Raw genomic sequence first — 57,671 nt, 5'->3', positions numbered from 1 at the left:
CACCTGTCGAAGGTCTACGCGAAGCTGGACGTGACGGGGCGCCACGCTCTCGAGCAGGCGCTGCGCTGACCCCGGGGAGGCAGGTCCGTGATGGTGCGACCAGGAGCACCGAGGGGTGGGCGCTCCCGGTCGCACGCCCTTGCGGCCGTGCGGATCAGTCCCGACGCGCGGCGGGACCCGCGGCTTCGTCCCATGCCCCGTGGCAGGACCTGAGCGCCCGCCCCACGGCCTCTGCCATGGCCTGTTCGCCCCGGGCGGTCGGGTGCGCCGCGCCGGCCGGGACCGCCGGGGCCAGATTCTCGATCCACCGTCGGCCGGACGGACGGCACATATCGTGGCCGATCGTCGGGGTGTAGGTGTCCACGTACACGGCCCCACCCAGTTCGGCACGGCGGGCGAGCATGGTGTCGAGCGCCTTGGTCGTGTCCCTGAGTTGACGTGCTCCCTGGCCTGAAGTCCAGGGATTCCGGCCTGGGTCGTCCGACCCTTCCGGGGGCTTCCTGCTTCACCGCGCCGTGCGGGCACGTGTGCCCGTCCTACCGGCGCTCCACGGGCGTTTGGCGTCTCCGCCCCGTCCGGCGGCGACGATACGGCGTCCTTCGAAGAGGACGTTGCGGACTGCGTTGTGGTCGCGGTAGTGCACCGTGCCCCACTCGCCGCACGTCCACTCCCGGACGTGGAGAGGCTTGGGGCCGTCCCGGAATCCGCAGGCCGAGCAGACCTGAGAGGAGGGAAAGGCCCGGTCCACCTTGGCGAAGGTGCGTCCGTGCAGAGCCGCCTTGTACTCCAGCATGCCGACGAATGTCAGTGGTTGTTCATACAGTCTGGATATGACTCGACAGGCAGCAACGAGCACGCAGAACAACGCAGTTGGTGAGGATGCGGCGATCTACTGCCGGATCTCGCAGGCCGGGGACGACGACCAGACCGGTGTGGACCGTCAGGAACGGATCTGCCGGGAGGTGGCGCAGCGGCTGGGTGTGCGGGTGGCGGATGTGTTTGTGGACAACAACCGCTCCGCGTGGCGGCGCGACCGCAAGCGGCTGGGCTGGAACGCGTTACTGGTGCGGATGGGTGAGGGTGCGTACCGGCATGTGATCGTCTACCACCCCGACCGGCTGATGCGGCAGCCCAAAGACCTCGAAGAGCTGCTGACCATCGCGGACGATCAGCACGTGGTGCTGCACGGGCAGGCCAACCGCAAGGACCTGTCGGACCCGGACGACCGGTTCATCCTGCGCATCGAGGTGGCGCACGCCTGCCGTTCCTCCGATGACACTTCCCGGCGTACCCGCAGCGCGCTGGAGGACCGGGCCCGCGCCGGGAAGCCGCACGGCGGACGCCGCTACGGCTATGCCAAGGACGGCTGCACCGTGATCGAGGAGGAAGCCGAGGTCGTCCGGGAGGTCTTCCGCCGCTTCCTGGACGGAGAGACGGCCAGCGCCATAGCCAAGGACCTGCACACACGGCAGTTCACGACGGCCGAGGGGGGCGCAGTGGCAGCCCAACAAGGTCCGCAATCTGCTGTCCGTGCCGTACGTGGCAGGAATCCAGGTGCACCGGGGACAGCGGATCGGCATGGGCGAGTGGCCTGCGCTCATCGATGTGGGGCAGTGGGAGGAGGTGCAGCAGCTCCGCGCCTACCGGGCTGCGCACAGCGGCAGGAGCACTGCCGAGCACCGCTACTACCTGCTGCGCGGGGTGGTGATGTGCACCTGTGGCATGCGGATGTCGGGCAGCAGCAACCGGATCAAGCCGATCTACCGTTGCACCCGGGCCGCCGCCTACGGCCAGGAGCGCTGCACGCGCGCCATCACCGCCGAGCCGCTCGAAGCCTTCACCCGGGACGTGGCGCTTGAGGTGCTGGAGAAGCTCGACATCACTGGCCGCCAGCCCGCCACCACCATCCGGCCGTCACGGGACGTGGCCGCCGACGAGGACGACGCCGCGCAACTCGCGGAGCTGAATCAGATGTGGCTGTCCAAGGAGATCCCGACTCCGGAATACCGGTCCATGCGTCGCGTCATCGAGGACAGGATCAAGGAGCGGCAGCGCCGCACCGTGCAGCGGCCCGTAGCGGTGCTCGAAGGCATCGTAGGGCCGGACGCTCGGAAGAACTGGCGACGGCTGGAGGAGGAGAAGGACTACGCTCGCATGAACGCCATTCTCCGCTTCCTGTTCGCCGCTGTGATCATCCACCCCACCAGCAAGCGGGGCCAGGGGCTGGACTTCGACCGTATTGAGATCGAGCCCAACCCGCTCGACTAGCCCGTCAGCCATCGCTATGAGGGCCGAGGAGCCGCGCGAGCCGTGCCGCACTCTTCGGTCCTATCCGTGCCGGGAACTTCGCCGCCTGTCGTCTGACGGCACGATTGCGTTGATCGTCATGGGAACGCTGGGCGCGCAACCTGGGTATGCCTCCGAGATCAGGTGTGTGGGTGGGGCGCGGCAGTCCATGGCGGTACTCCTTTCGGTCCCTGCTGACCTTGCGTCAGCTCTGCGTCTCGGTGACGCCTGTCGTCACTCGTCCCACTCGTCCTTAAATGATGCCAGCGTGGCCTGACAGAACAGACCTCAATAACACCGCCTGAAAGCACGGAAGTTGCCCCATCCCCGTGTAAGGAACCGGCATCGGTCGAAACAGCCTTTACTTCCTCAAGGGCACACCTACGGCCCGCCCGGGGCGCCCCGCCGCCCCGGGCGGGCATGCGGCGTGACCGCCGGTCCCGTCCGGACGCCCGACGCCCCGCACGTAGTCCGCCCGAGGGGCAGGGGCGGCGACGGGCCGTCTCGGCCCGGGACGTGGTGGGCTGGGGGTCGACGGCCTCCGAGACTTTAGGCAGCCACCATGGGGCGAGCCTCGAAGAACAGGGGGCCGATCGAGCTATTGCAGGCAGGCCTCAAGAGACTGCCCGATCCGCTGGCGAGCGTAAGGCCCTCTGTTCACTCGCCCCATGGCAGCTCCCGCCCAAAGTCTCTGCGGCCGGCGACGTGCCCACAGCGCGCCATTACCCCAGTCAGGACCAACCCCCCGAAAAACGGAGAGCCCCGCCCGTTGCGCCACCAGGGGGACGACACGCAGGCGGGGCAGCCGACACGCTGAGCGTTGTTGCTCGCCGTCGCTCAGCGGGTCGGGGTCATTCGTCCCGAGTGACGCGGGCGTGGTCGGTCGCGACGCGGCGGAAGAGGTCATGGCCCGTGCGGCCGGTATGACGCAGGCACCAGTCCTGAGCCGTTTCCTGTTCATCTTGCGGGCCGGATGTCTCGTCGCACCCGGACGCGACGCAGAAGGCTTCGAAGGTGACTCCGCCGTCCCGTACATGCCGGATCGTGTGGGGCACGTAGCGCAGAACGACGCGGCTCATGCGGTTGCCTCAACGGGCCGTGCGGGGTCGTCTTCGTCCTCGTCGTCGATCACGTCGGGGTCATCCCATGCGGGATCGGCCAGGCGTGCGCCTCGGCTCTCCGCGACGCGCTGCACATCGGTGAGAGCCTCGGTCAGCTGAACGGCCAGCAAGTGGAGTTCGCCCGGAGTCCATTTGCGCCCGTCGAGGATTCTCTTGGCTTCCTTGACGAGCTCGGCGGCCAGGCCGAGTTGCACCGCCTCCATGTTGTCCGCGAGGCGCGAGAGATAGCTGCCGGAGCCGTCCCCGGCGAGATAGCACGGCTTGCCCTCCGGGCCCGCCCACGGCAGGAGTCGCACTACGTTGATCTGTCCGGTCACGCCGACGCCTCCACACCATGGATCAAGCGCGCGGACTGGAGGCACCTCGGAGAAGGGAGCCGGAGCCGCAACGGCGACTCGGCCAAGCGGGCGATACCTTGGTTCATGTCGACCTGCTCTTTCAGGTTGTCCATGCCCCCGGGCCGTTCGCGCGGTCGCGGGGGTCTTGTCCATCACCACACTTCCGCCCCTGGCGGTGCGTTCCTACTGCGTTCCGCGACCGTTAGGCACGGAGTACGTCTACCGTGTGAAGCGTGCCTAACGTCCCTGGGGGTACCAGTGAATGAGGCTCTGCGTCGTGCGATGCTCCAAGCCCACTTGACAGACCGTCAGTTAGCGGAGAAGTGCGACGTCGATATCAAGACCGTCGGCCGATGGATCACCGAGACCGGGCGGGTTCCCCGTGCCCGTCACCGGTGGGCCGTCTGTGAAGCGCTCGGAGAGGACGAGGCGGTGTTGTGGCCAGCAGCCGCGAAGAAGGCGATCAAGGTCGGTCCGGACCGTGAGGTCGTATCCGTCTATCCCTACCGGTCCGGTTGCCCGGCCTCTCTGTGGCGGTCGCTGATTACCAAAGCTGAACGAGAGCTGACCTTCGCGGGGTACACCAACTACTTCCTATGGCTTGAGCAGGCCCGGTTCGGTACGGCGCTGCGGCGGAAGGCGGCCCAGGGATGCCGAGTCCGGTTCCTGCTCGGTGACCCCGACAGCGATCTCACACGGTCGCGTGAGCAGGACGAAGACGTTGCGCTCACGCTTTCCACCCGCATCCGCGTGACGCTCGCCGAGTTGGAGAAGATCAGAAGCCAGCCGGGCATCGACGCGAGGTACAGCGACGGACACGCCCACCTGTCCGTGTTCCGCTTCGATGACGACATGATCGTCACGCCTCTGCTGACGCACCGGGTCGGCCACGATGCCCCCACGCTGCATCTGCGTCGTCACCAGGACGACGGCATGTTTGATCGCTTCGCGTCGCACGTTGAGGAACTGTGGAACCGGGGCACTCCGGTATGGGAAAGGGAAGTCGATGGCTAGGCGTGACTACGAGGACGATCCCAACGCCCCGGCCGCGAACAGCCTGGTTCCCGCCGCTTCCACGGTCGTCGTCGACGACTCCGGGCGCATCCTCCTCCAGCGCCGCAGTGACAACGGCATGTGGGCCCTGCCCGGCGGCGCCATGAACATTGGAGAGTCGCTGCCTGACTGCGCCGTCCGCGAGACCCGCGAAGAGACCGGCTACGACGTAGAGATCACCGGCATCGTCGGCACCTACACCAACCCCCGTCATGTCTTCGCCTATGACGACGGCGAGGTGCGGCAGGAGTTCTCCATCTGCTTCCTGGCCCGGCCCGTGGCCGGGCAACTGGCGGTGTCCGAGGAATCCACGGATGTTCGCTGGTTCCGGCCCGGAGAGGTCGACGCGCTTCCGATGCTCCCCAGCATCCGCAAGCGCGTGAACGACTGGCGCGACGGCAAGATGCCCGCAGCCCGGTAGCCGGAAGAAGCGGTGACACGACACACCCCTCCCGGAGCCAAGACTGTATGAACGACCGTTGACGAACACGGACCATCCCGCGTCGTGCACGGACTTGGCGAGCCGGGTCCGGCCGAGACCGGACACCGCGAGGTCTTCCACGTACACCGCTTGGTTGTCGCGAATGATCTGTGTGGATGCCTTGTGGTGCCAGTCCCGACGCCGGTCCGCCACCTTGGCGTGCTGGCGTGCGACCCTGATGCGGGCCTTGGCCCGGTTCTTCGATCCCTCGGCCTTGCGGGACAGCTCCCGCTGAAGAGGCTTGAGCTTCTTCTCCGCCCGGCGCAGGAAGCGCGGGCTGTCGATCTTCCGGCCGTCGGACAGGACGGCGAAGGCGGACAGGCCGAGGTCGACACCGGCGTCGGTCTCCGCCTCGGGGAGGCTGTCCGGCTCGGTGTCCACGACGAAGCTGAGGAAGTACCGGCCGGAGCTGTCCTTGGTGACGGTCAGAGAAGTCGGGGCTGCCGGAAGCCGGCGCGACCACTTGACCTTGAGGTCGCCGACCTCGGCCACGTACACCGTTCGGTCGACCTGGAGGCGGAAGGCGTTGGTGTTGAGGCGGTCGACTGCCGGGTGTCCTTCGTCGACTTGTACCGTGGCGGCCCCACCTCGGGGCCCTGCCGCTTGCCCCTGACCGAGTCGACGAAGTTCTTGTAGGCGGTGTCCAGGTCCCGCAGGGACTGCTGCAGGACGACCGCCGACACGTCGGCGAGCCAGGCGCGTTCGGCGGTGCGCTTGGCCTGGGTGATGCGAAGCCGGGACAGCTCGGCCGACGTGATGTACGGCAGCCCCGCCGCGTGCGCTTGTCTCCGGTCGCGCCCCAATGGCCGCGGTGGTTACTCCACCTACCTCAACAGTGCCCGCGGGTGGAGAAGTTTCGCACTATCATCGGTACCCCGGCCGGGAACGACGACCTCCTGACGGCCTACAAGGTCAATCAGCCGGCCGTCGCTGGCGCTGCTGCCTGCTGGACGCCGTGTTGGAGCGTGGGCCGAGGTGAAAGGGTGTTGGTCTCTGTGGAGGAACAGACACCAGCCGAACAGGCCCTGAGTCGCTCGTACGGCACCGCTGACGGACTCCGTTTCGACGTCATCAAGATGTTGGTCGAGCACCATCCGGACCGCAGCGCGACATTGACGTACTGGCTGACTGTGGGACGCCGAGGCCACCCGGACGAGCGCTGGGTGGTCACTTTGCCCTGGGAGGACAAGTCCTGGGTGGATGTGCTCACCTCGCCCGCGCCCCCTCCCGACCGGCTGCGGCAGCTCGTCCACCTCGTCCATGCCCATCTGGAAGAGTGGTGGGACACGAAGGGATACAACCGCCAGTCGGCGAAGATGGGACGGCGACTCACCTGACCCTCCCGCACCCGACACCCCGGCGCGGGTACGCGTCACGGATCCGAGGGACCGGCACGCAGCAGCGTGCCAGGAGTCCCGCCGGGCGAAGACGCCAGCATCCTCAAGAACCTTAGGCGACGCCAGCGGTAGTCATCCCCTTCGCGCGGCGGCGACGGGCGCGGTCGGCCGGCCTGCGGGGCGCGGCCACCGGGGCGGCCGAGGGACTTGTCAGGGCCTCGCATGCCTCACTGCGTAAACAGAGTGCGGGTCGCCGCCAGAACACTGTGCGGCGACCCGTGAATACGGTCGGGTGCAGATCCAATCCGGGTTCCAAGGTCCACGAGCAGGCCGTTTCTTCAGCGCAGCAAGCCGGCGACGTGGGGCGGCCCCTCAAAGGATCTGCACCCATCGGGTTTTGGACGTCGTTTCAGTTGGTGAGTCGGCGGTAGCCGATGAGGGCTGCGGCGATGCCGACGAAGGCGAGGAAGTGCTCGGCCTTTCGCTCGTAACGGCGGTGTAGGCGTCGGCATCCGGCCAGCCAGGACACAGTTCGCTCGACGACCCAGCGGTGGCGGCCGAGCCGAGTGGACGACTCGATGCCCTTGCGGGCGATGCGGTGGCGGATGCGACGCCCGCGAAGCCCTGTGCGCAGGTGGTCGTAGTCGTAGCCCTTGTCGGCATGGAGCTTGGCCGGACGCCGGCGGCGCGGTCCGCGCCGGGAGCGGAGGGGCGGGATCCCGCGCACGAGCGGCTTGAGGCCGAGGCGGTCGTGCATGTTGGCGCCGGATATGCCCAGCGACAGCGGCACGCCGTTGCGGTCGGTGATGAGGTGGATTTTCGATCCCGGCTTGCCACGATCGGTCGGATTCGGTCCCGTCAGCGGACCCCTTTTGCCGCCCGGACACTGACGGAATCGATCGCGCACCGCGACCAGTCCAGCTCACCGCGGGCGCCGAGCTCGTCGAGGATCACCCGGTGGAGCCTGGCCCAGACCCGGTCCCGGCTCCACTGGGCGAAGCGCCGGTAGACCGTGGGCCACGCCGGCCCGAACACCGGCGGCAGCTGCCGCCAGGTGCAGACCAGCTGATCGCCGCGGCCGTTCCGCCCGGCCTGCCTGGTGCCCCCGAACCAGAAAAGGACCCGACCCTGTGGTGACCTCCCAGCCCCTGCGGATCGCCGTACTCGGCACGCACTCGACGGGCAGGACGACGCTCCTGAAGCGCACAGAGAGGGAGCTGCGCGGCCACGGCCTCACCGTGGCGCGCACCGGACAGCTCGGCAAGCGCGCCGCCGCGGCCGGCCAGCCGAAGATGCAGCACCACACCGCCCAGTCCACCGAGTGGATCACCGCGCAGGGCATCCTCGACGAGACCAACGCCGTCGCACAGGGCGCCGAAGCCGTTCTCATCGACCGCGCCGCCCTCGACGCCATCGCCTACTTCGAAGCCGTGACGGCGTTCCGGGCCGAGCCCCCGCCCCAGCTCGAACGCGAACGCCTGGCGGCCCGCCTCCACGCAGCTCCCCAAGTACGACCTGCTGTTCGCGACCGTGCTCGACGAGAGCGTACCCGTCGACACCAGCCACGACTACGACGCCCACTTCCGGCTCCTCGTCAACGACCGCGTGCACGTCTCCTGGCCAACGACGTCATCCCCCACCAGCGGGTGACCAGCGACCCCGACAGCCAGGCCCACGCCGTAGACGTCGCCGTCCAGCACTGCCCGCAGGAGGAGCTCGTAGGATCCCCGCGCCGCCCGCCGGCAGCATCACCATCGCCGGAAAGACCGTCTCCCGGCTCGGCTTCGGCACCATGCGCCTGACCAGCCCCGGCACGTGGCGTGACCCGGACGACCGCGACACCGCCCTCAGCGTGCTGCGCCAGGCCGTCCACACCCGCGGCATCAGCCACATCGACACCGCCGACGCCTACGGCCCCCACACCGTCGAACACCTCATCCGCGAAGCGCTGTACCCCTGCCCGGAACATGTGCTGATCGCCACGGAGGTCGGCATGGTCCGGCCCGCGCCCGGCCAGTGGAAGCCGCTCGGTAGCCGAAGTCCCCGGCCGCGAAGGGGGCGGCCGGACTGGTGCAGCCCGTCCCGTCGTCGTCGAAGACCGGCGGGTATCCGACGAGGAGCACCTTGGCGTGCGGGGCGCGCCGGTGGATGGTGGCGAGGACCGCGTCGACCTTCGGTGCCGTCGTGGCGATGCCCTCCAGCAGGCGTTCCCTCCCGCCTTCCGTGTAGTGGCCGCGGCACGGCGCGCCCGTCGGATCGGTACGACTCAGCGTCGCGCAGGTCTTCAGCACCGCGGAGAAGCCGACCCGGTCGTTGCCGCCGATGCTGACGGTCACCAGGTCGGTGTCCCGGCGCAGTGCGTCGTACTGCGCCGGTCTTCCGTCCGTTCCGAGAGCCAGCGAGGCCGTGGTGGCGCCGGCGCAGGTGACGTCCGTCAGGTGGGCGTACCGCTGCCGGGCCACGAGGGAAGGGTAGTTCTGGCTGGACCGGCCGCATCCGGGGTCGGTCGGTTCGGGGACGCCGGGCGCGGACGCGTACGAGTCACCGAGGGCGACGTAGTTCCGGCCGCCGGCCGACTCGGGGACGGCCGACGCGGCGGAGGCCGGGACGACGGCCAGAAGGCAGGACAGGGCCACGGCGCCGGGGAAGCCGGCGGGCTCAGGGCGATCTTCTGTGCGCCGTCGTGGCGTTCGGTCAGGACGTGCGGCGGTGCGACGGCCGCCGTGGTGGTGGAGCACTGGGTGTGAACCTCGCGGAGATGAGGGGGGAGGACGCTGAGCGGCCTGCGCCGGTTCGGACACCGTCGGCAGGGTGATGAGCCCCAAGAGCATCAGGACCGAGCGGTCGGCGAGCGAACCCGGTCGCTCGCGGTGCCGGCCCGTGGGGAGGGGACGCCGCGATCGCGCGACGACAAGGCTCAACGCGAGCCCGGTTGTTCGCGCGGCTGTGCGGTCTCCGTCGCCCGCGCTGACGGTTGTCCCGAGCCCGAGTGGGGCGAGCCGTCGTCCACCCAGGACATGGCCACCGTCGCCGACGCCATGACGCAGGGTTCGGAGCACAGCTCCCAGTCGCAGCCGCAGACGGTGGCGTCCCAGGGCGGCAGCGGGGCTTCCAGTTCGGGGAAGGGCCAGGTGAACGGTCGCGTTCGGGTCACGGGAGTCTCCAGGTGTGAACCAGGCCCAGGAGACCGGGGCAACCGTGCGGACCGCGACCGCCGGTGACTCGGGCCGTCCGCGTTCACGGACGGCCCGAGTCAAGCCGCAACGAAAGTGATCGGAATCCGTCTGGAGAACCAGCCTCGGCGCGACGAACGGCACAGGGGTGTCTGCGGCCGGTGGAGGGGAGGGGCGGCCGCATCCCGCCCCCCTCGACGACGGCGGGTCGTCTGGGCACGGTGTGGCCCGGCACGGCGGCGGGACGGGGCAGGGCAGGGCGCGACCACCGCCGGGTACGGCGGTGCGATCAGGAGGGAACAGTCGGCGGGGTGAGCCCCGCGGTGTGGGCGAGGATCGCGGCCTGGACCCGGTTGGCGCAGTCCAGGAGGCGCAGTATCCGACTGACGTGCACCTTGACCTGGGACTCGGACAGGTGCATGCGGGCGCCGATCTCGGCGTTCGAGAGCCCCTGGGCCAGGAGGGCCAGGATCGTGCGCTGGTCCTGCGGCAGGGACTCCAGACGCTCCCGGGCACGGACGGCCTCGTGCGGCACGGTGAACTGTTCCATCAGCGTCCGCGTCATGGAGGGGGAGATGATCGCCTCCCCGCGGGCGACGACCTTGATGGCGTCGATGAGTTCGTGGGGACGGGTGTCCTTGAGGAGGAAGCCGTCGACTCCGGCCTTGAGCGCGGAGTACAGGTACTCGTCCCGGGCGAACGAGGTGAGGACGACGACGCGGGGCGGTCGGGGCAGACGCCGCAGGGCCAGGGCGGCCGTGATCCCGTCCGTCGCCGGCATCTGCACATCGGTGAGAACCACGTCGGGCTGGTGGGAGCGCGCGGCGGCGACGACCTGCTCACCGTCCGCGACTGCCGCCACCACGGTGATGGTGTCGTCCGTCTGGAGGATGAGCCGCAGGCTCTCCCGGACCAGCTCCTCGTCGTCCGCGACGACTACCGTGATCATTGCAGTTCTCCCCTCACCGGCACGCAGGAGCACCACTCGCGGGCTCCGGTGCCGTCCGTCGCCGGCGGCCGCGCGGTGGCGGCCGAGCACCCCGGGGGCCGACGAGAGCCAGCGTTCGCACCTTTGCCGAGAAGGTGACTGGCTGTCAATTCAGGGCGCTGGCGGCCAGGGCCGGCTCCTCAGCGTCCGCGGCCTCGCCCCCCGTGTTCCCGATCGCGACCGCGGCCTTCGCTTCCGCCGGGCCGTCAGGCTCGACGCCCACGGTGTCGCCCCTCACGTCCTCGGCGTCGGCCACCGATCAGTGCGACAGCGGCCGCGGTCAGCACCGCGGACAGGGAGATCCAACCGCCGATGTCCTGCGCGACGCCCTTACCATGATGATCCCGCTCCGGCTCGCCGGGGCCCGGGGTGGTCATGGCTCGGTCCCCCGCACCGGGAGTTCCGTGCCCGGGACTCCCGGTGCTCAAGGCGTCACGTCTCGTCGCGACGGCCCTGCCCCCGACCGGGACCTGGCCGTCGAGGGCAGCAGGGCCCGGGCCGGCGTCGGACCGGACCCGGGCGACGGCGTGCAAGACGGTGGCGTCGCGCGCCGACGGCGGACACTCACCGCCGGCCCCCAGCACAGCGCCCAGCAGCACCGTCGCGGCTGCCGCTGCCGGTGCGATGCGCATGCGCGACCTACCTCCTCAGCGCCGAGGCCGGCACGGGTAAGGGGGTGCCCGGTTCGGTGCGCGCGAGCGCCGCCGCCGGGCGATGACGTCGTACCCCTCGTCTGCTCATCTCGTGCCGTTCCCTTCGGTGTCGACTTGCGCAGGCGGCACGCCGGCACGTCGTGCGGGCGGGTGGCCCCGACTCAAACGCGAACGCCGGTTACGGGCATCGGCCTCAGGGAGGAGCAGAGAACCTCGTTCGTCGCCGACGCGACGGCACCGCTTCCGACGGTCCGCAGCGTCCTCTCCGAACCGCGGCCGTCGGTCGACGCCCGGTCCCAGGTTGCTCGGACCGGGAGGGGTTCACCGTGGAACACGAGCTCAGAGGCCGGCGACGGCCAACCCCAGGTCGATGTCGGAGAGGAACAGCCGGCCGGGCTGCTGGGCGGCGGTGTCCGGGACGGTGACCCGTACCACGGGTCGGTCGCCCTTCTGGACCGTCACCTCGGTGCCGTCGTACCGGGGAGCCTTCTCACGGACGACCGACCGCAGGCTGTCCAGGAGGCGGTCGGCGGTCGCCTCGTCCTCGACCAGGGCGCAGAGGACCTCCGTGTTCCTGGCGGCGGAGTCGGCCTGCTGGCCCAGCGCGGACAGCCGTACCGGTTTGGCGGCGGTGAGTGGAGCGATGTCGGCACGGTAGACGTCGCCCAGGCAGTCGGCGAGGCGCTGGTACTCCGCCCTGTCGGCGAGTGAGGCGCCCTTCTTCGGGTGGACGTCCGTCATGGGCTCGGTGTCCCCGAAGGAGTAGGCGATCTCGTGGTCGGAGACCTCCAACGAGGGCCGGGTGCCGCCGGGGTGTTTCCACACCTGCCGACCGTCCTCTTGGCCGGACGTGTAGCCGTGCGACTTCAGCGAGGCGGTGATGGCCGCGGCGTCGAACGAGCCCACCCAGCGGCCCGTGTCCTCGGCGTCGACCGTGGTGTCGATCTGGCTCAGCTCCAGGTGCTCTCCCCACGGCCCGGGCGTGTAGGAGTCCAGCAACCTGTTGGCGGGCCTCCCGACCGTGGTGAACCGCTTGGCATCGGCCTCGCCCAGTCTGCGTACCGCGGCCATGTCGACGTAGGTCACCTGATCCGTGCTGTTGTCACCCGCCAGGGTGCCCAACTCCTGCAGCAGTTCGGAATCGCCCCCGCCGCGACCGGAGTCGGACGAACAGCCACTGACAGCCGTGGCGAAGGCGAGAGCAACAGCGGCGGCTCCGACGGCACGTCTACGCATCGCTATGGGCATGATCCGGAGCCTACCGACATCGGAACCGTCAGGTGAATGCCTGCCCCGACTGCCGGCCACCGGCCGCCCGCGATCCGCGGCGGGGGCAAGCGTCATGCGGATGGGGGCGGCAGACCGAGCAGGCATCACCCCGGGGATCCTGCCGATTTCCTAGAGCCGCGCCGATCCACCGCCGGTCGGGTCCCCGGTGAGGGCGGCCGCGATCTGGTGACGGCCCCGGATTCCGAGTTTGCGGTACACACTGGTCAGGTGGAACTCGACAGTCCGCTGGGTGAGGAACAGGGCTTCGGCGATCTCCCGGTTGGTGGCCCCCGCGGCCGCACGCTCGGCGACCTGGCGCTCGCCTCCGCTGAGGGACTCGGCGGGCGAGGTGGTCCCCTGCCGCAGCCGGCCCCGCGCGGCGCCGAGGACCGGGCGGACCTCGTCGAGCAGCAGTTTGTCCCCGCACAGGACCGCGACGTCGATCGAGCGGTGCAGCCGGATCCGGGCGCCCCGTGCGTCACCGCGGTCGGACAGGCGCCGACCGAGGAAGTATTCGGCCCGGGCGTGCTCGAGCCGGGCGGGGCTGCCGACGAGCAGTTCGGCGGCCTCCGTCAGAAACTCGAGGCCGGCGTCACCCGGGGTGAGGACACCGCGGGCCAGGCAGAGCATGCCGTGCGCCCTGGCGGTCCCCCACTCCTCGACCGACGCCGCGACGCGCTCGAGGATGTCGAGCCCCTCGTGCTCGCGCCCGAGCCGGGCGAGCACCTGGGCGGCGTCGAACCACCAGGGCGCCAGCACCGGGTTGCCGATGCCGGCCGCGGCGAGGCTGTCGCCGCAGCGCAGCAGATGCTCCCGGGCCCCCCCGAGGTCGCCCAGCGCCGCTCGGGTGCGGGCCAGGGCCATCAGGTACGCGTGGTATTCCAGGGTGAACTGCTCCAGCCTGGGCCGCCGGATCAGGTCGAGCAGGTGCTGTGCCCTTTCCGGCTCGCCGCGTTGCACGTGGACGGCCGCCAGGGTGCACTGCGGGGTGACCGAGGTCTCCACCCGCAGTTCCCGGTCCAGAAGGTCGTGGGAGAACTGCGCGTCGGACAGGGCCCGGGTGACGTTCCCGGCCCAGAGGTGGACCTGTGCGCGGGTCGCCGAGACGAGGGCGCACCGCCAGGCCTCGCCGCGGCTCTGGGCCTGATCGAGGACCGCGGTCAACGCGGTGTCGACAGGGGGGATCACGTCGGCCAGATACAGGGTGAGGGCGGCGCCGAGCACTCCCCAGCCGCCCTGGGGGCCGTCGCCGAGGCGCAGTACGCGTTCGGCGGCGGAGACAGGGGCGGGACGGCCCTCCAGGGTGCGCAGGGCGCAGAGCATGCCCAGCAGCACGCGCTCGTCCGCCGTCTCTCCCAGCGGGGGCGTGCGGTCCCGGAAGCGCCGGCTCACGCGCGCGACCGTCGACGTCTCGTCCAGGCCGGAGATCAGGACCATCGCCTCCACGCGGGCGCGCAGGGCCCGGTCGGCGGGGGAAGTGCCCAGTTCCCGGGCGGTCAGGTCGAGGGTCTCGTTGACGAGGTCGAAGGCGCGCAGCGAGTTGTGGGCGCCGAGTGAGGTGACGCCGTACTGCAGGACGAGTCGGCATCGCGTGCGGTGGTCGGCCGGCAGGGACAGCGCGTGTTCCAGGTGGCGCAGGGCGGTGCCGGGGGCGATGTGACCGAAGACCCTGGCCGCGTGGGACAGCAGTTCAAGGTCGTGAGGGTCATGGCGCAGGGCGCGGCTGAGGTACTTGCCGGCCGTGGCGGGGGCGCCCCGCAGTTCGGCGCCGAGTGCGGCGGAGCGCAGGGCGGTGACCATCCAGGGGTCGGGGGTTCCCGGCAGGCGCAGGAGCTGGACGGCGATCTCCTCGGCGGGGCGTCCGGTGTCGTCGAGGAGCCGGGCGGCGCGCTCGTACAGTTCGGTGCGCTCGGCGGGTCGCATGGTCTGCAGGACGGCTTCTCGGATGAGGTCGTGCCGGTAGGTGAGGGAGTCGGGCCGCAACAGCCCGGCGGCGCGCAGTTCCTCGACGACACGCCGTGCGGGGTCCGGCTGGACGCCGGCGAGGGCGGCCACCGTTTCGACGGCCTTCTCCTCCAGCACGGCCACGGCCCGTGCCACGGAGAGCCGTTCGGCCGTGAGCCGGTCGATCTGGAAGCGGGCCACCAGCCCGAGGTCGGCTCCCTGATCGGGTGTCCGCTGGTCGGCGTCGGGCAGGGGGGCCTGCTCCTTCCACCGGTCGGCCAGCAGGTGCACGAGGAAGGGAGTGCCGCCGGTGATCTGCATGCAGCTGGCGACGAGTTCGTCCTCGGGTCGGTCGCCGAGGGAGTGGGCGAGGAGGTCGCCCACGTCGTCCTCGCCGAGGGGGTGCACATCGAGGGTGAGGCAGGAGGGGATGTCGGCCATCTCCTCGAGCGCGGCGGGCAGCGGCTCCTCGGCCTCGGTACGCAGGGTCAGCACCAGCACGACCGGCAGGTCCTTGGCACGCCGGAGCAGGAAGCCGAGCCAGCGCAACGACGCCTCGTCGCACCATTGCAGGTCGTCGACGGCGAGTACGACGGGGCGCTCGGCGGCGAGTCCGGCCGTGAGCCAGTACAGGCCCTGCATCACGGCGTAGACGTCGGCGGGAGTGGCGTCGGGCGTGCGCCCCGGGATCAGGGCGGGTAGCGCCAGGCGGGCGCTGCCGCGCAGCAGTGGGTGCCCGGCGGTGTGGCCCTCGGTCAGGCGCAACGGTGTGAACAGTGCCCTGACGACTTCGTAGGCGCTGCTGCCGTTCTCCGGGCACTTGGCCGTGAGGACACGGGTGTCGGCGTCCAGTTGTTCGGTCGCGGCGTCGATCGCGGCGCGCATCAGCCGGGTCTTGCCGATGCCGGCGGGCCCGCGCAGGAGCACCGCCCGGCCTGCTCCCTTGACCTGCTCGCGGATGAGGGAGAGTTCCGTGTCCCGGCCGACGAGCCGCGGCGGGGCCTCGTCGGCTGCGGTCTTCGCGTCTCCGGCGCCGAGCAGGGCCATCGCGACTCCTCAATCACTTCCGGGAAGGGACACGCCAGGTGTACCTGCCCGTTCGGGGGTTGCATCGATGGGGGTTGTTCCGGCAGGCCGGTCCCGGGGCACGCGTCGCAAGTGTGCTCGGTCTCCCATGTCGACCGCAAAGCGGCGCACCCGATCGTCGTGCCGGTGGACGACGGGCCGGGGGCTCGCCGGGGCGCGGGGAGAGCCGGACGGTCGGGTGGGGACCGCGTGAGTCGCTGTTCGTCGGGGTGTGCCGTCACCGTGTCGGACGCGGTGCCGTCCGTTCGCCTCGGCGCGGGCAGCGGATCGCGTCACGGCCGCTCGCGGGTGCGGGCCTAATCGTCGCCCGGGGCCGGACGGCTGGTGCGCCTTCTGGGCCGGTCGGGCCACGGTCGGCGCGTGGGGGACGTGGTACGGCCTTGCGGGCTCGTCGGCCTGGACACGGGAACCGGGGGGTGCGGGTGCGCGGGCGACGGGGTCCGGCACGCGGGCCTGCGGATTCGGGAGGGCGGCCGTTGGGGTGGGGCCGCATCCGGGGGGAAGGGGCGGGGTCGCCCGGGCCGGGTCGTTCGGATCAGGTGAGGGTGGACCGGGCCGGAATCGGTAGGTGGGTGACGGGTCGGCGTCAGAGGGCCGAGGCGACGGGACGGGCCTGGAGCGCCGCCGGGGGCGACGGTGGGAGGGCCGGGAGCGCCTGGTGCACCTGTGCGGCGGCGTCGTACCCGGCGAGGAGGGCGCTGCGCCTGAGGCGGGTCACGGCGACCACGGCGAGGGCCGCGCGCAGGGTGGCCAGGCCGCGCAGTCCTTCAGGGCGCTGGCCGGTCAGCAGGGCGATCCGCTGCAGCCGGCGGTCGAGCGTGTTGCGGTGGACTCCCAGGCGGAGACAGGCCCGGTGACGCACGCCGTCGGCGGCGATGAGAGCGGCGAGGGTCTCCCACAGCACGGGGTGCTCGTGCAGCGGCTCGACCATGCGGACGAGTCGTTCGGAGACGGCGGGTGTCGCCGCGGCGCCGTACTCGACCAGGACGTCGTCGAGTTCGTACACGCCGGGCGGGGAGCCGAGGGCGAGGAGGGTGGCGCAGATGCCGTCGACGACGGACAGCACTCCCTCGTCGGGCTGTTCGCGCGGGTCCGCGTGGCCGGCCCGGGAGTCCTGCCGGTGGACGGCGATCCACACCTCGCCCTGAAGGTCCTGGTGGACCGCGCGGGCCAGCGCGACGGCCTCCTCCTGATCGGTGGCGGAGAGCAACACGTGAACGCCCTCCGAGGATCCGAGCACGGTGGCGACGGCGTGGCGCCCGACCGCCCGGTCGATGTCGGCGCGCGTGCAGGACGGTGCGCGGACACCCAGCACCGCGCAGGCGCCGGGGCCGGTTCCCGGGACGTCGGCGGCGGAGGGCGTCCGCGGAGGCGGCTCGGGAGCGGCGTCGACTTCCTCCTCGAAGAAGCCGCAGCTCAGTTCGCGGCCGACCCGGCGACCCGCGTCCCCGAGCCGCAGGACGGTGACCTCGTACCCCATCGAGTCCTGCTCCTGGCCGCTGACCGTGCAGCGGTTGATGAGCCGGCGCGTCATCGTGCGCAGCATGGCGAGCAGATCGTCGACGGATCCGCCGCACCGCGCCCAGGCGCGACCCTCCGCGCGGATGCGGGCCGCACTCTCGGTGCTCCAGTCTCCCTGACCGGACACGACCTCGGTCAGTGCGGAGAAGATCTCCCACTGGATTCTGCGTCGGGCTTCGTCGGCGTCGTCGTTCCCCGTCGTGCTTTCGGCCGGGAAGAGCAGGTCGCGCTCGGGGGGCGCCCCCACGTATGTCTTCATATCCGGTCAGCCAAGACCACCAACATCAAGGGTGCATCAAAGTACGCTCAGAGAGCGCTCGGAATCCTGAGCCGCCCGATCACCCCTGTGCCATCATGACCACAACGGCAAGTGGTTCCTGTCTCCTTCGACTCACCAGCGGCAGCGCAGGTCCGAACTCACTCCTATGGTGCGACACACGATGACCAGAAGCGACACGCCCGCGAAGTCGACGGTACTCGTCGTGGAGGACGAGTCCAGCATCGCCTCCATGCTCACGATGGCGCTCCAGTTCATGGGGTTCGACGTGGTCACCGCGGTATGCGGGGCCGAGGCCCTCGCCCAGGCCGCCCGACACGCCCCGGACGTGATCCTGCTGGACGTCGTGCTGCCCGACATGGACGGCTTCGAGGTCTGCCGGCGCCTGCGGGAGACGGGCGTCCAGGCGCCCGTGCTGTTCGTGACGGCGCGGGACGCCGTCTCGGACAAGATCCGCGGACTCGAACTGGCCGACGACTACGTCACCAAGCCGTTCGACCTCAACGAGGTGGTGGCGCGGATCCGCGCCGTCATGCGCCGCGGACGTGAGCTGGTGCCGTCCAACAGCCGCAGGCTCCGGGCCGGTTGGGTGGAACTGGACCGCGACACCCGGGAGGTGTGGCGGCACGGGCAGCCGGTGCAGTTGTCCTCGACGGAGTTCGCACTGCTGCGGTACCTGCTGGAGAACGCCGATCAGGTGATCTCCAAGGCGCAGATGCTCGACAACGTGTGGAGCTACGACTTCCAGGGCGAGTCGGGGATCGTCGAGACGTACATCTACTACCTGCGCCGCAAACTCGGTGACACCGACCAGTCCCTCATCCACACCGTCCGCGGAGCGGGCTATCTGGTGCGTTCCAGCCCTCCCCCGCCCGTCCCGGAGGGCTGAGCCCATGCCCACCGCCGCCGGCGCCACCACGAACCGCAGCGGGGCAGGCCGGATCCGTTCCGCACGGAAGCCGAAGCCCCGCACGCTCACCCGGGTTCTGCTGGCCGTCACCGCCATCGGTGTGCTCGGTACGGGCGGCTGCTGCGGGCTCGCCCCGCCCGACCGCCCCCGGGACCACAGCGATCAGCGGGTCGGGGACGACCGGCGCCGTGAGCATCGGGCACTCCCCGAGCCTCACGACCCACCGCCTGCCCTGCGGCACGTCCCGACGGCGCCTTCCGACGCTGGGGGTGAGGTGCGGGTGCCGTGGGTGCGGCCCGGCGTCGTCGCGACGACCCCCCGGCCGGCACCGGTCCGAGCCACCTACGGGGGAGGACGGTTCGACGTCCCTCGTACCGCGGCGTACGCCGCGGTACGAGGGACTGGACGGGTGGCGCCGGCCCGCCCGCTGGACGACGGCCGCCCGGCTCAGTCCCCGCCGGCCGCCGTGGACGGCGAGCCCGGGGAGCAGACGGCGACGAGCCCTGTCGTCCGCACCGAACTCGCCGTCGGTGGTCTGGTGCTCGCGCTTCTGGCATGCGTCGTCCTGTGGTGTGCCCGGCGAACCGTCATGCCCATCCGGGAGATGACCCGCAACGCCCGCCGGATCGCGGAGTCCAGTGACGAGGCCTCCGAACGGCTTCCCGAGGTCCGACGGTCGGCCAGAGGCCTCCAGGGCACTGCCGACACGCTCAACTACCTGCTGCAACGCATCCAGGAGGGGGCCGCTCAACGCGCGCAGGCAGAGCATCGGCTGCACCAACTGGTCGGTGCTGCCAGCCATGAGCTGCGCACACCGCTGACCACCATCACCGGGTACACCCAACTGGCCCGCATCGGGGCCCTGGACGACCCGCGCCGCCTCGACCAGGCGATGGAACAGGTGGAACGAGAGATCCACCGGATGAACCAGCTGGTCGAGGACCTGCTGCTGCTGGCCCGGCTGAGCCAGGGCGGGCTTCTCGAACAGCGTCCGGTGGACCTGGCTCGGTTGTGCGCCGACGCGACGACCCGCGCCCAGCCCCCCGGCACCCGGCGCTCGCTGCGCTGCGTGACGGAGTCCTCCACCCACCTGGTGGAGGGGGATCGGCACCGGCTGGCGGAGGTGATCGGCCATCTCGTCGCCAACGTGCTGGCCCACACCCCCGAGAGCACCTCCGCCGAAGTGCGGCTGCGACTGGACGGCGACCGGCAGGTCATCGACGTGGTGGACGAGGGTCCGGGAGTCCCTGAGGCGGCCCGGCGTCACGTCTTCGAGCCGTTCTTCCGCGCGGCGAGCACTCCGCCGGCCCCGGACGGCGATCCCTCCCGGGGCCGGGGACTGGGGCTGACCGTGGCCGCGGCGATCGTCAAGGCACACGGCGGCTCGATCGCTCTCCGGCCGTCCGAGCGGGGTGCGTGGTTCCATGTGACGCTGCCCGCGCTCGACGACCGGTCCCACGCCGACGGCACCACCTCCGGGGCACGGGCCGCCGTCGCCTGACGCGCCCGGCGCGCGGGGCCGTCCGCACCGGTCGTGACGCGTCAAGGCCGACCAACCGTCCGACCCCGGTGACGGGAGAAGCCGGTGCGCGGCCCTGTCCTGGTGACCGAACCTCCGAAGCTCGGAAGCCTGTCGAGATGGGCTGCCGACGACGCCCGGCGGCGTCCCCCTGATCCGCGGTCGACCGTGATCACCGCCTCGGTCCCGACCGCTCACCGCAACCGTGCGCGCCCGCCACGCCGTCGGAGGGGTGTCACGCGCATCACGGGAAGTCCAGGGATTTCCCCAGTCTTCGCCGGACGGCGGTGTACCGCGCCGCCGACGACACGCGCACCGGTTCGGGAGCCCGAGCAGGCGGCGGGGAGCAGGGCGCCAACTGCGCGTGCACGAACGGCGACGCACCGCGCTGAGCACGGGTTTTCTTCGGGCGTCACAAGCGGCCACCGAAGCGACGCGCGCAGCGACGGCGCGGCCCGGGTGACTTCGAACGGGGCTCTCTCCACGGCGTGTCGGGAGACGACGTCGCCGGCCCGCGCGGTGGCGCGCCGAGGGCCGTCCACGCGGCCTACCTGCGAAGGTCCCGCGTCAGCCGCCACGGCCCTTCGAAACATCTCAGCCAGTCCCCGCGCCCTTGGGATTCCCCACGCTTGGGTATCGTGCCGCAGCAAGGGTTCTTCACGTCGCTTTCACGCCGCGACCTGGACGGACGGTGAGGTGTTCCATCGACGGCCTCCTGGGCAGACCGCCGCATGGGCGGGGCGCGCCCCTGCACGCCGCACGGCCACAGCGCGGACGTGCGGCACTCGGGGCTCTGTTCCTCGTGATCGCGGCTCTCGTGTCGGCCGGGCCCGCCCCACACGATCCCTTGGCCCAACTTCTGGGATTGCGGCGACACATGAAGCCGAGGGAGCCGCTCGCCGCGGCGACGAGTGTGCGACGGACGCATGCCGCGCAGAGCACGGTCCTGCTGTCGGGGCGCCTGCCGCACCACGGCGGGCCGCAGACGGCGGGGCAGGCGGGGGTCGTCGCCCGGCCGGGGGGACGGCGGGTGCCCTCCCCGGCCTCGGCGCACGCGGGCACGCCCGCCACGCTCCACTGGGCGGCCTCCGACGACGTGGTCCCCGGAACGCCCGTCGGCGACTCCTCTCGGAGGTACGACGACGGCACTCCCCGGCCACCCGTCGCTCGCGACCGTCACGGCACGGTGGCCAGGACCGCGCACACCGCCTCTCCACGGAGTGCTTCGCCGATGGCTCTTGAACTGACGCTGGTCCTCGTGCCGTTGCTGGCCTCGCTCTGGCTGGCCGCCCGGGTGCGTCGGGAGCGCAACAGCCGGCGCCGGTCCGAGCAGCGGCTGCTGGAGTTCCTCGCCACCGTCGGGCACGAACTGCGCACCCCGCTCACGGCGATCTCCGGCTATGTGTCGCTGGCCCGGATGGGCGGGTTGGCCGACACGGACAAGTTCGACCTGGCGATGTCCCGGATGACGGACGAGACCCGCCGCATGTCGGCTCTCCTCGACGAGTTGGTACTGCTCGCACGGCTGGACCTGGGCCAGCCCCTGCACCGTGAGCCGGTCAACCTGGCCCGGCTCTGCCGGGACGCGGTCACCGACGCCCAGGCGTCCTCCGCCAGCCACCCGATCCAGCTCACCATCCTGCCGGGCCAGTACACGGTCCTCGGCGACCGGGACCGCCTCTACCAGGTGGTGGCCAATCTGCTGGCCAACGTTCGCCACCACACGCCCGAGGGCACACGCACCGTACTGGGGCTCGGCAACGAGGACGGCCATCGGGTCATCGAGGTGATCGACAACGGGCCCGGTGTGCCGCCTCAGTTGCGGGACAGCGCCTTCGACCGGTTCGTGCACGGCGGGAAGCCGACCGCGCCCGCGCCCAAGGAGGAGGGCGGTGGAGGCAACGGCCTGGGGCTGAGCGTCGCCGCGGCCATCATCGGCGCGCACGGCGGCACGCTGACGCTCGAACCCAGCGTGCGCGGGGCGTGGTTCCGCGTCCGGCTGCCCGCCTGAGAGCGCTCACGGAGCGCGACATCCTACCGCCGGCTGCCCCCGGTGCCATGAACAGGAAATCGCGCGGCAGGAATTCGCGGAAGAATTACCCGGAATCACCGGCGACCGGAAGGGTTGACTCCACATCAAGCGGCACCGAGTGCCTCACGGAGGCGCCGACCGTGGAAATTCCCCGCACCTCGAGAATGCCGAAGCGATCAGCGGCCGCCCCGATTCCGCGGCACTGCACCGGACTCTCTTCACACGTCCTTGACATCGATGTATACGAAGGCAATCAACGCACATGCCCTTCACAGGAAACGGCTCGGCATGACCAAAACGACAGAAATACGCACGGAGACGGACACCTCTCCCCTTCCTCTCATTCCCTTCTGCCCCATCACGGAACGCACGCAGACTTTCGCACGAGTGCACGCGTTCACGCTTAAGACACAAATGACGAGCTATAATCACCGGTGTTGAGCGTGTGACCGACGCCCAACCCAACACCAGGCGCCGACATCCGCTCATAAAGCGATGAAAGCGCTTTTCCCGCCACTGTGCACGCAGGGCCGCGTCGGCCATTGACACGCCGCTTCCGACAGTCAGCCCTCAAGTGTCCGCCCCCACACAGAACATCCGGTGGCACCGTGAATCTCGTTACGGCCCCGTCGGCCTCCTGCCCCCTGACCAAGGGCACGGCGCCGGCCCCACCGCCGGCAGGAACAACCCTCCCGGCCCCATCCCCCGTCCGTTTCTCCGCAGAACCCGCCCGGTGCGGCGCACCGGGCAACGCCCCCGCCCCGCGATTACCGGCCCGTCGCCCACTGCCCGGCGTCACCGCGTCCACCCGCCCCGCCACTGCCGCGCCCGCTCCGACACCCCGACGCGTGGGCGCGCCCGGGCCGACCGTCCGGCCGCCGCGGAGTACGCCCGGCGTCCGGGAACCACACAGCGGGGGTGAGCCCCGATGAGCACCGCGGCCCAGCTGCCGTCGTCCGGCGACCGGCTCCTGCGCGAGCGGGCGGCCCATGACGGCCCCGCCCCGCTGTACGGACGGGAGGCAGAACAGGCGGCGTTGGTGCACATGGTGACGCGGCTCGCCGGTGGCCACTCGGGTGTCACCGTCCTCCACGGCGTACCAGGCAGCGGGCGCAGCAGGCTGCTGCGGCGCGGCATCGCCTTCGCCCGGGCGGTCGGGGTCCACGTGCTCACTGCGCTGGGCTCACCGTCGTCGGCCCCCACGCCCTACGCGTACGTGGGGCAACTACGTCCCCGCTCCTCCGCGGTGGGTGCCGCACGGGACCCGGAGCCGTACGAGGCGAAGTCGGTGGCGGGCTGGTGCCGCAGCCTCATGACCGCAGCCCACCGACCCACACTCCTCGCGCTGGACGACGTGCAGTGGGCCGACCACGAATCGGTCGAGGTGATCGGGGGGCTGCTCCGGCGGCTCGCGTCGGCACCGCTCGGCGTGCTGATGACCGTCACCGGCACCCGCGGCGAGTTCCTCGAAAGCTGTGCCGCGCTGGCCGACCAAGTGGCTTTCTGCCAGGACGGCCGGGGCGTGCTGCTGGAACTCGGTCCGCTCGGTGCGCCCGAGGTCCATGCGCTGTTCACCGCCGCCGAACTGCCCCCACCGGCACCACCGCTCGATCCGTGGTGGGAGGACGCCGCCCGCCTCAGCCGGGGCAGTCCCTGGCTGCTGCGCCGCGTGCTCGACGAACTGCGCCGCGAGCCGGACGAAATGACGTCGACCCAGCTCAGGACCGCGTTCGCCGACGCTGCCGGGCAGGCTCGTTCGGAGCTGGCGGCGCAGACGGTCGCGCGACTGGCCCCGGGACCGCTGACGCTGCTGCGCGGCCTGACGGTGTGCCGGGGTCTGGTGGCGACGGACCGGGTCGCCGCGCTCGTCGGTCTCGACGAGCACCAACTGCCCAGTGCGATCAAGGCCTTGCGCGCCCAGGGCCTCGTCGACTTCGGCGACCCGCCGCGGCCGGCACTCACGGACCGCACCACCTCCGTCCTGACCGGGTTGCACGGTGACGGACGTAGACGGTTGCGCGCGGAGGCGGCCCGCTGGGCACACCGCTGCGACGCCGGCGACGAGGACGTGGCCACGCTGCTGCTGAGCACCGGGCCGCTGGGCGATCCCTGGGTGCCGTCGGTACTTCGGCGCGCCGCCCGCGTCCACCTCGCCCGGGGACGGCACACGGAGGCCGCCGAGTTGCTGGAGCGCGCGCTGTGCGAGTCACTCACCCCGGACGAGCGCGCCGAGGTGCTGCTGGAGGCCGCCGAGGCCTACGCGATGACCGCGCCGGAGGCCGCACGACTGAGGATCGCCGATCTACTGTCCGGCGCGCCGCCCGGCCCGCGCCTGCGCGGCGCCGTCGCCGACCTCGTACTCGCCCGCGGCGAACCGGGGTTCACGCCGATCCCGCCCTACGACCACCGCACCACGCGGCCCGTGCCGCTCCCCCGCGCAGACGTCGACGGCCGGACGTCGGAGCTTCTGCGGTGGGCGAAGGGCGAGGACGGCAGCGTGCGCGGAGACGATCAGCCTGGTAACGGGTGGTGGGACACTGAGCACCCGGCACCGGACGGCTCCACGGGGGGACGCGACCCCGCCTGTCCAGGACACCCCTGCGACGGCTCGGCGCCGCAGCACAGCCCCCTGCGACCGGCGAGGACGGCGGACCCGATGCGTGCCACCGAGGGTGCGCCGACCCGCGGGGTACTGCCGGAACTCGGCGGAGCGGACCCGACACGTCCCGCCGAGGACGCGCCGATGCACGGCACCGCGCCCGAACCCGGCTCGGCCGACGCGACACGCCTGACCGGGCGCGCCACGACGGAGAGCACGGAGCCGGAACTCGGCACGACGGGCTCGGTGCCCGGCCCGGCGGGGCCCGGATGCGACCCGGCCGCGCTGGCCGCCACCGCATGGTGGCAGGCGATGAGCGGCCACGACGCGCTCGCTGTGCGGAAGATGGGCCTGGACGTGCTGCGGGCGCCGGGCGACGGTCCGCTCTTCCCCCGGTTCACCGCCTGCTTCGTGCTGTCCCTCGCGGACGCCCACGCCGCGGCCCGCGACGCGCTGGACGCCACGCTCGCCGAGGCGGGCAAGCGCGCCAGCCCGACGGTCGTCGCGGCCGGGCTGCTGCTGCGGGCGCGGCTGAACCTGCGGGCGTGCGATCCGGACACGGCCGACCGCGACCTCACTGCCTGCCGTTCCCTGGCGCCGCCCCACATGTGGCACCCCACTCGGCTGACCGCGCTGCGGGCGGCGCAGATCCGGGTGCTGCTCGCCCGCGAGTGCTTCGCCGAGGCCGACCGTCTGGCCGCCGAGGAACTGCCGCCGGGTGCCGAGGAGAGCAGCGCCTGGACCGAGCTGCTGTACAGCCGCGCGCAGCTCATGCTCTGCCGGGGACGGCCCCGGCAGGCACTGGCCGAGGCCGAGGAGTGCGGCCGGTGGCTGACGGCGCGCGACTGGCGCAACCCGGCACACCTCGCGTGGCGTTCGCTGGCGGCACTGGCCCATCTCGGCTGCGGCGACGAGGGACGGGCGGAGGAGCTGTTCGCGGAGGAGCTGCGGCTGGCCGAACGCTGGGGCGCCGACTCCGCGCTCGCCTGGAACGAACTGCGCCGCGGCCTCGCCTCCCCGGCACCGCAGGCGGCCCGGCTCACCGAACGCGCCCTGCGTCGACTCGGCCACACCCCCGAGGCCCGGCGTTTCGCACAGGCTCTCGTGGTCCGGGAGACGGCCGGGCTGCACCCGCCGCCGCGGGCGGACGTCCCCGCGCCCTTCGTCCGGCGGCTGGGCAACCTGGCGCGAAGGACCTGACCGCTCATCGACCGACGTTCCTCCCCATCCACCCCCCATGCTCAAAACACACCGCGCAAGGAGGCCGCTGGCATGCTGTTCGAGCGGCAGAACGAACTGAAGGTGGCAGCCGAGGCCCTACGGCTCGCCCAGCACGGCAGCGGATCGCTCATCGTGATCAGCGGACCGCCCGGCATCGGTAAATCGGCTCTCCTGGCGGAGATCGGAGATCTGGCCGCAGGGCTCACCACCGGGCCCTCGGCCGGCGTGCCGGCGCCCTCCCGCGCCCTGGTGATGCGGGCGTACGCCGCGGCGGCGGAACGCGACTTCCCCCTCGGTGTGACCCGCCAACTGCTGGAGCCGGTCCTGGCGTCCGGCTCGTTCGTGGGCCGCTGGTGCTCCGGGCCCGCGCGGCCCGCGCTCGCCATCCTGCAGGGCGACGCGGAGCCGTCCCGGCAGCGTACGGCGACGGCCGTGCGGGCGCTGCTGTCAATGGTGGAGAACATGGCCCACGACCGTATTCCGGTACTCCTCGTCGACGACGTGCACTGGGCCGACGAGGAGTCGCTGGAGTGGCTGGACCAGATGGTCAGGCAGGTGACGCAGCGGCGGATCCTGGTGGCGGTCACCGCCTGCGAGGGCGAGCTCGCGGGAGAACGGCACGGCGTCCGGCCGCTCGGCGCCGCCGAGCACACGCTGCTGCCGGCCCCGCTGGGCCGTGCCGCCGTCGACGGCCTCCTGCTGGACCGCCTGGGCGTGCCGGCGGACCCCGAGTTCACCGCGGCGTGCCACGAGGCCACCCGTGGAAACCCGTTGCACCTGGTGTCGCTGCTGCAGGAGTGCCAGACCCGTTCGGTCGCGCCGGTGGCCGCCGAGGCGTCCGCGGTGGCGGGGATCGTGCCTCCGGCGCTGCGCCGGAGGCTGCTGCTGTGTCTGCGGGAACAGCCGCCGTTCGTGCTCGCCGCGGCCCGGGCCCTGATGGTCCTCGGGAACGACGCCGACCGGCGGGCGGTGGGCGAGTTGGCCGGACTGGATCCGGTGGATCTCGACGAGAGCCTGTGGCGGCTGCGCCGGCTCGCGCTGGTGACCCGGCAGGACACCCTGCGGCTGGCGCACCGGGCGGTGCACGAGGTGATCGACGAGGGAACGACCCCCGACGAGCGCAACCGCCTGCACCGGCAGGCCGCCGCTCTGCTGCGCTACCGAGGCAGCGCCCCCGAGCGGGTCGCCGTTCATCTCCTGGCCACCACCGCGCGTCTGGACGACGACGCGCTGGCCGTACTGCGGCGCGCGGCGGACACCGCGGTGCGCCGCGGGGCCCACGAGACGGCGGCCCGCTATCTGCGCCGCGCCCTGCGCGACGTCCCGCCGCACAGCGAGGCGCGGGCCCGGCTGCTGGTGGAACTGGCACATGTCGAGCGCAGTTTCGCCCCGTCGGTGGCCGTCCGGCACGTCGCCCAGGCGTTCCCTCTGCTCCCCGGTCCGCTGGCTCGCGCCCAGGCGCTGGCGGCCCTGACCCCCGTGGCTCCGGCCGCCGCCCTGCTGCCGCTCACCGACCTGCTGCGGCGGACGGCGGAGGAACTCGCGGGTCCGGGCGCAGCGACGGCCGACCACCGCTCACTCCGGCAGCGTCTCCAGGCCCGGCTGTACTACCTGTGCGAGAACGATCCGCAGATGCTGTCGTCGGCCGCGGACCGGCTGGCCCGGCTGGGCGAGCAGCCCGGGACGGCGGGCGGTGGGCAGCCGGATCTGCTGGTGGCCCTGCTGCACGCGGCGACGGTCTCCGTCGGGCTGCCGGCGGCACGGATCGGGTCGCTCGCCCTCCGGGTGCTGGACCACGAGCCGGCCGCGGCCGCGCACGTCCACACCATGCTGCCGCTGCTGGTGCCCATCGCGGTCGCCTCCGACTCGGTGGCCGGACTCCTGCCCTGGCTGGACAACGCCCTGGTGGACGCCGTGCGCCGGGGCGGAAAGCTGGAGGAGTCGGTGATCCTGGCCGAACAGGCGCTCGTGCTGCTGGCCCAGGGCCGGCTGGCGGCCGCGCGGGAACGGGCGGTGCGGGCCGGCGCCGCCGTCGGCCCGGAGGAGGCCACCACGCTCTCCGCGCTGGCCCTCGTGGCGGTGGCGCTGCGGTGCCGGGAGCCGCAGCTGACCGGCGTGATACCGGAACGCTTCCGCGGTCTGCACGAGAACTGCGAATTGGCGGCGCTGCTCACCCTGGTCCGCGGCATGGAGGCCGAGGCCCGGGACGAGCCGGGTACAGCGGTGGAGCACTACCTGGACGCCGGGTACGCCCTGGAGAGGGCGGGCTGGCGCAATCCCCTGCTGGTGCCGGCGGCCTACCGGGCGGCACGCACACTGCACCGGATGGGCGAGACAGACCGGGCCGAGCAGTTGTCCGGGCAGTATCTGGAGCAGGCCCACCGGTGGGGTGCACCGTCGGCGCTGGGCCGCGCGCTCGCGCTGCGGGCCGCGGTGGGCGACGCCGAAGCCGCACCGACGCTGCTGCGCGAGGCCGCCGGCGTACTGGAGGACTCGGCCGACCTGCACGCGCGGGCGGCGGTGCTGCTGCGGCTCGGGGAGACGGTGGCGCCCCACCATGCCGCCGAGGCGGAGGACGCGCTCCGCCGGTCCCTGGAGACAGCCGTGGAGTGCGGTGCGGACGGGATCGCCGCCCGGGCGCAGGAGATGCTCGGGCCTGCGGCGGTCGGCGCCACCGTCCCGACCCGGCTGACGTCCGCCGAGCGGCTGGTGGCTCAGATGGCCGTCCAGGGCCTGACCAACCAGGCGATCGCCGACTCCCTCGGCGTCTCCCGCCGGGCCGTGGAGAAGCACCTGACGAACTGCTACCGCAAGATGTCGACCTCGGGCCGGTCGGGCTTGGCCGGCGCACTGGCGGAGGCGGGCCTGCTCGGCAGCGCCGACGATCCGGCCGGACCGGCCGAGCGGGTGCGCCCGCAGGGAGTGGCCTGACGCCCCCGCGCCCCGCCCGGATCCCGCCGGGCGGGGGGCGCGGGGTGGTGTCAGGTCACCGCTTGCCAGCTGACCGGCGACTGGTAGGACCGGCGGGGTTCCAGGCCGTTCCAACGGGCGACGGGGCGCGGCGGCGGGCCGGCATCCGGGCAGTGGCCACGGGCCACGGCGGCGCGGGCCAGCAGGACCGCGGCCAGCGCCGCGAGCTCCTCCTCACCCGCCACACCCCGCTCGACCCGTACCAGAGCGGCGTTCTCGGACCTGTTCACGTGGGTCCCTCCTCTTCCGGCGGTGGGCCGCCCGCGCCGTGTCAGCGGCCCTGCGGGGCGGCCTGGGCGGCGAAGTGTTCGTCGAGGATCTGCAGCACGTCCGCGGCGCGGTTGTCGAGGTAGAAGTGACCGCCGGGCAGGACGCGGAGGTCGAAGCCCGCAGTGGTGTGCTTCTCCCAGTCCCGGGCCTCGTCGACGGACGTCTTGGGGTCGCTGTCGCCGACCAGCGCGCTCACCGGGCAGGCCACCGTGGCACCGGGCTCGCACCGGTAGGTCTCCACCGCCCGGTAGTCACCGCGCAGCGCGGGCAGGATCATCCGGATCAGTTCGTCGTCGCCCAGCAGCCGGTCGTCGGTGCCGCTCATGGCCTTCACCTCGGCGATGATGCCGTCGTCGGTGCGCCGGTGCACGTTCTCGTCGCGGTAGCGGGAAGGCGCGCGCCGGCCGGATGCGAGGAGCCGCACCGGGCCGCCGCCCTCCCGCTCGAACCGCCGGGCCACCTCGAAGGCGACGAGGGCCCCCATGCTGTGCCCGAAGAAGGTCAGCGGGGAGTCGTCCCAGCCTTGCAGGGCCCGGTGAACCTGGTCCGCGAGGGTACCGATGTCGTCGACGAGCGGCTCGTTGCGCCGGTCCTGACGGCCGGGGTACTGCACGGCGACCACATCGACACGCGGGCTCAGCGCCGTGGAGACCGGCAGGTAGTAGCTGGCCGAGCCGCCCGCGTGGGGAAAGCAGACCAGGCGGTGGGCGGCCTCGGGAGCCGGGTGGAAGCGCCGGCACCACAGGCCGTCGTCGGCGGGGGAAACGCTCACGCTGCTCGTCCGTCCTCTGTTCGTTCGCGGGTGCCGTGCTGTGCGCACGGGCCCGTTCGCTGGCGATGTGATGTGCCGCCACTATCCGGCACGTCCGCGGCCCGGACGGCCGCCACGGGTCGAAGTCTGGGCGTTTCCCCCGTCCTTGGCCGTGGGGGCCGCTCGGGCGTTGTGAGGGCGCGCGGGACAGTGGGATAAAGCTGCTCGCCGGACGTGGACCCAAGCGCCGGACGTGCCACGAGGAGTACTCATGACCACCATCCAGGACACCCGGCCCGCGACCGGCGCGGCGGCCCTGCGGTGAGCGGTGCTCCTGGGGGCAGGCTCTTCGCCGTCAGTGATCTGCACGTCGCCTACGAGCAGAACCGCGCCGTGGTGCGCGGGCTGCGCCCCTCCGCCCCCTCCGACTGGCTGATCGTCGCCGGTGACATCGGCGAGCTGATCTCGGACGTCGAGTGGGTGCTGCGGCTCCTCGCCGAACGGTTCGCGACCGTGGTGTGGGTGCCGGGGAACCACGAGCTGTGGACGCATCCCGACGACCCGGTGACGCTGCGCGGCGAGGCCCGCTACCGGCATCTGGTCGACCTGTGCCGCTCCCTCGGGGTGCTCACGCCCGAGGATCCGTACGTGACCTGGCAGGGCCCGGACGGGCCAGTGGTGATCGCACCGCTGTTCCTGCTGTACGACTACTCGTTCCTGCCGCCGGGAGCCACGGGCACCGCCGACGCACTGGCGCTCGCGGAGAAGGCCGGCGTGGTCGCCACCGACGAGTTCCTCCTGCACAGCGACCCCTACCCCGACCGGTCGGCCTGGTGCCGGGCACGCCTCGCATACACCCGCGAGCGGCTCGACGCCTGCCCGCAGGACCTGCCCACCGTGCTCGCGAACCATTTCCCGCTGGTCCGCGAGCCCACTCGGATCCTGCGGTATCCGGAGTTCGCTCTGTGGTGCGGGACCACCGCCACCCACGACTGGCACCGCCGCTACCGGGCGGCCACCGTCGTCTACGGCCATCTGCACATACCCCGGACGACCTGGCACGACGGCGTGCCGCACCGCGAGGTGTCACTGGGCTACCCGCGCGAGTGGCAGCCCCGCGGGATGCCCGATCCCCTGCTGCGCGAGATCCTGCCCCGGCGAGGTGCCCGATGACGTCCCTGATGCGCCGGCTGCTGCCGCCCGAGGTGGAAGTGACGGAGGTACGCGGCGAGTTGGCGGCGCCCCCGCTGTTCCCGGAGGAGGAGGCGACGGTGGCGCGGTCCGTGGACGAGCGCCGACGGGAGTTCGCGACCGGACGACGCTGCGCCAGGCTGTCCCTGGCCGCGCTGGGCATGCCGGCCGAGCCCCTGCTGCCCGGTCCGCGCGGAGAGCCCCACTGGCCCGAGGGAGTGGTCGGTGCGATCTCGCACTGCGCCGGATACCGGGCGGCGGCTGTCGCCCGCACCACCGACCTGGCGGCACTCGGCATCGACGCCGAGCCCGCGGCCCCGTTGCCGGACGGAGTGCTGGAGGCGGTGACGCTGCCCGAGGAGCGATCCGAACTGGCCCGGCTGCGAGGCGCGGTACCGGAGCTGCCGTGGGACCGGCTGCTGTTCAGCGCGAAGGAGTCGGTCTACAAGGTGTGGTTCCCGCTCGCCCGCACGATGCTCGGTTTCGACAAGGCCCGGCTGAGCTTCGCCGTCGGACCGGACGCGGCGGGCGGGGCGCAGGGCACTTTCTCGGCGCGGCTGCTGGAACCACTCGCGCCCGCGTTCGCCGGTGCCGTCGGCGGACCCGTCCTCGACGGGCGGTGGCTGGTCGGCGAGAGCCTGGTCCTCACCGCCCTCGCCGCGCACACACGGGGCCAGGCACCCGGTCCGGGCGACCGGACTCCCGCGGACCGGACCGCGCCGCGCGCGACCCGCGGTTCGGCGGCCGGCACCTCGCACCCGCGCGCGGCCGATGCCTCCCAGCCACCCTCGGCCGACGCTTCCCGCCCACCCTCACCCGTGTAGTGCCCACGTCCGCGGCCGGTGCCGCGGACCGACGACGATCCGACGGAGAGGCAGCGATGCCCCAGCTCAACGCGACCGGTCCCGACTCCCACAACGAGGCCGTCCTCGCCGCGCGGCTCGCCCTGTCCGCGACGGCGACGGGCGGCGAGGCCATGTCCGACGTCGAGTTCTTCGCATGGCTGGACGAACGCCGGCCCCGGCACCGCCAGGAGGTACGCCGCACCACCTTCGCGGAGCTGTCCGGCTGGCACTTCGCCCCGGACACCGGCGATCTGGAACACCGCAGCGGGCGCTTCTTCGCGGTACGCGGCCTGCACGTGCGCACCGACTTCGGACCGGTCCCGGAGTGGGGCCAGCCGATCATCCGGCAGCCGGAAATAGGCATCCTCGGTCTCGCGGTGCGCGAGATCGACGGGATGCTGCACTGCCTGATGCAGGCGAAGGCGGAACCCGGCAACGTCAACGGGGTCCAGCTGTCGCCGACCGTGCAGGCGACCAAGAGCAACTACACGCGCGTGCACGGCGGTTCGGCCGTGCCCTACCTGGAGTGCTTCCGTGAGCCGTGGGCGCGCGGGCACCGGGTGCTGGCGGACGTGCTGCAGTCCGAGCAGGGGTCGTGGTTCTTCTGCAAGCGCAACCGCAACATGGTCGTCGAGGTGGGGCCCGAGGTGGAGGCCGGGGAGGACTTCTGCTGGCTGACGCTGCGACAGGTCAACATGCTGCTGCGGTACGAGAACCTGGTCAACATGGACGCCCGCACCGTACTGTCCTGCCTGCCGGACTGGCAGCACGGTCCCGGACCGTCCCGGGCCCTGCACTCCGACGTGGCGATCCGCAACTGGATCACCGGCCAGCAGAGCGAGCGTGAGGTCTGCGCGGAGCTGGTCCCGCTGCGGGAGATCGAGACGGAGGGCTGGCACGTCGGGGAGGACCGCATCGCGCACGAGCGGGGCCTGTACTTCAGCATCGTGCCCGTGGACGTGGCCTCCGACCGGCGGGAGGTGGCGTCCTGGTCGCAGCCGCTGCTGCAACCGCACGGCACGGGCGTGGTGGCGATGCTGGTCCGCATGATCGAGGGCGTGCCGCACTGCCTGGTGCACGCCCGCGTCGAGCCCGGCTATCTGGACGTCATCGAACTCGGCCCCACCGTGCAGTGCACCCCGGAGAACTACGCCCACCTGCCGGCCTCCGCCCGCCCCCGCTTCCTGGACCTGGTGGAACGGGCCCGGCCGGAACAGATCCTGTTCGACACCGTGCTGTCGGAGGAGGGCGGCCGGTTCCTCGACGCGCAGAACCGCTATCTGATCGTTCAGGCGGAGGGAGACGGGCCGGACCACGTCCCCGACGACTACCGGTGGACGACGCTCCGTCAGCTGGGCGAGCTGCTGAAGTACAGCCACTATGTGAACGTGCAGGCGCGGACCCTGGTCGTCGCCCTGCGCTCCGTCCCGGGCATCACCGCGGCCCTGCCGGCCGCCGCAGGAGTGCACGCGGTGCCCGCCGCCGGTTCCACGGGTGAGGGAGCCGAGCGTGCAGATCATCGGTGACGGCTTCCTCGCCCGCAACCTCGCCGAGGCGTTCGGCGACCGCTTCCCCGGCGTGACGGCGCTGGCCTGTGGCGTCTCCAGCACAGCCACCGCGGCGCCCGCCGAGTACGACCGCGAGGCGCAGGTCCTCTACGACGCGCTCGACGCGTGCGCGCGGCAGGGCCGGCGACTGCTGTTCTTCTCGACCGCGTCCTTCTCGATGTACGGCTTCACGGGCCAGGAGGCGGCCGAGAGCGACCCGGTGCGACCGCCGAACACGTACGGGCGGCACAAGCTGGCGCTGGAGAGCGTGGTGCGTTCCTCGGGCACCGATCATCTGATCCTGCGGCTGAGCCACGGGGTGGGCTGCCATCAGCGGCCGCACCAGTTCCTGCCCACCCTCGTCCGTCAGGTCGTCGCCGGAGAGGTGACGATCCATCAGGGTGCGCATCGGGACCTGCTGGACGTGCGGGACCTGCTGCATACGGTAGGACGTCTCCTGGCGGACGAGGTGAGCGGCGAGGTGCTGAACGTGGCCTCCGGGATCCCGCAGCCGGTGGAGTCGATCGTGGCGGCCATCGAGCGGCGGCTGGGCGCCGCGGCCCGCCGTACGGTACTGCCGGGTTCCTCCGCCGTCACCCGGGCGTCGTTGCGGCGGCTGCGCGGGTTCGTGCCGGACTTCCGGACCACCCCGGACGGGGACTACCTGGACACGCTGCTGGACGCATATCTCCCGTACTACACCGACCTGTCCCGGGCCTGACGACCCCGCCCGGACCGCGCCACTGCGAGAACCCCTAGACATATCCCCGGACCCCGCACCGGAGGTGGCTGCTCCGCCTAGCGTGAGCCACATGATCGAGCTTGCAGGAGTGACCAAGCGGTACGGCCGGAAGGTGGTGGTCGACGACCTCACCTTCTCGATCCGGGCCGGCTGCGTGACGGGCTTCCTCGGGCCCAACGGGGCGGGCAAGTCCACCACGATGCGGATGATGCTCGGCCTGGACCGCACGACCTCCGGCCGGATCCTGATCGACGGACAGCCGTACGCCCGGCTCAAGGAACCGCTGCGGCACGTGGGTGCCCTGCTGGACGCCAGGGCCATGCACGGCGGGCGCAGCGCCTACCAGAACCTCAGGTGCCTGGCGCTGAGCAACGACATACCACTCAGCCGGGTCGACGAGGTCCTGGAGCAGGTCGGGCTGGCCTCGGTCGCGCAGAAGCGGCCCAAGGGATTCTCCCTCGGCATGGGGCAGCGGCTGGGCATCGCGGCGGCGCTCCTCGGCGACCCGGAGATCGTGATGCTGGACGAGCCGGTCAACGGGCTCGACCCCGAAGGCATCCACTGGATCCGCACGCTCATGAAGCGGCTTGCTGCCGAGGGCCGTACGGTGTTCGTCTCCAGCCATCTGATGAGCGAGATGGCGCTGACCGCCGATCACCTCGTCGTCATCGGCCGGGGCCGGCTGCTCGCCGACACCGGCATGCGGGAGTTCATCGACCTCAACTCCCGCCCCTCGGTGCGCATCCGCACTCCCGAACCGGAGAAGCTGCGCGATGTGCTGGCCGCGGCCGGTATCACCGCCACCGAGAACGGCACGGGCACCTTCGAGGTGGCGGACGTGCCCACGGAACGGCTCGGCGAGCTGGCGCTGGAGCACCGCGTCCTGCTGCACGAGCTGAGCCCCCGTCACGCCTCTCTGGAGGAGGCGTTCATCGCGCTGACCGGTGAGGCCGCCGAATACCGCACCGGAACTCTCGCCGCGGGCGCTGCCCCGGTCGTGCCCGAGACCTCGCGAACGGAGTCCTGAACCATGTCCGCACCCGTCGCGGCCCTGCGCTCGGAATGGGCCAAGCTCACCACGGTCCGCTCCACCCCCTGGACGCTGTTCGCCGCGTTCGCCGTCACCGTCGTCTTCGGTACGCTCATCAGCGCCCTGTCCAACGCCCAGTTCGACAACCTGTCCCAGCAGGACAAGCTCGCTTTCGACGCCGCCGGGACCAGTTTCACCGGCGGTGTCCTCGGTCAGCTCGCCATGATCGCGTACGGGGTGATGGTGATCGGCGGCGAGTACGGCACCGGCATGATCCGCAATTCGCTGGCGGCGATGCCGCGCCGGGGCATCTTCTACTTCAGCAAACTCGCCGTGGCGACCGGCGCGGCCCTCGTCGTCGGCATGGTCACCAGTTTCGTCACCTTCTTCGCCGGTCAGGCCGCACTCGGTTCACACAGCACCACCATCGACGCCCACAACGTACTGCGGGCGACGCTGGGGGCCGGGCTCTACATGACGCTGATGGCCGTGTTCTCCATGGGCGTGGCCACGATGCTCCGCAGCTCCATGCTGTCGATGGGCATTCTCATGCCGTTCTTCTTCCTGGTGACACAGATCCTCGCCTCGGTCCCCGGAGCCAAGAAGGCCGCGCACTATCTGCCGGACCAGGCCGGTGAGGCGATGGCCCGCGTGGTGCGCAACTCCGATGTGCCCTATGGGCCGGGTGGCGGACTGGTCATCATGCTGCTGTGGGTGGCCGCCGCGGTGCTCGGCGGGTATCTGGTGCTGCGCGGCAGGGACGCCTGAACCCCGATGCGGCAGGCGGAAGTCTAGGAGATTGCCGGTGCTCCGCGCGGCACACTGGGCAGCAATTCCACGGCTCAGGGAGCAATTCATGACCGACATCAGGCCGGTTCAGGTGGCGGACGGGTTCTCCGTCGTCGTGCCGCAGACGGAGGGCGCGCTGTTCTCCGAGGTCGACTTCATCTACAACGAGATATTCGTCGAACGCGCCTATCTCAGGCACGGCATCCAGCTTTCCGGCTCCGCGCGCGTCGTGGACGCCGGTGCGAACGTGGGGCTGTTCTCTCTCTTCGTCAAGCAGGAGTTCCCGGACGCGAGGATCCTCGCGTTCGAGCCGATTCCCGCCATCCACCGGGCGCTGCTGGAGAACCTGGACGGTCACGGCGCGAAGGACGTGGAGGTGGTGCGGGCGGCGCTCGGCCGACAGGCCGAGGAACGGGTCCGGTTCACCTTCTACCCGGCGATCCCCGGCAACTCCACGCGGTACCCCGAGCAGAAGAAGGTCGGCCAGGAGCTGACCGTGGCGCAGATCGGCCAGGAGGCGGTGGACCGGTTCATGGCGGGCGTCGAGGTGGAGGCCGAGGTGCGCCGGCTGTCCGACGCCCTGCGCGCCTGGGCGCCCGAGGGCCCCGTCGACCTGCTGAAGATCGATGTGGAGGGCGCGGAACTGGAGGTCATGGAGGGCCTCGACACAGCGGACTGGCAGCGCGTGCGTCAGGCCGTCGTCGAGGTTCAGGACCTGGACGGCCGACTGGACGCGGTCCGTGGCATCCTCGACGCCCAGGGCTTCACCGTCACCGTGGAGAGCGCGGCGAACCTGCCGGAGGTCTTCCGCTACTCGATGGTGTACGCCCGGCGCGAGAACTGACGGTGCCGGCAGTGTGGCGCCCCGGCACCTGCTCGGTGCCGGGGCGCCGCACTGCCGGCACCGCTCAGGAGAGCGTGCTGCGCCTCGCCCAGTCCGGAACCTCCAGCACGGTCAGAACGGCCGAGGTGGACACCCAGCCGGACGCCGAGGTCGTCATCAGGACGTGGTCGCCGGGGGACACCATCCCGTTGAGAAGCAGGTGGTTGAGGGAGACCGCCATGTCGCAGGCCCCCATGTGGCCGTACTCCTTGCCGAACTCCCACGTCGAGCGGGACATCGGCAGACCCAGCGGCTGCATCTTCATCTGGTCGATCATCCGCGAGTCGCTGTTCGCGGCCACCACCCACCGCAGGTCGGACGCGTTCAGTCCGGCGTCCACCAGCGACCGGTGCACGATGTCCAGCTCGAAGTCCTTCATCATCTCCATGCACTTGTCGAGCGGCATCACGTGCTGGTTGAAGTAGGCAAGCAGTTCCATCGTGCCGGACGCCCTGCGCTGCTCCCCCCGGAACGGCAGCAGCGACTCCTCGCCACGATGCCACTGCTCCAGCTCGGGCAGAGTGCCGGAGTTCAGCGCGCGCAGCGCTGCGAACCCGCCCTCACCGCTGAGCAGGACGGCGGCGCCGCCGTCGCTGGCGGTGAAGCCGGTACCGAAGCCCGTCCAGCGGTCGATCAGCGGGCTGGTGAAGTTCTCCGCCGCGGTGACCAGCGCGGACTCCGCGCCGGCGGCACCTGTCAGCCGGCCCACGGCAACCTCGATGCCGGCCAGCAGGCCGTTGGAGTGCTGGCGCACATCGGTGCTCGGCACACCGCTCGCGCCGAGCTCGCGCAGCACGTAGCCGGGCGGGTAGAAGCCCTCGGGGCCGTGCTGCACGGCAGTGCAGTGGACGTGGAACTCGAGGTCCTGGACATCGAGGGCGGACCGGTGGAGCGCCTGCCGGGCGGCGAGGACCGCCATGTCCAGTGCGGGCAGGTCGTCCGCGATGTAGGCGGCGGTCAGGCCGGTGCCGTACTGGACGGAGTACTCGTCGTACAGCCCCTCCTCGACAGCCTGCTCGACGCTCACCCACCGGTCCGGGATGTACGCCCCGACCGTGTCGACATAGACGCCGTCCGTCTTCATGTGTGGTGGTTCTCCTTGGATGTCGTGGGCGTGCCGGGGCCGGGACGCGCGGCGCGTCACAGGCGCTGGAGTTCTTCCCTGAGGTGGGCGGCGAGCCGTCCGGGGGTGTCGACCTCGAACAGCAGGGCGGCGGGCAGGCGCAGCCCGGTGGTCTCGCGGAGCCGGTTGCGCAACGCGAAGGCGGTGAGCGAGTTCAGGCCGATGTCCCGGAAGGCCCGGGTGACATCGACGTCCTCGGGCGAGGGGTAGTCCAGGACCGCCGCGACGTCCGCGCGGACGAGGTCCATGAGAACGGTCTCCCGTTCCTCGTCCTCCAGCCCGGCCAGGCGGCGCCGGAGCGTGCTCAGGGCACTCGCGCTCCGCCGCTCCCCCGCCCGGCGGCGTGGCGGCGGCCCGGCGAGTGCGCGCAGGGGCGCGGGCAGGCTCGCGTCGTCGGGCCGGCCGGCCAGGGTGGCCGGGTCCGGGCGGAACAGGACGGCGGTCGGGACGTCGAGGGCGCACGCGGCGTCGAACAGCTCCAGGCCCGCCGACCGGGGAAGCGGTGCGGCACCCGCTGGGACGCCGCCGACCGTGCTGCCGCCGGCGTCCCAGCGGCCCCACGCCATCGACGCGCCCGGCAGGCCCTGCGCACGGCGGCGCAGGGCGAGCGCGTCGAGGAAGGCGCCGAGCGCGGCCTCGCCGCTGCGGCCGGGCGCGCCCAGGGTGCCGGCCGCGGTCGACAGCAGCAGCAGCGGCACGGGCGCGCCGGGGTCCTGCATTCCGGTCAGCTCGGCGAGGTGCTGGGCCGCACGCATCTCCCGTTCCAGCGTCTCCTGTTCGGCTTCGGCGCCCTCGCGCGGTTCGGGCAGCCGCGCCGCGTGCACGACGGCGGCCGTGGGCCGGCCGGCCGAAGCCCGGCGCAGCAGCGCGGTCACCGCGTCGCGGTCGGTGAGGTCGCAGTCCGTCAGGCTCACCTCGGCGCCCGCCGCGGTGAGCTCGGCCGCGAGCCGGGAGAGGGCCTCGGACCGTGCCGGGTCGGCCAGGAGCAGCCGGCGTACGCCGCGCTCGGCCGCCAGGTGGCGAGCCACGGCGGCCGCGGCCGGACGGGTGGCGCCGGTGACGAGGACGGTGTCCCCGGACCCGCTGAGCAGTCCGCCCTGTCCCACCCGCGTCGGCACGGCGGTCAGCCGCGGGACGCGCACGGCGCCGCGGACGACGGCCAGCTGCGGCTCCGGCAGTGACAGCGCGGCGGGCAGGGCGCGCCAGGAGGCGCGTGCGCCGTCCAGGTCGGCGAGGACCAGCCGGCCGGGGGCGACCAGGTGGAAGGAGCGGATCAGTCCCCAGACGGCTGCCGCCGCGACCTGCGGTCCCTCGGGCCCGTCCGCGGCGCTGAGCGCGCCACGGGTGAGGAGGACCAGCCGCATGTCGGCGAACCGCTCGTCCGCCAGCCACTCGGCGGCCAGCTCGGCTGTCTCGCGCACCGATTTGGCGATGTCGTCGGACACCGGCGGCAGACCGGTGAGCACGGCCTCGGGGGCGGGCACACCGGAGTCGAGGGCTTTGGCGAGGGCGGCGAGGCCGTCGTGGGCCTCGGTGTAGACGCCGGCCTTCATCAGAGCGGCGCGGGCGCCGAGCGCATCGGGGCCGACGAGCGCCCAGCGGGGCTTGGCCCGGGGCGTCTCGCCCCCGGCCTCCGGCCATTCCAGACGGAACAGCGGGCCGCCGCAGGCGGCGGTGAGCTGCGCGCGGTCCCCCGGGGCCAGGCGGATCGCGCCGACCGACACGACAGGCAGGCCCAGGTCGTCGGCGGCCTCGACGGAGACGGTGTCCGTGCCGGTCCGGGTCAGCCGGACCCGCAGCGCTGTGGCGCCCTCGGCGTACAGGGCCACCTGGTGCCACGAGTCGGGCACCGGCGAAGCGCCGAACCCGCTCTCCCCGGCGACCGGCAGCGCGCGCAGCGCCGTGTCCAGCAGCGCCGGGTGCAGCGCGTGATTCCCGCCTTCCTGGGTGTCGGTCAGCGCGACCTCTGCGAACAGGTCCTCGCCACGACGCCACAGTCCGCGCAACCCCTCGGGGGCGGGCAGCGCGTCGAGGACGACACGTTCGGCTTCGGCGGGCGGCCACAGTTCCAGGTCGAAGCAGGCCCGGGTCTCGCCGGTGCGCAGCACGGCGCGGGCGTTGAGGGCCCAGGCGGTGCCGGGCAGGGCGCCTGCGGGCCGGGAGTGGATCCGCAGGGGCCGTTCCCCCGACGCGCGGGGATCGCCTACGGTGATCCGCAGCCGGACTTCGTCCTCCTCGGGCACCACGAGAGCCGCCTGGGTGGTGAGTTCGGCGATGCGGTCGCACCCGACACGGTCCCCGGCCTGCACGGCGAGTTCCAGCAGGACCGTCCCGGGGACGGCGACCGGTCCCGTCGCCGCCGGGCCGGAACCGCACGGCAGGTTCGCCCGGGACAGGGTGCCGGTGAGCAGCAGGCCGCCGGGGTCGGGCAGTTCGACGCACGTGTCCAGCAGGGGGTGCCGGTGCTCGGGCCCGTCGGCCGTGGGCTCGGGCTGCTGCGCCATCCAGTATCGGCGGCAGGCGAAGGCGTAGGTGGGCAACGGCACGCGCCTCGCCCCGGTGGGGGCGAGTACCTCCTCCCAGTCGATCTCGACGCCCCGGACGTGCAGTCGGGCGAGGAGCGTCATGAGGTCCGGCCCGTCCGGGCCGCCGAGCGGCAGCAGATCCGCGTCCGCCTCGGTGCCCGGGGCCGTCGCCCCGACGACGATGATCGTCTTGTGCCCGCTGTCGACGAGCGTGTGCAGCGCGGCCGCGGTGTCGGTGGGCGGTTCGGTGAGAGAGGCGGCCCACTGGTCGGCCGCGGTCGCCCGGGCCGGGTGGAGCAGGCCGCCGGTCGCGGCGGAGGCGAGCGGCACCTCGGCGGCGTCGAAGCGGACCGGGGGCACCGCCGTGTCCGTCGCACCGCTGTGGTGGGCGGCAAGGCGGGCGCCGGTCTCCAGCGGGATCAGTCCGGCGGCGCAGGCGGCGGCGATCTCGCCGTACGACTGCCCGCCGACCGCCCCGGGTTCGACGCCAAAGGCGCGCAACTGGGCGGCGAGCGCGACGGCCACCGCCCAGCCGACCGGCCCGGCGATCTCCGGCCTGTCCTGCCAGCCTGGGGCGGTGCGGCCGGCCAGGAGGTCGGCAGGAGTCCAGTCGACCAGCGCGGACAGGGCACGCCCGCATGCCGTGAGGGTCTCGGCGAACACCGGGCAGGAGTCTGCCAGGGCCGCCGCGCCCGCGGTCCAGCGGGCGTCGGCGGGCGGGAAGGCCAGTGCGACGGACGGTGGGACGGTGCCGGTGCCGACGGTGCCGGTGACGACGGGGGCGGCGAGCCCGTCCTGCGGACGGGCCGGGGCGGCGGGTCCGAGGGCGGTGCCGTCTGCGAGTGCCGTCAGGGTGCGCAGGGCCTCGTCGTGGTCCGTGACGGTGAGCACCGCCCGGTGCTCCAGCGCGGACCGGGTGGTGGCCAGCGACAGGGCCGTGTCGAGGAGGCGGGGCGCCTGCGTGCCGGCGAGGAGGGTGTGCAGCCGGGCCGCCTGTCCCCGCAGCGCCTCGGGACTGCGGGCGGACAGCGGCAGGGGGATGCCTCCGGGGGGCATGCGGACCCCGGGCGGGGTGCCGTCGGCGCTCCGGGTGCCGACCGGGGCGTCGGTGCTGTGGACGGGGTGTTCCCCGGCCACGGGCGGCTCTTCGACGATCACGTGGGCGTTGGTGCCGCTGATGCCGAACGACGAGACAGCGGCCCGGCGGGGGCTCTCGCCCTGCGGCCAGGGCACGTCCTCGCGCAGCAGCTGCACCGCTCCGGCGGACCAGTCGACGTGGGAGGAGGGCCGGTCGGTGTGGAGGGTGCGGGGCAGCACGCCGTGCCGCATCGCCATGATCATCTTGATCACGCCGCCGACCCCCGACGCCGCCTGACTGTGCCCGATGTTGCCCTTCATCGACCCCAGCCACAGGGGCCGTTCGCGGCCCTGGCCGTAGGTGGCGACGACGGCCTGGGCCTCGATCGGGTCGCCGAGCGGGGTGCCCGTGCCGTGTGCCTCGACGGCGTCGACGTCGGCCGGCCGGAGCCCGGCGGAGGCCAGGACCTGGCGGATGAGTCGCTGTTGTGCGGGGCCGCTGGGTGCGGTGAGGCCGTTGGAGGCGCCGTCCTGGTTGACGCCGCTGCCCGCGATACGGGCGAGCACGGGGTGGCCGTGGCGCCGGGCGTCTGAGAGCCGTTCCAGCAGCAGCAGGCCCACGCCCTCTGCCCAGTTGGTGCCGTCGGCGTCCTCGGCGAAGGGCTTGCACCGGCCGTCCGCCGCGAGCGTGCGCTCCCGACTGAAGGCGACATAGGGGTCGGGCCGGGACATGACGGCGACGCCGCCGGCCAGCGCCAGGCCGCACTCGCCGGCGCGCAGGGCCTGTGCCGCCAGGTGCAGGGCGACCAGTGAGGAGGAGCAGGCGGTGTCCACCGCGACGGAGGGGCCCTCCAGGCCGAAGGCGTACGACATGCGGCCTGCGGCCACGTTGCCCGCGGTGCCCATCTGCATGCCGGACGCGTAGTCGTGGTAGGTCACGCCCGCGAACACGCCGGTGCGGCTGCCCTTGAGGGAGGCGACCGGAATCCCCGCGCGTTCGAACACCTCCCAGGCGGTCTGGAGCAGAAGCCGTTGCTGCGGGTCCATGGCGAGCGCCTCGCGGGGCGAGACGCCGAACAGTCCCGCGTCGAAGTCGCCCGCGTCGTGGAGGAATCCCGCCTCGCGGACGTAGGTGGTGCCCGGGCGGTCGGAGTCCGGGTCGTACAGGGCACCGAGGTCCCAGCCGCGATCTGCGGGGAAGGGCCCGAGGCCTTCGGCGCCGGAGGCGACCAGCCGCCACAGTGCCTCGGGTGAGTCCGCTCCGCCCGGGTAGCGGCAGCCCATGGCGACGATCACGACCGGGTCGTCGTCGGCCGCGCCGGCGGACGGCCGGACGGGGGCGTCGCCGGCGTCGGTGCGCCGGGTGGTGTCCACCCCGAGTTCGGCCGCGAGGTGGGCGATCAGGTCGGCCGGGGTCGGGTGGTCGTAGGCGAGGGTGGCGGGCAGGTGCAGTCCGGTCTCCTGCGCCAGCCGGTTGCGCAGGTTGACGGCGGCCAGCGAGTCGAACCCCAGCTGCTTGAACGGTTTGCCGGTGCTCACCGCCCCGCTCTCGTCGTATCCGAGGAGGGCGGCGACCTCGCCGGTGACCAGATCGGCCACGGCGCGCCGGCGCCGGGTGCGCGGCAGGGACGCAAGCCGCCGGGCGAATCCGCCGCCCCGCCCCTCGGTGGCGCCGGCGCCTCGGCGGACGGTGCCCCGCAGCAGCCCCCTGAGCAGCGGCGGCAGTGCACCGGCTTCGGCACGGGACCGCAGCACGGCGGGGTCGAGCCGCATCGCCAGCAGCAGCGCTCTGTCGGCGGCGGTGCCGGCGTCGAACAGGGACATGCCGTGCTCGGCGGAGAGGGCGATCACCCCCTGGGCCGACGTCCGGGCCGTGACGGTCGGATCGAGGCCGGCCGTCATCCCGCCCATCCGCTCCCAGGGCCCCCATGCCAGCGAGGTCATCGGCAGTCCGGTGGCCCTTCGGTGCTGGGCGAGAGCGTCCAGGAAGGTGTTGGCCGCGGCGTAGTTCGCCTGCCCGGGATTGCCCAGCAGACCGGCCGCGGAGGAGAACACCACGAACGCGGAGAGGCCGTGGTGACGGGTCAGCTCGTGCAGATGCACGGCTGCGGTCGCCTTGGCGGCGAAGACGCCGGCCAGGCGGTCCGGGGTGAGGGAGGTGAGCAGAGCGTCGTCGAGGACACCGGCGGTGTGCACGATCGCGCCGACCGGGTGCCCGGCCGGGACGGAGGCGAGCAGCGCGGCCAGCGCCGCCCGGTCGGAGACGTCGCACGCCTCGACCCGCACCTGAGCACCGAGCTCGGTCAGTTCCTCGCGCAGGGCGGTGGCACCCGCGGCGTCGGGGCCGGAGCGGCTGACCAGCAGCAGCCGCCGTACGCCGTGCGCCCTCACCAGGTGCCGGGCCGCGAGGGCGCCCAGCGCACCGGTGCCGCCGGTGATCAGGACCGTCCTGTCCGGGCCGAACGGAACGGCTTCCCCGGCGGGCCGACGTGCGCGGACGGCTCGGGGGGCGAGCAGTGTCCCCTCGCGCACGGCGAGTTGGGGCTCGTCGTGCCGGACGGCGGACGGGGGCAGGTGGCCCGGGGTGTCCTGGTCGACCAGGAGGAAGCGGCCCGGATGCTCGGACTGGGCGGTGCGCACCAAGCCCCAGACGGGGGCGTGGACGAGGTCGGGTACCGGGTCGTCGGGGCCGGCCGCGACGGCGTTCCGGGTGAGGACCACCAGCCGTGCGGCGTCGAGGCGTTCGTCGGCCAGCCACTCCTGGAGGGTGGTCAGCACGGCGGCCGTGGCGTCGCGGGCCGCGGCGGCGAGAGCCTCGCCGCCGTCGGCGGGGTGGGCGCCGGGAGCGAGGCCGTCCCGGGCCGTGCCGTCGGTCGCGTGGGAGGCTTCCCCATCGGCGGGTCCGAGGCTGAGGACGACGGTCGTCGGGGCGGTGGCTCCCTCGTCGAGCGCGGCGCGCAGGGCGTCGAGGTCGGGCAGGGCGCCGGCGGGAGTCCCGCTGCCGGTGAGGCGGGCGGCGAGGTCGGCGGCACCCGGGCCGAGTACCGTCCATGCCCCGGGTTCCGGGTGACCGCCGCCGGGGTCGGCGTCCGGGCCGGACACCGGCTGCCAGTGCAGGGCGTAGAGCCCGTCGACGGGGGTGTCGGTGGCGAGACCGGCCGCGGGAACACCGGTCAGGGTGAGGGAGTCGACGGTTGCGAGCGGCCGTCCCGCAGTGTCCGTCAGGGCGAGGGAGACCTGGTCGGTGCCCGCGCCGGAGATCCGCATCCGTGCGGCGCGCGCCCCGGTGGCGTGCAGGGTCACGCCCCGCCAGTCGAGGGGCAGCGGGACCTGCCCCGGGTCCGGCTCGGGCCCGGTTCCCACGGCCGCCTGGACGGCGGCGTCGAGCAGCACGGGGTGCAGTGCGAAGGCGCCGGCCTCCTCCTCGCGCGGCCCGTCCGGCAGGACCACGTCGGCGAACAGGTCACCGCCGCTGCGCCACAGCGCACGCACCGCGCGGAAGGCCGCGCCGCAGGAGTGGCCGCGCCGGGACAGCTCGACGTACAGGTCGTCGACGTCGACCGGTTCGGCCCGCTCGGGCGGCCACATCTCGGTGCCGGCCGGGCCGGGCGCGGGCCGGGCCTCGCCCGTGAGGGTGCCCTCGGCGTGGCAGCGCCAGGGCTGGTCGGTGGTGTCGTCCTCCGGCCGGGAGTGGACACTCACACGGCGCCGTCCCGTGTCGTCGGGCGCGCCCACCAGGATCTGCACGCGCACGGCGCCTCGCTCGGGCAGGGGCAGCGGGTCCCGGAGGGCCAGGCTCTCCAGGACGGTGCAACCGTCCTCGTCGCCTGCCCGGACCGCGAGTTCCACGAGGACGGACGCGGGCAGCAGCGCGGCGCCGGCCGTCTCCCGGTCGGCGAGCCAGGACAGGGACCGCGCGGAGAGGCGTCCGGTGAGCAGGACGCCTCCGGCGTCGGCGAGTTCGACGGCGGCGCCGAGCAGCGGGTGCCGGGCGGCTCCCAGCCCTGCCGCCCGGATGCCGGCGGCGCCGGAGGGGCCGGCGGGCAGCCAGGCGCGGCTCCGCTGGAAGGCGTAGGTCGGCAGCGGTTCCGCCGGTGCGGCCGGGCCGTCGGAACCGGTGACACGGCCGGCCCAGTCGACGGCCGCGCCCCGCGTGTGCAGGGCGGCGAGCGCGCTCTCGAAGGCGAGCGGCCCGGGCCGGTCCTTGTCCTGCGCGGGTACGACGAGTGGGCCGTCCTGGTCGGGCAGGCTCTCGGCCGCCAGGGCCGTCAGGGTGCCGTCGGGGCCGAGTTCCAGGCAGCGGGTGACGCCGAGTCCGGTCAGCGCGCCGACACCGTCGGCGAACCGGACGGCGTGCCGGACGTGCCGGACCCAGTACTCGGGGTCGGTCAGGTCCTCGGGGTCGGCCGGGCGGCCGGTGAGGTCGGAGACGACGGTCAGCCGCGGCGGGTGGAACTCCAGCGACTCCGCGATACGGCGGAAGTCCCGCAGCATCGGTTCCATGAGCGGCGAGTGGAAGGCGTGGCTGACACGCAGGGGGGTGACGCGGTCTCCCTGTGTCCTCACCCGTTCCGCGATCTCCTCGACGTCCGCGGCGGTGCCGGAGATCACGGTGGCACGCGGTCCGTTGACGGCGGCGACGCCCACACGGTCGGCACGCCCCTCCAGCAGGGGCAGCACCTCGGCCTCGGCACGTTGCAGGGAGCACATCGCGCCGTCGCGGGGCAACGCCTGCATCAGCCGCCCCCGGGCCACCACGAGGCGGCAGGCGTCGGACAGGGACCACACGCCCGCCACGTGGGCGGCGGCCAGCTCACCGACGGAGTGGCCGAGCAGGACGTCGGGGCGCACGCCGAAGGACTCCGCGAGCCGGAACAGGGCGACCTCGAGGGCGAACAGGGCCGGCTGCGCATACTCGGTGCGGTCGAGCACATCGGAGTCCGCGCCGAACACCACCTCGTGCAGCGGGCGTTCGAGAGCGGCGTCGGCTTCGGCGCACACCGCGTCGAAGGCGTCCGCGAACACCTCGTAGGTGTCGTACAGGTCCCTCCCCATGCCGGGGCGCTGGGATCCCTGTCCGGCGAAGAGGAAGGCGGTGCGCCCCGCCGTGCCGGCGGAGCCCGTGAGCAGGCCGGACCGCGCATGGCCGGCGGCCAGTGCGTCCAGGCCGCGCAGCAACTCCTCTCGGCCGGCGCCGAGGACGACGGCCCGCTCCTCGAACACGGACCGGGTGGTGAGCAGCGCGGCAGCGGTACGTGCGGGGTCGGCACCGGGCCGGGCGCGGACGAACGCGGCGAGCCTGCGGGCCTGCTCGCGCAACGCGGCGGAGGTCCGGCCCGTGATCACGCAGGGCACGGTCCCGGACGGCAGGCGCAGCGCCGCGGGCTCGGGGGCGGGCGCGTCGGGGTCGGCGGGCGGCTCGTCCGGGGCCCGTTCGAGGACGACGTGGGCGTTGGTGCCGGAGACACCGAACGCGGAGACTCCGGCCCGGCGCGGCCGGTCGCCCACCTCGGGCCAGTCGGTGTTCTCGTGCAGCAGTTCCAGGGCTCCGGCCGACCAGTCCACCCGCGAGGACGGCTCCTCGGCATGCAGGGTGCGCGGCAGGACGCCGTGCCGCATCGCCAGCACCATCTTGATCACACCCGCCACACCGGCCGCCGCCTGCGTGTGCCCGATGTTCGACTTCACCGACCCCAACCACAACGGCCGCTCACGCTCACGGTCCCGGCCGTAGGCGGCGATCAACGCCTGCGCCTCGATCGGATCACCCAGCCGCGTACCCGTGCCATGCGCCTCCACCGCATCCACATCACCCGGCGAAAGCCCCGCCGACGCCAACGCCGCACGAATGACCCGCTGCTGCGACGGACCGTTCGGCGCCGTCAACCCGTTCGACGCACCGTCCTGATTGACCGCACTGCCCCGCACCACCGCCCACACCCGATGCCCGTTGCGACGCGCATCCGACAACCGCTCCACCACCAGAACACCGACACCCTCACCCCACCCCGTACCGTCCGCACCCTCCGCGAACGCCTTGCACCGCCCGTCCGACGCCAACCCACGCTGCCGCGAGAACTCCACGAACGCACCCGGCGTCGACATCACCGTCACCCCACCCGCCAACGCCAGATCACACTCACCAGCCCGCAACGCCTGCACCGCCAGATGCAACGCCACCAACGACGACGAACACGCCGTGTCCACCGTCACCGCAGGCCCCTCCAGCCCCAACACGTACGACACCCGACCCGACAACACCGACGCGGTGATGCCGGTGGTCAGGTGGCCGTCGGACTCCTCGGGCCGGCCCAGCATGAGGGCGAGGTAGTCCTGGCCGTTGGTGCCCATGAACACGCCGGTCCGGCTGCCACGCAGGGTGCCCGGTTCGATGCCGGAGCGTTCCAGTGCCTCCCAGGACGTCTCCAGCAGCAGCCGCTGCTGGGGGTCCATGGTCATGGCCTCGCGCGGGGAGATGTCGAAGAACGTGGAGTCGAACAGGGGCGCGTCGTAGAGGAAGGCTCCCTGGCGGGCGTACGTGGTGCCGGTGCCGCCCGCCGGGTCGAGGACGCCGTCCAGGTCCCAGCCCCGGTCGGCGGGGAATCCGGCGACGGTGTCGCGGCCTTCGGCGAGCAGGTGCCAGAACTCCTCGGGGGTGTCCGCGCCGCCGGGGAAGCGGCAGCCGAGGCCGACGATCGCGACGGGTTCATGGCGGCTCGCTTCGGCGTCATGAAGGCGCTTGCGAGTCTGGCGGAGATCCGCCGTCACCCTTTTCAGGTAATCCCGCAGCTTCTCTTCATTGCTCGCCATCGTGCTCCACTTCCTCGCGAAAGCCGTGAACGGTGCCGTCGCCCGGGCCGGGGTCAGGAGATTCCGAGTTCCTTGTCGATCAGGTCGAACATCTCGTCGTCCGTCGCCGTGTCCAGTGCGGTGGCCGCGTCGTCCGTCTCGTCGCCGGGGTGGGTGTCGGTGCCGCTCCACACCGCCAGCAGGTGCCGCAGCTTGGCCGTGATCTCCTGGTGGGCTTCGCCGCTGGTCCTGTCTGCGACCTCGGCCTCTGCGGCGAGGGTCCGGGCCAGGCGGTCCAGGTCGGCGACGACTCCCGTCCCGGCGCCCGCGGTGCCGTCGGGTCCGGTGAGTTCGGCGTCCAGGTACCGGGCGACGTCCACCGGGGCCGGGTGGTCGAACACCAGGGTGGCGGGCAGGCGCAGCCCGGTGGCGGCGCCGAGCCGGTTGCGCAGTTCGACGGCGGTCAGGGAGTCGAAGCCGGCCTCGCGGAAGGGTCGGGCCGGGTCGACCGCGTCCGTACGAGCGTGGCCGAGGACCGCGGCCGCCTGTTCCCGCACCAGGTCGGCGAGGGCGGCGGACCGTGCGGCGGCGTCGAGTCCGGTGAGCCGCCCGCGCAGCGTGTCGGCGTCGGCCCGTGACCCGGCGTCCCGCAGCCCGGCCTCGGCCTCGGGGACGCCGGCCAGCAGGGCGGTGGGCCGGCCCGCCGCGAACGCGGGGGCGAATCGCGCCCAGTCGACCCGGGCCACGACCGCGGCCGGCCCGCCGCCGGCCGCCAGCCGTTCCATCGCCACCACCGCCAGTTCGGGGTCGAGGCCGGTCAGCCCCCGGCGGCGCAGGTACTCCTCGATACCACCGCCGGCGGCCATGCCGTCCTCCGCCCACGGCCCCCAGGCCACGGAGGTGGCGGGCAGCCCGGCTGCTCGGCGCCGTTCGGCGAGGGTGTCCAGGTAGGCGTTGGCCGCGGCGTAGTTGCCCTGGCCCGGCGAGCCGATGGCTCCGGCGAACGACGAGAACAGCACGAACGCCGACAGAGCGCGGTCCCTCGTCAGCTCGTCGAGGTGACGGGCGGCGACGGCCTTGGCCCGCAGCACGGCCGTGAACCGTTCGGGGGTGAGCGTGTCGATCAGTCCGTCGTCGAGCAGGCCCGCGGTGTGTACGACGGCGTCCACGGGGTGGCGGTGGAGCAGTGCCGCGAGGGCGTCGCGGTCGGCGGCGTCGCAGGCCTCGAACGTCACGCGGACGCCCTGTGCGGTCAGGTGGTCGCGGAGTTCGGGGGCGCCGGGGGCGTCGGGGCCGCGTCGGCTGAGGAGGACGAGGTGCTCGGCGCCGCGGGCGGCTGCCCAGCGGGCGACCCGGGCGCCGAGCGCGCCGGTGCCGCCCGTGATCAGGACGGTGCCCGAGGGGCACCAGCCGGCGCCGGGGCTCGCGGGGGTCGTGCGGGTGATCCGGCGCCCGAACACGCCGGTCGCCCGGATCGCCACCTGGTCCTCTCCGGCGCGGCCCGTGAGCACGCCGACCAGGCGGCCGACCGCGCGCCGGTCGACGACCGGGGGCAGGTCGACCAGACCGCCCCAGCGGTCCGGCTGCTCCAGCGCCGCGACCCGGCCGAGTCCCCACACGGCGCCCTGGGCGGGATCGGGCGCCCGGTCGGAGCGGTTGACCGAGACGGCGCCCTCCGTCAGCACCCACACCGGAGCGGTGATGCCGGTGTCGCCGCAGGCCTGGAGCAGTACGGCGGTGGCGGCGGGGCCGCCCGGGAGGCGGCCGGCGCCCCGGGAGCCGCCGTTGCCGGTGGTGCCGTGCGTGCCGGAGCCCGTGCCGTCGGAGCCGGCGGTCGCCTCGCCGTCGGTGCCCGCGGCGGTCGCGGGCTCGGTGCCCACGGCCCTCCCGCCGTCGGGGGCATCCTCGGGTTGCCGGTCGGCCAGGGCGAGGAAGGACAGCACGCCCGCGACCGGTTCGTCCCCGGCCGCCGCGGTCAGCAGCCTGCTCAGTTCCACCCGTCCGGTGCCGGGTTCCCAGGTGACCGGGACCGGCTCGGTGCCGCCCGCCGCCAGACCGTCCAGGACGGAGCTGCCGACCGCGTCGTCGTGCGCCCCGGCGGGCAGGACTGCCAGCCAGCGACCCGACAGGGCGCTTCCCGAGATCGTACCGAGCGGTTTCCAGTCGGCGCCGTACAGCCAGTCGTCGACGCGTGACTGCTCCTGCCGTCCGTGCCACCAGGTCCTCATCGCGGGCAGCAGCCCGTCCAGCGCTTCCTGCGGCACGCCGAGCGAGGCGGCCAGCGCCTGGGCGTCACCGCGTTCCACGGCGGTCCAGAACCCCACGTCCGCGCGATCGGCGCAGGCCGTGCCGGTCCGGCCTCCGGGCGCGGCTCCCTCCGGCCAGAACCGTTCGTGGGCGAAGGCGTAGGTGGGCAGGTCGACGACGGTCGCGCCGGTGGGGGAGAAGAAGGCGCTCCAGTCCATGTGCCCGCCGTGCAGGCGCAGTTCCGCCAGGGCCGAGAGCAGACTCACCGGTTCCGGGCGGTCTTTGCGCAGGAGGGGCGTCAGCAGGTGGCCGTGGCCGTCCAGCCCGGTGTGGGCGAGCGCGGTGAGCGTGCCGTCGGGGCCCAGTTCGAGGAACCGGCCGACGCCCTGTTCGTCCAGGCTGCGCACGGCGTCGGCGAACCGGACGGGGCGGCGCACGTGCTCCACCCAGTACTCGGCCGACGTCAGCTCCGCGGCGGTGGCCGGCTCGCCGGTCAGCGTGGAGACGACGGGGATGCGGGGCGTCGCGTAGGCGAGGCTCTCGGCCACGGCGCGGAAGTCGTCGAGCACGGGTTCCATCAGCGGGGAGTGGAAGGCATGGCTGACGCGCAGCACCGTGACCTTGCGTTCCTGGGCGCGGAAGCGGCCGGCCACCTCCTCGACGGCGTCGGCGGCACCGGACACCACCACGGACTGCGGGCCGTTGACCGCGGCGATGCCCACGTCCTCACCGAGGAGCGGCAGCACCTCGTCCTGCGAGGCCTGGACGGCGATCATGGCACCGCCCTCGGGCAGGGCCTGCATCAGGCGCCCGCGCGCCGCGACCAGCCGGCAGGCGTCCTCCAGTGACCAGACCCCGGCGACGTGTGCCGCGGCGATCTCGCCGATGGAGTGTCCCGCGAGCACGTCGGGCCGTACTCCCCAGGACTCCAGCAGCCGGAACAGGGCCACTTCGAGGGCGAACAGGGCGGGCTGGGCGTACTCGGTGCGGTGCAGCGCGTCCGCGTCGTCGCCGAAGACGACGTCCCGGAGGTCGAAGGGCAGTTCGGCCTGTACAGCGTCGATGGTGTCCGCGTAGACCGGGAACCGTTCGTACAGTTCCCGGCCCATGCCGAGGCGTTGCGCGCCCTGGCCCGCGAAGAGGAAGGCGAGCCGGCGGTCCGGGCGGCCGGGGGCACCGAGGAGGACGCCGGGGTCGCTCTCGCCCGCCGCGAGGGCCCGCAGACCGCGCAGCAGTTCGTCGCGGTCTGCCGCGAGGAGCACCGCGCGGTGGTCCATCCATGGCCGCAGTGTGGAGGACAGGCCCAGGTCTCTCAGCCGCAGGCCGGTGTCGGTGGCGACGCGGGCCCGCAGCCGTTCGGCCTGCCCGCGCAGGGATTCCTCCGAGGCCGCGGACAGCAGGACCGGCGTCACGGGCGATTCGGTCGTGCCGGCAGGTGGTTCGGCCGCCGTCTCGGTGCCGGGGGCCTGTTCGACGATGACATGTGCGTTGGTGCCGCTGATACCGAAGGACGACACGCCGGCCCGCCGTGGGCGGTTCCCGGACCGCGGCCACTCGACGTTCTCGGTGAGCAGGGCGATGTCACCGGCCGTCCAGTCGATGAACGGCGACGGCTCGTCGGCGTGCAGGGTCCGCGGCAGCAGCCCGTGCCGCATCGCCATCACCATCTTGATCACACCGCCGACGCCGGCCGCGGCCTGCGTGTGGCCGACGTTCGACTTCAAGGAGGCAAGCCACAGGGGGCGTTCGCGGTCCTGGCCGTAGGTGGCGAGGAGAGCCTGGGCCTCGATCGGGTCGCCGAGCGGGGTGCCCGTGCCGTGCGCCTCGACGGCGTCCACGTCGGCGGGCTTCAGCCCGGCGCCGGCCAGCGCCTGCCGGATCACCCGTTCCTGTGCGGGGCCGTTGGGCGCCGTGAGGCCGTTGCTGGCGCCGTCCTGGTTGACGGCGGAACCGGCGACGACGGCCAGCACACGGTGGCCGTTGCGGCGGGCGTCCGACAGCCGCTCCAGCACCAGCATGCCGATGCCCTCGGACCAGGCCGTGCCGTCGGCTCCGGCACCGAAGGACTTGCAGCGGCCGTCGGAGGCGAGGCCCCGCTGCTGGCTGAAGTCGACGAAGGTGTCCGGGGTGGACATCACCATCACCCCGCCGGTGAGGGCCAGATCGCACTCCCCGGCCCGCAGGGACTGGGCCGCCAGGTGGAGGGTGACCAGGGAGGACGAGCAGGCTGTGTCGACCGTCATCGCCGGGCCCTCCAGGCCGAAGGTGTAGGCGATGCGGCCGGAGTGGACACTGCTGGTGTTGCCGGTCAGCAGATAGCCGTCGGAGTCGTGCTCCGCCTCGCGCAGGCAGGAGTGGTAGTCCTGGCCCATGACGCCGGCGAACACCCCGGTGCGGCTGCCGCGGAGGGCTGTCGGGTCGATCCCGGCCCGTTCGAACACCTCCCAGGACACCTCCAGCAGCAGCCGCTGCTGGGGGTCCATGGCCAGGGCCTCGCGCGGTGAGATCCCGAACAGCCCGGCGTCGAAGGACGCGGCGTCGTAGAGGAAGCCGCCACGCCGGACGTAGGTCTTGCCGAGCCGGCCGGGCTCGGGATCGTAGAGGTCCTCCAGGTCCCAGCCGCGGTCGGCCGGGAAGTCACCGATCGCGTCGCCGCCCTCGGTGACCAGCCGCCACAGGTCCTCCGGCGACTCGACTCCGCCGGGATAGCGGCAGGCCATCCCGACGACGACCACAGGGTCGTCGTGCACGCCCTGCCGGGCGGGCAGTGCCTCGCCTCGTGTCCCGGCCGCCGCGTCGCCGGCGAGCGCGATCAGCAGGTGCCGGGCGAGCGCGGCGGGTGAGGGGTGGTCGAAGACCAGGGTCGCGGGCAGCCGCAGCCCGGTGGCGGCGTTGACGCGGTTGCGCAGCTCGACGGAGGTGAGGGAGTCGAAGCCGAGCGCCTTGAACGCCTGGCCGGGCGTGACGTCGTCGACCGAGGCGTGGCCGAGTACCTGCGCCACCAGGTCGCGGACCAGCTCCAGCAGGTGCGGTTCGCGTTCCGCGGCGGGCAGGACGGACAACCGCGCCCGCAGTGCGTCGCCACCGGCCCCGTGCCCGCCGGTGTGTGCGGCGCGCCGCCCCGGGCCGCGCACCAGGCCCCGCAGCAGCGCGGGAACGGCGGGCAGTTCGCGCAGGGCGCGGAAGTCCAGGTCGACCGGCAGGAGCAGCGCGCCCGGGGGGTTCCGCAGCACCGCGTCCAGGACGGCGAGGCCGTGGTCGACGGCGAGCGGGCGGACCCCGCCGCGGGCCATGCGCCGCAGATCGCTCGTGGCGAGCCCGCCGGTCATGCCCGCTCCGGGCTCCCACGGGCCCCAGGCGAGGGAGAGGGCGGGCAGTCCGAGCGTGCGGCGGCGCAGCGCGACGGCGTCCAGGTAGGCGTTGGCGGCCGCGTAGTTGGCCTGTCCGGCGCCGCCGAAGGCGCCGGAGACCGAGGAGAACAGCACGAACGCGGCCAGGTCCAGGTCGCGGGTGAGTAGGTCGAGGTGGTCGGCGGCGTCCGCCTTGGGGCGCAGCACTGTCCGCAGCCGTTCCTCGGTCAGCGATGCCACCACGCCGTCGTCGACGACGCCCGCCGTGTGGACGACCCCGGTCAGCGGGCGATCGGCGGGGACCGCGGCGAGCAGCGCCTCCAGCTGCGCGCGGTCAGCCACGTCGCAGGCGGCGACCGTCACCTCGGCGCCCAGTCCGGTCAGTTCCGCGGCGAGTTCGGCGGCCCCGGGCGCGTCCGGACCGCGCCGGCCCGCGAGCAGCAGGTGGCGTACGCCGTGCTCGGCGACCAGCCGCCGGGCGACGAGAGCGCCCAGGCCGCCGGTGCCGCCGGTGACGAGGACGGTGCCGTCGGCGAGACGGGCGCGGCGGGGAGACGAGGGCGGGACGGCGGCGTCCGCGGTGGCGGATGCGTCCGCCGTGGTGGCGGGGTCGTCGGTGTCCGTGGCCCCCGCCGGGGTGCCGGTGCCGGGGAGTGTGCTCGCGCCGGTGCCTCCGTCGACGGTGGCGCCGGTGCCCGTGGGGTCCGGAGTGGCGAGGGGTTCCGGGACGAGGCGCGGGACGAGCACGGTGCCCTCGCGCAGGGCGACCTCGGTCTCCTCCGTCGCTGCGCCGGGCCGGGTGAGCAGGGCGAGCAGCGCTTCCCGGGACTCTGGGGAGCCATCCAGGTCGGCCAGGGCCAGGCGGCCGGGATTCTCGGTCCGGGCCGAGCGCACCAGCCCCCACAGGGCGGCCTGTGCCGGATCCGGTTCCTCCTGCGCGTCCGCCACCACCGCGTCCCGCGTGACGACGACGAGACGGCTGTCGGTGAACTCGTCGGCCGCGAGCCATTCCTGTATGCGGGCGAGCGCGTCGGAAAGGACGGCGTACGCGGCGTCGGCGGCGTGCCCGAACGGGTCGGTCGCCGGGGGGCGGAGCGAGGGCAGCAGCACCGTCCGGGGCGCGGGGTCGCCGTCGTGCACGGCCCGTGTCAGCTCGGACCAGGTGCGGACCGGGAGCACGCCGGCGAGGGCGGCGGTCGCCTCGTCGTCCTCGCCGGCACGGTCCGCGAGGACGACCACGGCGCCCGTGTCCGGCACGGCTTCGCCGGCGGTGGTGCGCGCCGGAGGGGACACGGGGATCCAGTCGATCCGGTACGTGCCGGAAGGGGCCTCCGAGTACCGCTCGGCCGTCGGGCCGGACGGGATCTCGCGCAGGGTGAGCGACTCGACCGCGGCGACCGCGCGTCCGGCCGGGTCGGCCAGGTGGAGGGTGACCGCGCCGGTTCCCGCCGGGGCGATCCGCACGCGCAGGGCGCGTGCACCGGAGGCATACAGCGACAGCCCGTTCCAGGAGAAGGGCAGCCGTCCGGCACTTCCCGCCTCGCCGAGGGGACCGAACAGGACGGCGTGCAGGACGGCGTCCAGCAGGGCCGGGTGCACCGCGAACCTGCCGGCGAGCACCTCGTGCTCCTCCGTCAGCGCGACCTCGGCGAACACCTCGTCGCCGCGCCGCCACACCGCGCGCAGTCCCTGGAACACCGGTCCGTACGTCAGCCCGGCCGCCGCCAGGCGCTCGTAGGCGTCGTCGACGGGCCGGGGCTCCGCACCTGCAGGGGGCCACTGAGAGAGGTCGAAGGCAGGCGCGTCGTTGCCGCCTGCCGGGTCCCCTGCCGGAGCGAGCACCCCTTCGGCATGCAGGGTCCACGCCGTGTCGTCCGGGGCCTCGTCGGGACGCGAGTGCACCGCAACGGTGCGGTGCCCCGACGCGTCGGCGGCCCCGACGGTGACCTGCAGGCGGACGGTGCCGTGCTCCGGCACCACCAGCGGCACCGCGATCGTCAGGTCCTCGACCGTGTCGGCGCCCACCTCGGCGCCGGCCCGGAGCGCCAGTTCCGCCCAGCCGGTGCCCGGAAAGACGGCCGCGCCCAGGACGTCGTGGTCCCGCAGCCACGGGTGGGAGCGCACCGAGAGTCGTCCGGTGAGGACCGTTCCTCCGCCCGCCAGGGGGACGGCGGCTCCGAGAAGCGGGTGCCCGGCCGCCCCGAGCCCGGCGGCGGCCAGGTCGCCGGGGCGGTGCGAGGCCGACGGCCAGAACCGCTTCCGCCGGAAGGCGTACGTCGGCAGCTCGACCGGGCGGGCACCGGTGCCGGTGAACAGCACCCGCCAGTCCACGTCACCGCCGTGCGCGAACAGTCCGGCGACGGCGGCCAGCAGGGTCGCCGTTTCCTGCCTGTCCTTGCGCAGCGCGGGGATCAGCACCTCGGTCGTCGACCCGTTCAGGCACTCCTCCGCGAGAGCGGTGAGGGTACCGTCGGGGCCGAGTTCGAGGTAGCGCGTCACGTTCTGCGCGGCGAGGGCGCGTACGGCGCCCGCGTACCGCACGGTTTGCTGCACATGGCCGGTCCAGTACTCCGGAGACATCATCTCTTCGGCGGTCACGACCTCTCCGGTCACCGTGGAGACGAGGGGCATGCCGGGCCGCTCGTACGCCAGGCTGTCGGCCACGGCGCGGAAGTCGGCGAGCATGGGCTCCATCAGCGGCGAGTGGAAGGCATGGCTGACCCGCAGCGCGGTCACCTTGCGGTCCTGGGCGCGGAAGTGGGCCGCGACCTCCTCCACGGCCTCGGCCACGCCCGAGACGACCACCGCCCGCGGACCGTTCACCGCGGCAATACCCACCCGCACACCGTCCAGCAGCGGCAGCACCTCCTCCTCGGACGCCTGCACCGCCACCATCGCCCCACCCGCGGGCAACGCCTGCATCAACCGACCCCGCGCCACCACCAGACGACACGCGTCCTCAAGCGACCACACCCCCGCCACATACGCCGCAGCTATCTCACCGATCGAATGCCCCACCAGCACATCCGGCCGCACACCCCACGACTCCAGCAACCGGAACAACGCCACTTCCAACGCGAACAACGCAGGCTGCGCGAACTCCGTCCGATCCACACACTCGGCATCCCCACCGAACACGACCTCCGCCAGCCCGAACGGCAACTCGGCGTCCACCGCGTCGAAGGCAGCGGCGAACACCGGAAACGCGGCATACAACTCCCGCCCCATACCGACCCTCTGCCCACCCTGACCCGCGAAGAGGAAGGCCGTCCTGCCGGTCCGGGGGTCGGCGCCCTGGACCAGCCCCGGTGCTGCCTTGCCGTCGGCCAGTGCGCGCAGACGGCCGAGCAGTTCGTCCCGGTCGGCGGCGAGAACGACGGCGCGGTGCTCCAGAACCGTGCGGGTCGTGACGGACGCCAGAGCGATGTCGGGCACGCAGGCATCCTCCCCGGCGGAATTCTCCAGCCACGACCGCAGCCGCTCCGCCTGGGCACGCACGGCAGAGCCGTCGGCGCCCGAAAGGATCAGGGGCAGGACGACGGGGCCGGCTTCGGGGGCGGGCACGGGCACCGGGACGTCGGCGGACTCCTCCGGCGTTTCAGGGCCTTCTTCGAGGATGACGTGGGCGTTGGTGCCGCTGATGCCGAACGAGGACACACCCGCCCGACGCGGCCGGTCCTCCGCCCGCTCCCACGCGGTGTCCCGCGTCAGGAGCGCCACGTCCCCGGCCGTCC

At 73.0% G+C, this 57,671-nt stretch carries 32 protein-coding genes and 4 pseudogenes (1 of these 36 running past the window's edge); 20 read left to right on the top strand and 16 right to left on the bottom strand.

Annotation, left to right across the window (positions count from 1 at the left end; genetic code table 11):
* Nucleotides 1-69, top strand: partial view of a helix-turn-helix transcriptional regulator gene (locus JS756_RS37945; RefSeq protein WP_205386727.1) — the final stretch only. It extends 2,721 nt beyond the left edge of the window; 69 of the gene's 2,790 nt are visible here — the last part of the coding sequence; its start codon lies beyond the left edge, outside the window; it ends in the stop codon at nucleotides 67-69.
* 436 nt (nucleotides 70-505) lie between these two features.
* Here the strand turns inward: JS756_RS37945 and JS756_RS31785 are convergent, their stop codons facing one another.
* Complete coding sequence (locus JS756_RS31785) at nucleotides 506-793, bottom strand: zinc ribbon domain-containing protein (RefSeq protein ID WP_240204656.1); 288 nt, start codon at nucleotides 791-793, stop codon at nucleotides 506-508.
* On the opposite strand from JS756_RS31785, the pseudogene JS756_RS37240 reads away from it, so the two are divergent.
* Nucleotides 792-1,442: pseudogene (locus JS756_RS37240) on the top strand (recombinase family protein); the annotation flags it as partial. The gene JS756_RS31785 and the pseudogene JS756_RS37240 sit on opposite strands and share 2 nt — an antisense overlap.
* A 97-nt stretch (nucleotides 1,443-1,539) precedes the next feature.
* Entirely contained in the window at nucleotides 1,540-2,268 is a 729-nt protein-coding gene (locus JS756_RS37235) for a recombinase zinc ribbon domain-containing protein (protein ID WP_368861125.1), read from the top strand.
* A gap of 869 nt (nucleotides 2,269-3,137) precedes the next feature.
* Here the strand turns inward: JS756_RS37235 and JS756_RS31775 are convergent.
* Together JS756_RS31775 and JS756_RS31770 are read right to left on the bottom strand one after the other, a co-directional pair.
* Nucleotides 3,138-3,365, bottom strand: coding sequence for a DUF7848 domain-containing protein (locus JS756_RS31775; RefSeq protein WP_205386726.1), 228 nt, complete (start codon nucleotides 3,363-3,365; stop codon nucleotides 3,138-3,140).
* A complete protein-coding gene (locus tag JS756_RS31770; protein ID WP_307791269.1) occupies nucleotides 3,362-3,724 on the bottom strand; it encodes a hypothetical protein in 363 nt (120 codons plus the stop codon). Before JS756_RS31770 ends, JS756_RS31775 begins: the two co-directional genes overlap by 4 nt.
* Nucleotides 3,725-4,042: 318 nt before the next feature.
* Between JS756_RS31770 and JS756_RS31765 the strand changes: the two genes are divergently transcribed.
* Together JS756_RS31765 and JS756_RS31760 are read left to right on the top strand one after the other, a co-directional pair.
* The gene (locus JS756_RS31765) at nucleotides 4,043-4,759 is read left to right on the top strand and encodes a DUF5919 domain-containing protein (RefSeq protein WP_307791268.1); all 717 of its coding nucleotides are present in this window, start codon (nucleotides 4,043-4,045) and stop codon (nucleotides 4,757-4,759) included.
* Nucleotides 4,752-5,219, top strand: coding sequence for an NUDIX hydrolase (locus JS756_RS31760; RefSeq protein ID WP_205386724.1), 468 nt, complete (start codon nucleotides 4,752-4,754; stop codon nucleotides 5,217-5,219). The genes JS756_RS31765 and JS756_RS31760 overlap by 8 nt, the downstream gene beginning before the upstream one ends.
* Nucleotides 5,220-5,264: 45 nt before the next feature.
* Here JS756_RS31760 and JS756_RS31755 read toward each other — a convergent pair.
* Nucleotides 5,265-6,076: pseudogene (locus tag JS756_RS31755) on the bottom strand (RNA-guided endonuclease InsQ/TnpB family protein); the annotation flags it as partial.
* Between the two features lie 186 nt (nucleotides 6,077-6,262).
* On the opposite strand from JS756_RS31755, the gene JS756_RS31750 reads away from it, so the two are divergent.
* On the top strand, nucleotides 6,263-6,616 hold the full coding sequence (locus JS756_RS31750) for a hypothetical protein (protein ID WP_205386723.1): 354 nt from the start codon (nucleotides 6,263-6,265) through the stop codon (nucleotides 6,614-6,616).
* Between the two features lie 409 nt (nucleotides 6,617-7,025).
* On the opposite strand, the pseudogene JS756_RS31745 reads toward JS756_RS31750, so the two are convergent.
* Nucleotides 7,026-7,705, bottom strand: a pseudogene (locus tag JS756_RS31745) (IS5 family transposase); the annotation flags it as partial.
* Between the two features lie 44 nt (nucleotides 7,706-7,749).
* On the opposite strand from JS756_RS31745, the gene JS756_RS31740 reads away from it, so the two are divergent.
* Together JS756_RS31740 and JS756_RS37230 are read left to right on the top strand one after the other, a co-directional pair.
* Nucleotides 7,750-8,418, top strand: coding sequence for an AAA family ATPase (locus tag JS756_RS31740; protein ID WP_205386722.1), 669 nt, complete (start codon nucleotides 7,750-7,752; stop codon nucleotides 8,416-8,418).
* Nucleotides 8,409-8,594, top strand: a pseudogene (locus JS756_RS37230) (aldo/keto reductase); the annotation flags it as partial. The gene JS756_RS31740 and the pseudogene JS756_RS37230, both read left to right, overlap by 10 nt.
* On the opposite strand, the gene JS756_RS31730 reads toward JS756_RS37230, so the two are convergent.
* From JS756_RS31730 to JS756_RS37940, 6 genes are all read right to left on the bottom strand, one after another.
* Nucleotides 8,551-9,447, bottom strand: coding sequence for an SGNH/GDSL hydrolase family protein (locus JS756_RS31730; RefSeq protein WP_205386721.1), 897 nt, complete (start codon nucleotides 9,445-9,447; stop codon nucleotides 8,551-8,553). The pseudogene JS756_RS37230 and the gene JS756_RS31730 overlap by 44 nt on opposite strands.
* Before the next feature lie 86 nt (nucleotides 9,448-9,533).
* Entirely contained in the window at nucleotides 9,534-9,770 is a 237-nt protein-coding gene (locus tag JS756_RS31725) for a hypothetical protein (protein ID WP_205386720.1), read from the bottom strand.
* A gap of 308 nt (nucleotides 9,771-10,078) precedes the next feature.
* Nucleotides 10,079-10,738, bottom strand: a complete 660-nt coding sequence (locus JS756_RS31720) for a response regulator (protein WP_205386719.1) — start codon at nucleotides 10,736-10,738, stop codon at nucleotides 10,079-10,081.
* A gap of 1,031 nt (nucleotides 10,739-11,769) precedes the next feature.
* Nucleotides 11,770-12,678 carry a hypothetical protein gene (locus JS756_RS31715; RefSeq protein ID WP_240204655.1) on the bottom strand — a complete coding sequence of 303 codons (909 nt, stop codon included), beginning with the start codon at nucleotides 12,676-12,678 and terminating at the stop codon, nucleotides 11,770-11,772.
* 150 nt (nucleotides 12,679-12,828) lie between these two features.
* The gene (locus JS756_RS31710) at nucleotides 12,829-15,690 is read right to left on the bottom strand and encodes an ATP-binding protein (RefSeq protein WP_205386718.1); all 2,862 of its coding nucleotides are present in this window, start codon (nucleotides 15,688-15,690) and stop codon (nucleotides 12,829-12,831) included.
* 625 nt (nucleotides 15,691-16,315) lie between these two features.
* The gene (locus tag JS756_RS37940; protein WP_205386717.1) at nucleotides 16,316-17,497 is read right to left on the bottom strand and encodes a helix-turn-helix domain-containing protein; all 1,182 of its coding nucleotides are present in this window, start codon (nucleotides 17,495-17,497) and stop codon (nucleotides 16,316-16,318) included.
* Between the two features lie 193 nt (nucleotides 17,498-17,690).
* Between JS756_RS37940 and JS756_RS31700 the strand changes: the two genes are divergently transcribed.
* From JS756_RS31700 to JS756_RS31680, 5 genes are all read left to right on the top strand, one after another.
* Nucleotides 17,691-18,416 carry a response regulator transcription factor gene (locus JS756_RS31700; protein ID WP_205386716.1) on the top strand — a complete coding sequence of 242 codons (726 nt, stop codon included), beginning with the start codon at nucleotides 17,691-17,693 and terminating at the stop codon, nucleotides 18,414-18,416.
* Between the two features lie 4 nt (nucleotides 18,417-18,420).
* Nucleotides 18,421-19,938, top strand: a complete 1,518-nt coding sequence (locus JS756_RS31695; RefSeq protein ID WP_205386715.1) for a HAMP domain-containing sensor histidine kinase — start codon at nucleotides 18,421-18,423, stop codon at nucleotides 19,936-19,938.
* A gap of 895 nt (nucleotides 19,939-20,833) precedes the next feature.
* On the top strand, nucleotides 20,834-21,967 hold the full coding sequence (locus JS756_RS31690; RefSeq protein WP_205386714.1) for a sensor histidine kinase: 1,134 nt from the start codon (nucleotides 20,834-20,836) through the stop codon (nucleotides 21,965-21,967).
* Between the two features lie 949 nt (nucleotides 21,968-22,916).
* Nucleotides 22,917-25,787, top strand: coding sequence for an AAA family ATPase (locus JS756_RS31685; protein ID WP_205386713.1), 2,871 nt, complete (start codon nucleotides 22,917-22,919; stop codon nucleotides 25,785-25,787).
* Nucleotides 25,788-25,859: 72 nt separating this feature from the next.
* Nucleotides 25,860-28,739 carry a helix-turn-helix transcriptional regulator gene (locus JS756_RS31680; protein WP_205386712.1) on the top strand — a complete coding sequence of 960 codons (2,880 nt, stop codon included), beginning with the start codon at nucleotides 25,860-25,862 and terminating at the stop codon, nucleotides 28,737-28,739.
* Between the two features lie 50 nt (nucleotides 28,740-28,789).
* On the opposite strand, the gene JS756_RS31675 is transcribed toward JS756_RS31680, so the two are convergent.
* Together JS756_RS31675 and JS756_RS31670 are read right to left on the bottom strand one after the other, a co-directional pair.
* Entirely contained in the window at nucleotides 28,790-29,008 is a 219-nt protein-coding gene (locus JS756_RS31675) for an acyl-CoA carboxylase epsilon subunit (protein WP_205386711.1), read from the bottom strand.
* 41 nt (nucleotides 29,009-29,049) lie between these two features.
* A complete protein-coding gene (locus JS756_RS31670) occupies nucleotides 29,050-29,820 on the bottom strand; it encodes a thioesterase II family protein (RefSeq protein WP_205386710.1) in 771 nt (256 codons plus the stop codon).
* A 300-nt stretch (nucleotides 29,821-30,120) separates the two neighbouring features.
* Here JS756_RS31670 and JS756_RS31665 point away from each other — a divergent pair, with 300 nt between their 5' ends.
* The 7 genes from JS756_RS31665 to JS756_RS31635 all read left to right on the top strand — a co-directional run bounded on the left by JS756_RS31665 (nucleotide 30,121) and on the right by JS756_RS31635 (nucleotide 36,787).
* The gene (locus JS756_RS31665; protein WP_205386709.1) at nucleotides 30,121-30,972 is read left to right on the top strand and encodes a metallophosphoesterase family protein; all 852 of its coding nucleotides are present in this window, start codon (nucleotides 30,121-30,123) and stop codon (nucleotides 30,970-30,972) included.
* A complete protein-coding gene (locus JS756_RS31660; protein WP_205386708.1) occupies nucleotides 30,969-31,814 on the top strand; it encodes a 4'-phosphopantetheinyl transferase family protein in 846 nt (281 codons plus the stop codon). Before JS756_RS31665 ends, JS756_RS31660 begins: the two co-directional genes overlap by 4 nt.
* A 56-nt stretch (nucleotides 31,815-31,870) precedes the next feature.
* Complete coding sequence (locus tag JS756_RS31655; RefSeq protein ID WP_205386707.1) at nucleotides 31,871-33,361, top strand: NDP-hexose 2,3-dehydratase family protein; 1,491 nt, start codon at nucleotides 31,871-31,873, stop codon at nucleotides 33,359-33,361.
* Nucleotides 33,345-34,103 carry an NAD-dependent epimerase/dehydratase family protein gene (locus tag JS756_RS31650; protein WP_205386706.1) on the top strand — a complete coding sequence of 253 codons (759 nt, stop codon included), beginning with the start codon at nucleotides 33,345-33,347 and terminating at the stop codon, nucleotides 34,101-34,103. The genes JS756_RS31655 and JS756_RS31650 overlap by 17 nt, the downstream gene beginning before the upstream one ends.
* Nucleotides 34,104-34,194: 91 nt before the next feature.
* Nucleotides 34,195-35,151, top strand: a complete 957-nt coding sequence (locus JS756_RS31645) for an ATP-binding cassette domain-containing protein (RefSeq protein WP_205386705.1) — start codon at nucleotides 34,195-34,197, stop codon at nucleotides 35,149-35,151.
* Nucleotides 35,152-35,154: 3 nt separating this feature from the next.
* Nucleotides 35,155-35,922, top strand: coding sequence for an ABC transporter permease (locus JS756_RS31640; protein ID WP_205386704.1), 768 nt, complete (start codon nucleotides 35,155-35,157; stop codon nucleotides 35,920-35,922).
* An 88-nt stretch (nucleotides 35,923-36,010) separates the two neighbouring features.
* A complete protein-coding gene (locus tag JS756_RS31635; RefSeq protein WP_205386703.1) occupies nucleotides 36,011-36,787 on the top strand; it encodes an FkbM family methyltransferase in 777 nt (258 codons plus the stop codon).
* 64 nt (nucleotides 36,788-36,851) lie between these two features.
* On the opposite strand, the gene JS756_RS31630 is transcribed toward JS756_RS31635, so the two are convergent.
* Genes JS756_RS31630 through JS756_RS31590 form a run of 3 tightly spaced genes read right to left on the bottom strand, consistent with a single transcriptional unit; the run spans nucleotide 36,852 to nucleotide 57,657 of the window.
* Nucleotides 36,852-37,910 carry a ketoacyl-ACP synthase III family protein gene (locus tag JS756_RS31630; RefSeq protein WP_205386702.1) on the bottom strand — a complete coding sequence of 353 codons (1,059 nt, stop codon included), beginning with the start codon at nucleotides 37,908-37,910 and terminating at the stop codon, nucleotides 36,852-36,854.
* 56 nt (nucleotides 37,911-37,966) lie between these two features.
* Nucleotides 37,967-48,361, bottom strand: a complete 10,395-nt coding sequence (locus JS756_RS37685; protein WP_275892761.1) for a type I polyketide synthase — start codon at nucleotides 48,359-48,361, stop codon at nucleotides 37,967-37,969.
* 53 nt (nucleotides 48,362-48,414) lie between these two features.
* Complete coding sequence (locus JS756_RS31590; protein ID WP_307791266.1) at nucleotides 48,415-57,657, bottom strand: SDR family NAD(P)-dependent oxidoreductase; 9,243 nt, start codon at nucleotides 57,655-57,657, stop codon at nucleotides 48,415-48,417.
* Between the last annotated feature and the right edge of the window lie 14 nt (nucleotides 57,658-57,671).

It is taken from the genome of Streptomyces actuosus (genome assembly GCF_016921115.1).
Lineage (GTDB): Bacteria > Actinomycetota > Actinomycetes > Streptomycetales > Streptomycetaceae > Streptomyces > Streptomyces actuosus_A.
Note: the sequence above shows the minus strand (reverse complement) of the source record. Positions and strands in the feature narration are given on the sequence as shown.

Bases quoted from the DNA above. Each gene is read 5' to 3' on its own strand.
- JS756_RS31760 (WP_205386724.1), top strand. From the start codon at position 4,752: ATGGCTAGGCGTGACTACGAGGACGATCCCAACGCCCCGGCCGCGAAC.
- JS756_RS31680 (WP_205386712.1), top strand. From the start codon at position 25,860: ATGCTGTTCGAGCGGCAGAACGAACTGAAGGTGGCAGCCGAGGCCCTA.
- JS756_RS31655 (WP_205386707.1), top strand. From the start codon at position 31,871: ATGCCCCAGCTCAACGCGACCGGTCCCGACTCCCACAACGAGGCCGTC.
- JS756_RS31720 (WP_205386719.1), bottom strand. From the start codon at position 10,738: ATGATCACGGTAGTCGTCGCGGACGACGAGGAGCTGGTCCGGGAGAGC.
- JS756_RS31710 (WP_205386718.1), bottom strand. From the start codon at position 15,690: ATGGCCCTGCTCGGCGCCGGAGACGCGAAGACCGCAGCCGACGAGGCC.
- JS756_RS31645 (WP_205386705.1), top strand. From the start codon at position 34,195: ATGATCGAGCTTGCAGGAGTGACCAAGCGGTACGGCCGGAAGGTGGTG.
- JS756_RS37685 (WP_275892761.1), bottom strand. From the start codon at position 48,361: ATGGCGAGCAATGAAGAGAAGCTGCGGGATTACCTGAAAAGGGTGACG.
- JS756_RS31700 (WP_205386716.1), top strand. From the start codon at position 17,691: ATGACCAGAAGCGACACGCCCGCGAAGTCGACGGTACTCGTCGTGGAG.
- JS756_RS31775 (WP_205386726.1), bottom strand. From the start codon at position 3,365: ATGAGCCGCGTCGTTCTGCGCTACGTGCCCCACACGATCCGGCATGTA.
- JS756_RS31640 (WP_205386704.1), top strand. From the start codon at position 35,155: ATGTCCGCACCCGTCGCGGCCCTGCGCTCGGAATGGGCCAAGCTCACC.
- JS756_RS31635 (WP_205386703.1), top strand. From the start codon at position 36,011: ATGACCGACATCAGGCCGGTTCAGGTGGCGGACGGGTTCTCCGTCGTC.
- JS756_RS31695 (WP_205386715.1), top strand. From the start codon at position 18,421: ATGCCCACCGCCGCCGGCGCCACCACGAACCGCAGCGGGGCAGGCCGG.
- JS756_RS31690 (WP_205386714.1), top strand. From the start codon at position 20,834: ATGAAGCCGAGGGAGCCGCTCGCCGCGGCGACGAGTGTGCGACGGACG.
- JS756_RS31685 (WP_205386713.1), top strand. From the start codon at position 22,917: ATGAGCACCGCGGCCCAGCTGCCGTCGTCCGGCGACCGGCTCCTGCGC.
- JS756_RS31730 (WP_205386721.1), bottom strand. From the start codon at position 9,447: ATGCTCTTGGGGCTCATCACCCTGCCGACGGTGTCCGAACCGGCGCAG.
- JS756_RS31630 (WP_205386702.1), bottom strand. From the start codon at position 37,910: ATGAAGACGGACGGCGTCTATGTCGACACGGTCGGGGCGTACATCCCG.
- JS756_RS31660 (WP_205386708.1), top strand. From the start codon at position 30,969: ATGACGTCCCTGATGCGCCGGCTGCTGCCGCCCGAGGTGGAAGTGACG.
- JS756_RS31715 (WP_240204655.1), bottom strand. From the start codon at position 12,678: ATGCCCATAGCGATGCGTAGACGTGCCGTCGGAGCCGCCGCTGTTGCT.
- JS756_RS31785 (WP_240204656.1), bottom strand. From the start codon at position 793: ATGCTGGAGTACAAGGCGGCTCTGCACGGACGCACCTTCGCCAAGGTG.